We start from the raw sequence: 57,027 nt of genomic DNA on the forward strand, positions 1-57,027 counted from the left end.
ATGGTACTGCACTCGGGAGGGTGTGGGAGAGTAGGACGCCGCCGGACTCAACGTGATAGAAAGGCCCACCCCACACGGGGTGGGCCTTTCTTTTTTGCTGCCCAGAACGCGTGAAGTTGGGGCGCGGTATCGCACCACAACCTCACACGAAGGTCAGTCGCGGGTCTGGGTGGCTTTGCGGATCTCCTGCATGAGCGGGGCGGCCGTGGACTCGGGCTGTTCGGGGAACATCGCCAGAGCGAGACTCCCGTGGTCGGCCCAGCCGCAGACGGTCAGGTCGGTGCCTTCGGAATGGGTGACACCGCACTTCATGACGCCGCCGAGATCGCCGGCGTCGACCTCGTGCAGGCCGGTCACCGCGCCCTCCTCGTCGGAGATCAGCTCGAACGAGATGTCGAGATCCTTCTCCGGGGACCAGAGCAGGGTGGTGCCCCCGAAGAACAGGACGTTCTTGCCGTCGGCGGTGGTGTAGACACCACCGACCGTCTTGTCCATGCTGACCTCGGCGGAGAGCGCACCCTGCAGGTAGTCCGCGGTCGCGGTGGCGTCCTCACTGCTGTTCAGCGTGAGCGAGCCGATCTTCGGCGGGGCGGAGAGCGTCGTGTTCCGCTCGGAGTTGACCTTCAGCCCGAACCAGCCGAGCGTGCCCACCCCGGCGAGCGAGGCGACCAGCAGCGCGCCGAGAACCACCTTCCGCACCTTGCGGCTGTTCTCCGCGGCGGACGGGTCGGCGTCGTCCTCGGACGCCAGCCGGAACGGGGTCTCGTTGATCTCGATCGGTTCGTCCCCGGCGGCGGGGGAGTCGGCGGACGGGGGAGTGTGCTGGCCGCGATCGGACATCCGCGAAGCGTATCGTCCCCCGACGGAGGAGGTGCGAATACCGGGCGCTCGGGAAGGCTCCGTAGACTTGTCGGGTGACCGATGCGACCGAAACCCGTACCCCCGACAGCCGGCCCACCGGTGGCCTCTCCGCCCAGTACCAGCCGGGCGAGGTAGAGCAGCGGCGGTACGAGCGGTGGGTATCGGAGGGCTACTTCACCGCGGACCCGAAGAGCGACAAGCCGCCGTTCACCATCGTCATCCCGCCGCCGAACGTGACCGGCTCACTGCACGTCGGCCACGCGCTCGACCACACGATCCAGGACACCCTGGTCCGGTTGAAGCGGATGCAGGGCTTCGAGGTGCTGTGGCTGCCCGGCATGGACCACGCCGGCATCGCCACGCAGAACGTGGTGGAGCGCAAACTCGCCGAGCAGCAGCTGTCCCGCCACGACCTGGGCCGCGAGAAGTTCGTGGAGCGGGTCTGGGAGTGGAAGGCCGAGTCCGGCGGCGCCATCCTCGGGCAGATGAAGCGGCTCGGCGACTCCGTCGACTGGACGCGTGAGCGCTTCACCATGGACGAGGGCCTGTCCCGGGCCGTCCAGACGATCTTCAAGCGGCTCTACGACGACGAGCTGATCTACCGGGCCAACCGGATCATCAACTGGTGCCCACGCTGCCTCACCGCGCTCAGCGACATCGAGGTCGAGCACACCGAGGACGAGGGCGAGCTCGTCTCGATCCGCTACGGCGAGGGTGACAACGCGATCGTCGTCGCCACCACCCGGGCCGAGACCATGCTCGGCGACACGGCCGTTGCGGTGCACCCCGACGACGAGCGTTACCAGCACCTGATCGGCACCGAGGTGGAGCTGCCGCTGACCGGCCGCCGCATCCCGATCGTGGCCGACGAGCACGTCGACCCGTCCTTCGGGACCGGCGCGGTGAAGGTGACCCCCGCCCACGACCCGAACGACTTCGAGATCGGCCAGCGGCACGGTCTGCCCAGTCTGACCGTCATGGACGAACGGGCCGTCATCACCGTACCCGGGCCGTTTGAAGGCCTGGACCGCTATGAAGCGCGACCGGCGATCGTGGCCGCCCTGCGTGAGCAGGGCCGGATCGTTGCGGAGAAGCGTCCCTACGTGCACTCCGTGGGGCACTGCTCGCGGTGCAAGACCACGGTGGAGCCGCGGCTGTCGCTGCAGTGGTTCGTCAAGACCGGGCCGCTCGCCAAGGCGGCCGGCGACGCGGTCCGCGACGGGCGGGTGAAGATCGAGCCGGTCGAGCTGTCCAAGCGGTACTTCGCCTGGGTCGACAACATGCACGACTGGTGCATCTCCCGGCAGCTGTGGTGGGGCCACCGCATCCCGGTGTGGTACGGGCCGAACGGCGAGGTCGTCTGCGTCGGACCGGACGAGCAGCCGCCGTCGGGTGACGGCTGGCGCCAGGACGAGGACGTCCTCGACACCTGGTTCTCCTCGGGCCTGTGGCCGTTCTCCACGCTGGGCTGGCCGGAGAAGACCGCCGAGCTGGAGAAGTTCTACCCGACCAGCGTGCTGGTCACCGGCTACGACATCCTGTTCTTCTGGGTCGCCCGGATGATGATGTTCGGGCTGTACGCGATGGACGGCAAGCAGCCGTTCGACGTGGTCAACCTGCACGGCATGGTGCGCGACCAGTTCGGCAAGAAGATGTCGAAGTCGTTCGGCAACGTGGTCGACCCGCTCGACTGGATCGACCGGTACGGCGCCGACGCCACCCGGTTCACCCTGGCCCGCGGCGCCAACCCCGGCTCCGACGTGCCGATCAGCGAGGAGTGGTGCCAGGGCTCCCGCAACTTCTGCAACAAGCTCTGGAACGCCACCCGGTTCGCGCTGATGAACGGCGCGACGGTCTCCGGTGACCTCCCGGCGCCGTCGGAGCTCTCCGCCGTCGACAAGTGGATCCTGTCCCGCCTGCAGCACGTGACCGCGGAGGTGGACGGCTACTTCGCGAACTACGAGTACGCGAAGGTCTGCGACACCCTCTACCACTTCGCGTGGGACGACGTCTGCGACTGGTACGTCGAGCTGAGCAAGCCGGTGCTCGCCGAAGGTGGGGACGCCACCCGCCGGGTGCTCGGGCACGTGCTCGATCAGCTGCTGCGGCTGCTGCACCCGGTGATCCCGTTCGTCACCGAGGAGCTGTGGATTGCGCTGACCGGCGGCGAGACCGTGATGCGGGCCGCCTGGCCGGCCGTCGACCAGGCCCTGATCGACGACGCCGCCGAGGAGGAGATCGCCGCCCTGCAGAAGGTGGTCACCGAGGTCCGGCGGTTCCGCTCCGACCAGGGGCTCAAGCCGAGCCAGCGGGTCGCCGCGGCGCTCACCGGCCTGGGCAACGTCGGCATCGACACGCACGAGCCGCTGATCCGCTCGCTGGCCCGGCTCGACACGCCCGGCGGCGACTTCACCGCCACCGCCACCCTCGCGGTGACCGGCGGCATCTCGGTCGACCTCGACACCCGCGGGGCGATCGACGTGAAAGCGGAGCGGGCTCGGTTGGAGAAGGACCGCGCGGCCGCCGAGAAGGAGGCCACCCAGTGCCGGGCCAAGCTCGGCAACGAGGCCTTCGTCGGCAAGGCCCCCGACCACGTGGTCGCGAAGATCAAGGAGCGGCTGGCGGCCGCGGAGGCCGACCTGGTCCGGATCGCCGCCGCGCTCGAGGCGTTGCCGGCCGCATGAGCGAGTACACCGAGGTCGAAGCCGCGCTCAACGAGCGCGGCTTCACCCGCATGGTTTTCGACATGCAGAAGATCCGGGACCTGATGGACGTGCTGGGCAGCCCGCAACGGGCCTACCCGGCGATCCACCTGACCGGCACGAACGGCAAGACCAGCACGGCGCGGATGATCGACGCGCTGCTGCGGGCGCACGGGCTGCACACCGGGCGTTACACCAGCCCGCACCTGGAGACGGTCCGGGAGCGGATCAGCCTGGACGGGGAGTCGATCTCCGAGGAGCGGCTCGTCACCACGTACAACGAGGTGGCGCCGCTCGCCGACCTGATCGACGCGCGCAACCCGGAACCGCTCACCTACTTCGACATGACCACGGCGATGGCGTACGCGGCGTTCGCGGACGCCCCGGTCGACATCGCGGTGGTGGAGGTGGGACTCGGCGGCGAGGAGGACGCGACCAACGTCATCGAGGCCGGGGTCTGCGTGCTCACGCCGATCGGGCTCGACCACACCGAATGGCTCGGCGACACCATCGAGGACATCGCCTGGCACAAGGTCGGCATCATCCACAAGGGCGCCACCGTGATCACCGCGCTGCAGAACGAGGAGGCCATGCGGCCGATCCTGGAACGCTGCGCGGACATGGGCGCCACCCTCGCCCGGGAGGGCAGCGAGTTCGGGGTGATCGAGCGGGCCCAGGCCGTCGGCGGCCAGGTGCTCACCCTGCAGGGGCTGGGCGGCGTCTACGACGAGATCTTCCTGCCGCTGTTCGGCGCGCACCAGGCCCAGAACGCCGCCACGGCGCTTGCCGCGGTCGAGGCGTTCCTCGGCGCCGGCGCGGGCAAGCAGCTGGAGGTCGACCTGGTCCGGGAAGGCTTCGCCCAGGTGGACTCGCCGGGCCGGCTCGAACGGGTTCGCAGCGCACCCACCGTCCTGCTGGACGGCGCGCACAACCCGCACGGGATGGCCGCCACGGTCACCGCGCTGGAGGAGGAGTTCACCTTCCGGCACCTGGTCGCGGTCCTCGCGGTCCTCGGCGACAAGGACGTCACCGGCCTGCTCGACCTGCTCGAACCGGTCGTGGCCCGGATCGTCGTCACCCAGAACAGCTCGCCGCGCTCGATGCCGGCCGACGAACTGGCGCAGCTGGCGATCGCGGTCTTCGGCGAGGACCGGGTCACGGTCACGCAGACCATGCCGGACGCCATCGAGGAGGCCGTGGTGCTCGCCGAAGAGGACGCGTCCGGCGAGATGAGCGGCGTCGGTGTGCTGATCACCGGCTCGGTGGTGACCGTCGCTGACGCACGGAAGCTGCTGAAACGATGACCGAGCCGGAGCAGAGCGCGACGCCCGCGGAGGACCGGCCGGCAGCCGCGGCGCGGCCTTCCGGGTTGCGCAACCCCCAGGCAGCCGTACGGGGGCTCGGCGCCGGCACTCTGGCGATGGAGGCGATCGTCCTGCTCCTGGCGATCGCCCCGCTCGCCGTCATCGCGGGCGACAGCCGTGGTCCGGCGATCGCCGCGGTTTCCGTCGCGGTGGTGGTGGCGATCGTGCTGGCCGGCAGCATGAAACGCAGCTGGGCGTGGCCCGCCGGTGCCGTCCTGCAGGGGCTGCTGCTTGTCGGCGGGGTGCTGCACTGGGTACTCGCGGCTATCGGCGTGATCTTCGGGTTGGCGTGGGCGTACAACTACCACGTACGCCGGACGATCCTGGGTTGAGGCCGCGCCCCTGGCGGGGCGCGGCGCTCAGCGAGCCGCTCGCCACTGGGTGATGGCGATGTTGTGGTTGTCCGGGTCACGGAATGTGGCGGACCACAGCTCCAGCTTGTCGCCGCTGTTGACCACGCACGGGGACTGCACGAACTTCACACCCTTGGCGCGCAGGTCCTCGTGGACCGCCTCGACGTCACCCACCTCCAGATTCAGGTAGATCAGCCGGCTGGCCTCCGCGGAAAGACTGCGGACGGTGCGCAGCACCAGGCGGGTGTCCCCGGAGGCGAGCACGGCGCTGCTCTCGCCGCTGTCGATCTCGAAGAAGCCGAGGACGTCCCGGTAGAAGGCGATCGACCGGGCCAGGTCGGTGACCAGGACGGTGATGCCGACGCCGTGGATCGCGCTGGCCGCGCTGGGGCGGGCGCTCGGGTAGGCGGTGATCAGGTCGGCGGTGCTTTCGTCGGGTTCGGAGCGGCCGCCGAAGTTGCCCCAGGGGCTGCCCGCGGGGGGTGGTTCCTCGGTCTGCGGGGCGGCTTCGGCGGGTTTGCCGGAGTCGCGACGGCCGGCTGCGGCGCTGACGGACGCGCCCGCTGCGGCGCCGGCTGCGGCGGCGGCAGCGGTGCCTGCCCAACTGCCGATGCCGGCGGGGGGTGTGGGGCCGGGGGCCGGAGTGGCTGCCGGCGGTGTGCTGCCTGCGGGCTCGTTTACTGGCGCGTCGTCGGCTGGGGTCTCCGGTGTGGTGCCTGCGGGTTCGGTCGCCGGCGCGTTGTTGGCTGGGGCCTCCGGTGTGGTGCCTGCGGGTCCGGTCGCCGGCGCGTCGTCGGCTGGGATCTCTGGCGTGAGGCGCGTTGCCGTGCCGGCCTCGGGCATGGGGCTGGTGGCCGGCGGCGGGGTGGTTTCCGGGATGGATTCGGCCGGTGGGGCGATGATGCCGTCGGCCATGGCAGTCGAGGCGGGGCGCGTGGTTTCGGGTGCCGGGTCGGGGCTGCCTTCCAGCGGAATGTCGATGCCGTCGGCGTTCGGAGGGCTGTCGGCGGGGCGGCCGGGTGCAGGGGCGCTGTCGAGCGGGATGTCGATGTCGTCGTAGGCGGTCGGCGGGGTGGCCGGGCCGGTCGGGTAGGGCGTCGACGGGGGTGGAGCGCTGGGGAACGGCCGGTCGGGAGCGGGCGCGGTGGGTGGCCCGGAGACCGGGGACGGGGTGGACGTCGCGGTGGGCTCGGCGTGCGGCGCCGCCCGGAAAGCGGTCGGGGTGGGCTCGGGGCGGGTGCTGCCGGGAGCCGGGGTGGGCGCGTCGGTGGGCGCCTGGTCGTCGGGTTCGGACGGGGTGTCCTGGCGGGGGAGTTGATCGGTGGGCTCGCCGGGCTGGGCGAAGAAGCGGGTCCGGCCGGACGAGGTGGACGGTGCCGGTGGCGGCTCTGCGCTGGACTGCGGTGGTGCGGTGAAGCCGCCCACCGGCTGCGTGTCGGCCTCGTCGGTGGCGCGGGCCTCAGGGCCGGGTGCGGTGGCGGTCCACGCGATCGTGTCCGGCTCGTCCCTGGTGGCCCGGGACGGCTGGCCGGTGGGTGCCCAGGCGGTGGTGGCGTCGGCCGGAGGGGTTCGCTGGGCGGGTTCCTCCTCCTCGAGCGGCAGGTCGATCAGTGGATCGGCGTCGGGGCTGGACTCGGCCGAGGTGCGCTGAGCCGGCGGGCGGCCGGTGGCGGTCTGCTGGCCGGTGGGGGACTCGTCGGGCGTACCGGAAGGGGTTTGCCGCTCGGCTGTCGCGGTGGCCGAGCCGTTTCGCGGTCGAGGGCTGGGGCGGGTGCCCGGTGGGCGGCCCGCTGTGGTGCGCGTGGTCGTGCCGGTGGGGGCGTATCCGCTGCTCGCAGCGGCGAACGCGGCCCCCGCCGCGCCGCCTTCCGGGAAATCGGACTCCGGGCGGCTGTAGGGGGAAGCGGGCTCCGAGACGCCGGCCGGGCTGTGGGCGGACGTCGAGCCGGGGCCGCTGTAAGCCGTGCCCGGCCGGTCGTAGCCACGCGAGCCTGCCGCACCGGGGTCGGTGGTGCTGTCGCCGGACGTGGGGCCGGGGCGGCTGTATGCGGAAGCGGAGCTCGAAGCCGGGTCCGGCGTTCCGGCCGGGCTATAGCCGGCGGTGCCTGCGGCAGGAGCGCCTGAGGTCGTGCTGGGGCGGCTGTAGGGCGAGGCGGAACCGCCGGACGGACTGTAGCCAGCCGCGCCTGCCGTGCCGGTGCCGTGGCTGGCCGCGCCTGTCGTGCCAGCGCCGTGGCCGGCCGCGCCTGTCGTGCTGGCTCCGTGGCCGGCTGTGCCTGCCATGTCGGCGCCGTAGCCGGCTGCGCCGGCCAACCCGGCGCCCTGACCAGCCGTGTCTGCTGTGCCGGCGTCAGGGGCGCCCGAGGTGCTGCTGCCCGAGCGGCCGGGGGCAGAGTCCGAGGCCGGGCTAGGAGTGCCGGTCGGGCTGGGGCCGAAAGCCCCGGCAGCGGTCGGGTCTGACGGATTCGCCTCACCGGCGGGAGCGGCCCCGGCGGCTTTGGCGGCGGTGACGTGGTCGGGCTCGGCGGGAGCAGCACCGGCCGCGTCGGGCTCGGCGCCGGCCGCTTCAGGCCCGCCAGGAGCGGCGCTGGCAGGAGCAGCGCTGGCGGCGAAATCGGCGCCGGCAGGAGCGGCGCCGGTGGGAGCGGCGCCGGTGGGAGCGGCGCTCGCAGGAGCGGCGCCGGCAGCGGGAGTGGGGCCGGTGGGAGTGGCGCCGGGCGGGGGCGCCGGGTCCTCCGTGCCGGTGATGAAGGAGTCGCGAGGTGGGGCGTCGTCCGGCTCGGCGGCGTCGTCGTCGGGCGGGGCCGCGGCTTGGCGGAAGCGGGACGCGCCCGCGGCGCGGCGGGGCAGTGGTGGCGGCTCCTCGTCGGTGCCGACCACGTGGCCCTCGACGATCGTGCCGGTGGGGGTGTCGCGCACCACGACCGGCGTCGTCGACCGGGCCTCGCCGAAGCCGGCGCGCGCGGCCGGTGGCGGCGGGGGTGGCGGCTCCTCGGTGTCGAAGACCCAGTCGCGGTCGCGGCCCTCCCACGGGGCCGGGTCGTCGGCGCCGAGCACGTCGTCGTCGATGCCGTCGGTCGCCGCGAAGGCGGACGGGGCGGGCGGGGGCGGCGGGTCGGCGCCCTCCTCGCGGACCGGGGCGTCGTTCCAGTTCACCCGGACCCGGCGGGTGTCGTCGACGTCCACGGTGATCGGCACCGTCGCGCCGACGGCCGGCCATTTCGCGACCGGGACGCGGGACTCGCGGATCACCGTCTCGAACGTGCCGAGGCCGGGGGCCACCACGATCGCCTCGATCTCGGCCCGGCCGTACGCCGAGGAGAGCGGCGGCGGCGGGATCGACTTGACCTCGGCGTTCCCGGCCACGGTCGCCCGGCCGCCGCGGCGGCTGGACAGGTTGACCGCGGCCAGGACGATGGCCAGCGCCAGAACGGCGACGCCGAAGAACGCGACCGCCATGCTCGACATGCCCAGCCCGAAAACGATCACAAAGACCGCAAGCGTGCCCATGACCGCCGCCACCAGCTTGCGTGCCGGGGCGATGGGCCGGCCGGTCTGGTTCGCCACTGTGGACCTCCCGGTTGTTCCCGTCAGGTTATGGCCCGCCGGCGGATCGGCGAAAGTGCGCCGGCCCGGGCATCACCGCCCGCCGGCGATCGCGGTACCGATAGGCTGAACCTCCCGCGTGTCGGGCTGTCGTCTTTTACGGAGGAACCGCGTGTCCAGCACCACCGAGCGTTCGCTCGTGCTCATCAAGCCCGACGCGGTCCGCCGCGGCCTGCTCGGCGAGATTGTCTCCCGTTTCGAGCGTAAAGGCCTGGTCATCGAGGCGCTGGAGTTGCGCACGATGGACGCCTCCCTGGCCGACGCGCACTACGCCGAGCACGTCGACAAGGCTTTCTACCCGCCGCTGAAGGATTTCATGACGAGCGGCCCGCTGGCTGCGCTGATCCTCTCCGGCGACTCGGTGATCGAGGTGGTCCGCGCCATGATCGGCGCGACCGACGGCCGCAAGGCCGCGGCCGGCACGATCCGCGGTGACCTGGCGCTGTCCAACCGGGAGAACCTGGTGCACGCCTCCGACTCGCCGGAGAGCGCCGAGCGCGAGCTGGCCCTCTGGTTCCCCAAGCTCTGACGAGTCCCCGGACTCCGGCCCGCTAGAGGGTCTCCAGGCTGGCCCGCCGCCGCGACTCCGCCTCGAAGATCGTGAGGAGGGCGGCGGCGAGGACGGCATATCCGGCGGCCACCAGCAGCTCGGTCAGCAGTGCGGGCGCGGCAGCACCCAGGCCGCGCCCGGCGGCGAGCAGCCGAGCCGCCTCCGCCGCATGGGTGATCGGCAGTGCGTGTCCGACACCGATCATCCAGGGCGGCAGCTCGCCGCGCGGCACGTTCACCCCGGTGAGCAGCAGCAGGACCGCTACCGCGACGTTCGAGACGACGAAGACGTCACGGAAGCGCAGGCCCAGCGCGCCCAGGGTCAGGCCGAAGAACGCGCAGGCCAGCGAGCCGGCCGCCAGCGCGAGCCCGAGACCGGGCAGCGCATTCACCGGGATCCGCAGGCCGAGCAGCAGCGATCCGGCGGTCAGCGTGAAGACCGCGATCAGCAGGCCGTTCCCCGCGTACGGAAGGACCCGCCCCCAGAAGATCGCGGTGCGGCTCCGCGGCGACAGCAGCACATGGCCGAGGGTGCCGTAGCGACGCTCGTTGGCGACCGCCATCGTCCCGCCGAAGACGCACGCCGATGAGGCGGCCAGCACGGCGTTGCCGACGATGAAGAACGCGTCGTCGGCCACCCGCAGCTGCCGGCCCAGGTAGGCGAAGAACAACAGCTGGAACGTCGGGCCGGCGAGCAGCGTCCCGGCGTACATGGCGGGTGTGGTCCAGTTGAACAGGGCGCGGTAGGCGAGCGCGCCCCCGGTCGTGATCAGCCGCAGTGTTCTCATGAGAGCGCCAGGGTTGCGGCCGCGCGGGCGCGGCGTTCGAACGAGGTGAGGCAGTACGCGCCGAGCAGCAGGCAGGCCGTGCCGAGGGCGAGGCAGACGCCGATGGACGGCCAGACCGGCCCGCCGACCGTGGCTTCCCGCACCGCACGGGCGCCCCAGGTGGTGGGCAGGGCGGCGGCGATCGGGGCGGTCCAGGACGGCAGCACGCTGATCGGCACGAGCATCCCGGAGAGCAGCCAGATCGGGTAGTCGAGCGGGTTGGCGAGGGCGTTGGCGTTGCGGAGCAGCACGAACGTCGAGGCGAGCAGCAGGCCGAACATCCCCAGCCCGGCCACGCAGGCGACGGTCGCGGCCAGGAACGCGTACGGGCGGGCCACATCGAGCGGGATGCCGTACAGCAGCCGGCCCCAGAGCAGGGTGGCGAGCAGCGCGTAGGTGCCGGTGACCGCGGTGGCCGTGGTGATCGGCAGGAGCACGGTCACCGGCCGCCGCGGCGCCATCATGATCATCTCCAGGGTGCCGAGCCAGCGCTGGTTCTGGACCGCACCGCCCGATCCGGAGAGCACCGACGCCCAGACCCCCATCAGCCCGGCACCGACCGCCGCCTCGAGCAGCCGGTGCGGCTCGTCCCCGGCCCGGAACAGGTGGACCGCCATGGTGGCCTGGACGACCGGGATGACCAGGGCCAGCGCCACCTCGAACGGGGAGCGGCTCATGTGCTTGGCGTGCATCAGCGTGCCGATCACGAGCGCTCTCATGCGGCGTTCACGATCGCCACGTACGCGTCCTCCAGGGTGGGCTCGCGGCTGTTGACCCGGCCCAGCCGCACCCCGGCGAGCTCGCGCAGCACGTCACCCTGCACGTCCAGGTGCGCGTCGGACTGCACGGTCAGCAGCTGCAGCGTGCCGCGTTCCTCGACGGCGGTCTCGCGTACGCCGGGCAGCCCCCGTAGGGCGGAGATCGCGGAGTCGGGGACGCCGTACGCCTCCACCTCCACGACCCGTCGCCCGTCTGCCCGGCGCCGCAGCTCGGCCGGCGTGCCGAGCGCCTGGATCCGGCCGTCCGCGATCACCGCGATCCGGTCGCAGAGCTCGTCGGCCTCGGCCATGTAGTGCGTGGTCAGCACGACCGTGGTGCCGTTGGCGGCGAGCCCGGCGACGGTGCGGCGCAGCTCACGGGCGGCGACCGGGTCCACCCCGATGGACGGTTCGTCGAGGAACAGCACGTCCGGGTCGTGCAGCAGGCCACGGGCGATGTGCAGCCGCTGGCGCATGCCGCGCGAGTAGCCCTCGACCCGTTCGTGTTCCCGGCCGGTCAGCCCGACCAGTTCGAGCAGTTCGGCGATGGCGGGTTTCTGCTGGTGGGGCGGGACACCGTACAGCTCGGCGAAGTAGCGCAGGTTGTCCAGTGCGGAGAGCCGGTCGTAGAGGCCGCGGTCGCCGCCGAAGACGTAGCCGATCCGGCGCCGTACCTCCCGGGTGCGGGTGACCACGTCGAAGCCGCAGATCCGGGCCGTGCCGGCGGTCGGGATCAGCAGCGTGTTGAGCATCTTGATGGTGGTCGTCTTGCCGGCGCCGTTCGGTCCGAGCAGGCCGAACAGCTCACCGCGGCGGACCGTCAGGTCCACGCCCCGGACCGCTTCCACCTCGGTCCGCCGGGGTCGCAGCCAGCCGGTCCGGGTGTGGTAGGTGCGGCGCAGGCCGTCCGCCTCGATCGCGTACTCACTTCCCATGGCCGCCGACGGTAGGGCGGCCGGGAGAGTCAGGAAACGGATTCGGCCGCGGCCGAATCTCCGCCGAGCAGGTTCAGCAGGGCGACGCCGGCCGGCTCCAGGCCGTAGAGGACCCGCCGCCCGGCTCGGCGCCGGTGCACCACCCCGGCCGCCTGCAGCCCGGCGAGGTGCTCGGACACGGTGCTCGGCGCGAGGCCGAGCGCGACCGCCAGCGCGGTGGTGGTGGACGGCACGGTCAGGCCGCGCAGCACCGCCGCCCGGCCCCGGCCCACCAGGACGGCGAGGCGGTCGGACTCGGCCGCCACCGGCGGCGCCGGCGTCTCGGCGAGCACCGCCGCACCCCGCGACTGATAGGTGACCATGATCACGTCAGGGTGGTCGGTGGAGCAGCTCAGCGCGCCCCGGGAGAAGATCAGCGGCACCAGCAGCAGCCGCTTGTCGATCGCCTCGTAACTCTGGCTCAGCGGCTTGACCAGGGTGAGCACCGGTCGTTCCCAGCGGATCCGGTCGTGCAGGTGCGACAGCAGCGCGTCCGGCCCGTCGGCGGCCAGCGCCCGGGCCCGCAGCAGCACCTCCTCGTCGAGGGCGGCGCGCATCGCCGGCCAGTGCGGGGCGACCGTGGCGTCCCAGAACGCGGCCAGGCCGTCGGCGAGCCGGTTCAGCGCCGCCTGCCGGTCGTGCCGGTACGGCACCAGCTCGTCCGGCACCCGATCCGCCGGATAGTGCCGCGCGAACTGCTCCTCGATCAGGTCGGCCGGGGTGGCACGGATCTGGTCGAGCTGCTCGGCGAGGGTGGGCACCGGGCTCTCCGGCACCGGGTTGAGAAAGTCCGGGTACGACCCCTCCAGCCGGAACCAGAGCGAGACCGGGGCGGTCGCCGGATCGGTACGCAGCACCTCCCGCGCACGCGCCGCCCACGACGTGTACGGCCAGGGCGCCTCGGGGTTGCGGCGCAGCAGGTAGAGACCGCAGATCAGCTCGGCGAGCGGGCTGATCGCGATCCTGGTCCGGGCCAGCGTCGGTTCGTCGATCTCGATCCGGATCACACGGTGGAGTTTAGGATGGCGTTACCTCGGAGCCACGTCGGACGGATAGGCAGATGCCTATGACCTCGATCTCTCGACGGAACCTTCTGCGAGCCTCGGTGGCGGGTGGCGTCGCGGGCGCCCTGCTCGAAGCGCCGGCGTTCTCGGCGGGCGCCAGCCGCCCGATGCTCACCCACGGCGTGCAGAGCGGCGACGCCACCGCGGACACCGCCGTCGTCTGGAGCCGGGCGGACCGGCCGGGACGCCTCTGGGTGCAGACCAGCCGGCGGCCGGACTTCCGCGGCGGCCGGATGCTGCGCGGACCGGTGGTCACACCGGCGACCGACCTCACCGGGAAGGTGAGGCTGCGCGGCCTGCCCGCCGGTGAGCGGTTGTACTACCGGGTGAAGGTGGAGAGCCTGGAACGCCCCGGCCTGTTCAGCGCCCCGGTGCGCGGCGAGCTCACCACGGCGCCGGTGCGCCGCCGCGACGTCCGGTTCGTCTGGACCGGCGACGTCGCCGGCCAGGGCTGGGGGATCGATCCCGCCTTCGGCGGGATGCGGCTCTTCGAGTCGATGCGGCGCCGGCGGCCCGACTTCCTGTTGCACAGCGGGGACACGGTGTACGCGGACGGCCCGCTCACCGAGACCGTCACCCTGCCGGACGGCCGGGTCTGGCAGAACCTGCTGACCGACGCCAAGACGAAGGTCGCCGAGACCCTCGGCGAGTTCCGCGGGCAGTACGCGTACAACCTGCTCGACGAGCACTACCGGCGGTTCGCGGCCGAGGTTCCGCAGATCAACCAGTGGGACGACCACGAGGTGACCAACAACTGGTACCCGGGGGAGATCCTGACCGACGCCCGCTACACCGAGAAGCGGGTGGACGTGCTGGCGGCCCGGGCGCGGCAGGCGTACCTGGAATGGCTGCCGGTGCCGGCGACGACCGCGCCGATCTACCGCCGGATCCCGTACGGGCCGCTGCTCGACGTGTTCGTGCTGGACATGCGGACCGTCAAGGACGTGAACGACGGCAACACGTACGCCGACCCGAACCGCGGTCTGCTCGGCCGTGCGCAGCGCGAGTGGCTGATCGACGGGCTCCGGCGCAGCCGGGCCACCTGGAAGGTGATCGCCGCGGACCTGCCGCTGGGCCTGGTCGTGCCGGACGGCGCCGCGGCGCAGGAGGGGGTGGCGCAGGGCGACCCCGGCGCCCCGAAGGGCCGGGAGCTGGAGTTCGCCGAGGTACTGCGGGCCGCGCACCGGCACCGGGTGAGCGGGATCGTGTTCCTCACCGCGGACGTGCACTACACGGCCGCGCACCACTACGACCCGGCGCGGGCGGCGATCCAGGACTTCACGCCGTTCTGGGAGTTCGTGTCCGGGCCGGCGCACGCGGGTGCGTTCGGGCCGAACGCGCTGGACGGCACGTTCGGGCCGGAGGCGGTCTTCGTCAACGCGCCGCCCGTGGCGAACACGTCGCCGGCCGACGGGTTCCAGCACTTCGGCGAGGTGGAGATCGACGGCGAGTCCGGCGCGTTCACGGTGCACCTGCGCGATCGGGACGGTGTGAGCCTCTGGTCGACCACGTTGCGTCCGTAGCCCGTACGCCGGACCGGTTTTGATCTTGCCCGGCGCGAGCCGGGGTAATGCGGATGAGGGAAGCCGAGCGTGGCCGGTATCGTTGTCTCCACGCAGGCGACGAACCGGCCATCACCGGGGAGCCTCCGGAAGAACGGGCTGAACCCCTAGTAGAACCGGGCGGACACCGGACCGCGCAGATCATCCGGCGAATGAGCGGGCGCCCGATCGGGCGTCAAGCGAGGTGGTACCGCGGGCGCATGCGCTCGTCCTCGCAGTCACGAGATGTGAGCTGCTTGAGGAGAACCATGGCCTATCCGAAGCACAGTGCCGCGTCCGGCGTGCCGGCCTCGCCGGATCTGCCGGCGGTCGAGCGCGCGGTCCTCGACCACTGGGCGGCCGACAAGACTTTCGAGGCGTCGGTCGAGCAGCGCCCGGCCGGCGAGAACGGCTCGAACGAGTACGTGTTCTATGACGGCCCGCCGTTCGCCAACGGGCTGCCGCACTACGGTCACCTGTTCACCGGGTATGTGAAGGACCTGGTCCCGCGCTACCAGACGATGCGCGGCAAGCGGGTCGAGCGGCGGTTCGGCTGGGACACCCACGGCCTGCCGGCCGAGGTCGAGGCGGAGAAGCAGCTCGGCATCACCACCAAGGCGCAGATCGTCGAGCTGGGCATCGACAAGTTCAACGAGGCCTGCCGCACGTCCGTGCTGGCCTACACCAAGGACTGGGAGCGCTACGTCACCCGGCAGGCGCGCTGGGTGGACTTCGCGGACGACTACAAGACCCTCGACCCGGCCTACATGGAGTCCGTCATGTGGGCGTTCAAGACTCTGCACGACAAGGGCCTGGTCTACGAGGGTTTCCGCGTTCTCGCCTACTGCTTCCGCTGCGAGACGCCGCTGTCCAACACCGAGACCCGGATGGACGACGTCTACCGGGACCGGACCGACCCGGCGCTCACCGTGGCCTTCACCCTGGAGACGGGCGAGCGGATCGCGGTCTGGACCACCACGCCCTGGACGCTGCCGTCGAACCTGGCGCTGGCGGTCGGCCCCGACATCGAATACGCCGTCCTCGAGAAGGACGGCGAGAAACTGCTCATCGGCGCCGGCCGGGTGGGTGCTTACGCCAAGGAGCTCGAGGGGTACGAGCAGACCGGCACCGTTCTGGGCCGGGACCTCGTGGGGCGCCGTTACACGCCGCTCTTCGACTTCCTGGTCGAGCCCGGCGGCGAGAACGCCTTCCAGGTGCTCGGCGCCGACTTCGTGACCACCGAGGACGGTACGGGTGTGGTGCACATGGCGCCCGCCTTCGGTGAGGACGACCAGAACACCTGCAACGCGGCCGGCATCCCGACCGTGGTGACCGTCGACGACCACACCCGGTTCACCTCGCTGGTCCCGGACTACCAGGGCCTGCAGGTCTTCGACGCCAACAAGCCGGTGATCGCGACGCTCAAGGAGCGTGGCGTGGTGCTGCGCCACGACGGGTACATGCACTCGTACCCGCACTGCTGGCGCTGCGACACCCCGCTGGTCTACAAGGCCGTGTCCTCGTGGTTCGTCGCGGTGACCAAGTTCCGCGACCGGATGGTCGAGCTGAACCAGCAGATCAGCTGGACGCCGTCGCACATCAAGGACGGCTCGTTCGGCAAGTGGCTGGCGAACGCCCGCGACTGGTCGATCTCCCGCAACCGGTTCTGGGGCTCGCCGATCCCGGTCTGGAAGTCGGACGACCCGCAGTACCCCCGCGTGGACGTCTACGGCTCCTACGAGGAGCTGGAGCGCGACTTCGGGGTGAAGGTCACCGACCTGCACCGGCCCTACGTGGACGAGCTGGTACGCCCGAACCCGGACGACCCGACCGGCCAGTCGATGATGCGGCGCGTGCCGGAGGTGCTGGACTGCTGGTTCGAGTCCGGCTCGATGCCGTTCGCTCAGGTGCACTACCCGTTCGAGAACAAGGACTGGTTCGAGCACCACTACCCGGGCGACTTCATCGTCGAGTACATCGGGCAGACCCGCGGCTGGTTCTACACCATGCACGTGCTGGCCACCGCGCTGTTCGACCGGCCGGCGTTCCGCAACTGCCTGAGCCACGGCATCCTGCTCGGCGAGGACGGCCGCAAGATGTCCAAGTCGCTGCGCAACTACCCGGACGTCTACCGGGTGTTCGACACCTACGGCTCGGACGCGATGCGCTGGATGCTGATGTCCTCGCCGGTGCTGCGCGGTGGGGACATGCCGGTGACCGAGGTCGCCATCCGCGACTCGGTGCGCCAGGTGCTGCTGCCGCTCTGGAACGTCTGGTACTTCTTCAGCCTTTATGCGAATGCTTCGGGCTATGAGGCGTCGTTCCGGACCGACTCGACGCACCTGCTCGACCGCTACGTGCTCGCCAAGACCGGTGAGCTGGTCGCCGACGTGCAGCGGCAGATGGACGAGTACGACATCTCCGGCGCAGCCGCGAGCATCCGGTCCTACCTGGACGCCCTGACCAACTGGTACGTGCGCCGGTCCCGGGACCGGTTCTGGGCTGGCGACGCGGACGCCTTCGACACCCTCGCCACCGTGCTGGAGACGGTCACCCGGGTGGTGGCGCCGCTCGCGCCGCTGACCACCGAGGAGATCTGGCGCGGCCTCACCGGTGGCCGGTCGGTGCACCTGACCGACTGGCCCACGGCGGACGCGTTCCCGGCCGACCACGAGCTGGTCGCCTCGATGGACGCGATCCGCGACGTCGCCTCGGCGGCCCTGTCGCTGCGCAAGGCGAAGGGCCTGCGGGTCCGGCTGCCGCTCGCCTCGGCGACCGTGGCCACGCCGTCCGGCGCCGCCCTGGCCGGCCTCGGTGACCTGCTCAAGGACGAGGTCAACGTCAAGGACGTGGTGTTCACCGACGACGTGGCCGCGTACTGCCAGCAGGTCCTCACCGTGGTGCCGCGGGCCCTCGGCCCCCGGGTGGGCAAGCAGGTCCAGCAGGTGATCAAGGCGGTCAAGGCCGGCGAGTGGCAGCTGGTCGACGGCGCACCGGTCGCGGCCGGCGTCACCCTCGCCGAGGGCGAGTACGAGCTGAAGCTGGTCGCCGCCGACGCCGAGAACTCGGCCCCGCTGCCGGCCGGTGGCGGCGTCGTGGTGCTCGACACCGCGGTCACGCCCGAGCTGGCCGCCGAAGGCCTGGCCCGCGACGTGATCCGGGTCGTGCAGCAGGCCCGGCGGGACGCCGATCTGGACGTCAGCGACCGGATCACGCTGGTGCTCTCCGCGTCCGAGCCGGTCCGGGCGGCCGTCGAGGCGCACCGGGAGTTCGTGGCTGGTGAGACGCTCGCCACGTCGGTCGAGTTCGGCCGGCTGGAGTCCGGTTTCGCCGGTGAGGTCGGCGACGGCGAGCAGGTGACGGTCACCGTAACGTCGGTGTGATTGAACCGAATGGCCCGGATGTTCGCCTGGCGTGGGCGAACATCCGGGCCACGGTGCAAGATCATTAGGTACTTCGGCCTTGTCGTCCGATAACCTCACAGCACCCATCTCACTACCAGACACTCAGGTGTTACCCGGAGGACGAGTTGCCGCTGCTCTACTCGATCGGCAAAGTCACCGTCGGCACGGCGTTGATGACTGGCTGGCGGCCGCACGTCGAAGGCCTCGAGCACATCCCGCGGACCGGGGGCGCCATCTTCGCCGGCAACCACCTCTCCGTCGCCGATGAACTCTTCCTCGGCGCCGTGGTGCCGCGTCACCTGGCCTTCTGGGCCAAGTCCGACTACTTCACCGGCACCGGCATCAAGGGCCTGCTCAACCGCAAGCTGATGGAGGGCCTCGGCGCGATCCGGGTCGAGCGGGCCGGCGGCCGTGCGGCGCTCACCGCGTTCGACGCCGCCATCCCCGCCCTCAAGGGCGGCGACCTGGTCGCCGTCTACCCCGAGGGCACCCGCTCGCCGGACGGCAAGCTGTACCGCGGCCGCACCGGCGTGGCCCGGCTGGCCGTCGCCGCCGGTGTGCCGATCATCCCGGTCGGCATGCTCGGCACCGAGAAGGTGCAGCCCATCGGCCGGCTCTACCCCAAGCTGATGCGCAACACCGTCACCATCAAGTTCGGCGAGCCGATCCCGACGGTCGGCCGCTCCGACGACCGGACCGCGCTGCGCGAGCTCACCGACCAGGTGATGGCCGAGATCCAGAAGCTCACCGGCCAGGAGTACGTGCCGCGTTACGCCCCCAGCAAGAGCCAGGAACCGGCCTAGTACTTCGGGGTCAGCACCTCCGAGCGCAGGCCGGCGACGAGTTCCGCGCTCTCCTCGACGGAACGGCGGGTCAGCAGCACGGTGGCCAGGCTGCCGTGGTCGGCCCAGGCACAGGCCACCACCGAGGAGCCGTTCAGCCGGCCCACACCGCAGCGCTCGTGCACGCCGAACTCGCCGACGTCGAACGACTGGATGTCCTTGAGCTTCAGCTCGGTGGTGAGCCGCTCCAGCTGGGCGTCCACGTCGGAGCCCGGGTTCAGCCGCCAGCCGGTGACACCGAACAGGGTGACCCGCTTGCCGCGGCCGTCCGCGTACGTCCCGGCGAACGCCTCGCCGGACGAGCCGGCGGCCTGCAGCTGCTCGGCGAGCCGTTCCGCGGCTCGCCGGCCGGCGGCGGTGTCGCGCAGGTCGAGGTCGGCGAAGGAGTCCGGCAGGACCGCGGAGACCGGGAACTGCCGGGCGGCCGGGAACTGCCAGTAGGCGAGCGGGCCGCCGCAGCAGAGCACCAGCCCGACCACGGTCAGCAGGGTGAACCGGCGCATCCAGCGGCGAATCGGGCCGCGCCGTTTCGGCGGCGCCGGGCGGGCCGCCCAGGGCGGCGGTGCCGGCCGGCTGGGTGCCGGTCGCGGCTGAACCGGGACCCGGTTGATCGCCGGTGGCTTGACGTTCTTCTTCGGGCGGTGCCAGAAGCGTGGCTTCGCGGGGTGCTGCGGCGGGAGGCCGCTGCCGCCGGCCGGTGGCGGGTAGGTGCCGGGGGCGGGAATGCCGGCGGGCACGGCCCGCTCGGGCGCGGCGGTAGTCCCGGCCTCGCCGTTTCGGAGGGCGCCGCCGGCTTTCGCGGCCTCGCCGTTCCTGGCGGCGTCGCCGGCCTTCACGGCCTGGCCGGCCTTGACGGCTTGCTCCGCGGCCTTGGCGGCGGCGATCGCGGCGGCCGCTTTCGCTGCCTCGAGCACCTTGGCGCCGGCGGCCATCGCGTCGGCCATGGCCTTCTCGGCCACATCCGCGGCCCTGGCCGCCGCCGGCGAGGCGGGGGCGGGCGCGTCCAACCGCGTGGCCGGGGCGTCCATCCGGGTGGGCGGCATGCCCTCCGGGGTCTCCAGCCGGGTCGGCGGGGTGTCCACCGCCGCATAGGTCTCCGGCCACACCGGAGTGTCCTGATCCGCCCACGGGTCGACGGCCGGCATGGTCGCCCAGTTGTCCGGCTCGGCGGCGGGCGCCGGCTCGGCGCCGTTCACCCGGTCCCACAGGCGTGACCACCGCGACCGGCGGGGCGCCGGGTCCGGCACGGCCGCCGCGCCGCTCCAGCGGGAGGGCAGGTCCATGGTCTGCGAATCGCCGGAATCCGCCTTCCGGGGCGGATCGGGCATTCCGGCGGCCGGGGTCGGGTCGACCGGCGGCTGGTCGGCCATCGTTTTCTCGTCTCCTCCCGCGCGCCTGAGGGCGGACGTCTTCCCCCAGGTTAGGGCGGCCGCGCCAGGGGGACGGCCGGGCCGGAACGGGACGGTCGGCGCGAATGCCGGACAACGAGGGCGATGTGCGAAACGCTCCGGAGTCGTATGGTTACCCGGACTTGGCATCCGCCCGGCCGCCGTGACCGGGAAGTGCCCGGAGTCACCCCCGGAGATCCGTTCACCCCGCCCGCCCGGAGGGTTTGTTGAAAACCACGCAGAGGAACGCTGTCACCATGACCGGCGCCGAGTCCGGCCCGCCGATGCTGTTCGCCCATGGATACGGCTGCGACCAGAACATGTGGCGCTTCGTCACGCCGGCCTTCGCGGACACGCACCGGATCGTGCTCTTCGACCACGTCGGCAACGGCAAGTCCGACCTGTCGGCGTACTCCGACGATCGCTACTCCAGCCTCGACGGCTACGCCGAGGACATTCTGGAGATCATCCGGGAGAACGACCTGCGTGACGTCGTCTTCGTCGGCCATTCGGTGAGCTCGATGATCGGTCTGCTGGCCGCCAACCGGGAGCCGGAGCGGTTCGCCGGCCTGGTGATGGTCGGGCCGTCGCCGCGCTACATCAACGACGAGAAGGACGGTTACGTCGGCGGGTTCGGGCGCTCCGACATCGAGGAGATGCTGGAGTCGCTGGACAGCAACTATCTGGGCTGGTCCAGTGCGATGGCTCCGGTGATCATGGGCAACCCGGACCGGCCCGAGCTGGGCGAGGAGCTGACGAACAGCTTCTGCCGCACCGACCCGGAGATCGCCAAGAAGTTCGCCCGGGTGACCTTCCTCTCGGACAACCGGGCCGACCTGCCGCATTCGCGGGTGCCGTCGTTGATCCTGCAGTGCTCGGACGATGTGATCGCGCCCACCGTGGTCGGTGAGTACGTCCACAAGCACACGCCGGAGAGCACCTTCATGGCCATGAACGCGACCGGGCACTGCCCGAACCTGAGTGCTCCGGAAGAGACGGTTGACGCGATCAAGTCCTGGTTGTAGACAGCGGGCATGATCGGCGGAGCTTTGGCGTGAGCGAATCTGGTGGGCCGGACGTGACACAAGAGTTGCGACTGCCCTGGGACGACGATCCTGAGGACCTGTACGAACATGCCCCGTGCGGCTATCTGACGACGCTGCCGGACGGCACGATCGTCCGGGTCAACGAGACGTTCCTGAGCTGGACCGGTTACTCGCGGACCGACCTGATCGGGCACCGGCGCTTCCGTGACCTGCTGACACCCGGCTGCCAGGTGTACCACGAGACGCACTTCGCGCCGCTGCTCACCATGCAGAACGAGGTGCACGAGATCGCCCTCGACGTGGTCCGCCGCGACGGGCGCAAGCTGCACACCCTGGTGAACGCGGTGCTCGAACGCGGACCGGGCGGCTCGCCCCGGATCATCCGGACGATGGTCTTCGACGCCACCGAGCGGCGCAGCTACGAGCGGGAGTTGCTCGCCGCCCGGCACGTCGCGGAGGCCGCGGAACGGCGGATCCGGGTTCTCCAGCAGATAGTGGCCGACCTGGCCGCCGCGCCCACCGAGGCCGAGGTGGCCGAGGCGGTGCTGCGCGCCCCGGAGCCGGCGTTCCAGGCGGCCAGCAGCAGCATCTACCTGGTCGACCCGGACCGTGACCTGCTGGTCGCGGTCGCCTCCACCGACCCGACGACCGGCAACTGGGAGGACATGCCGTGCTCGTCGGAGCGGGCGGTCGCCGAGGTGGCCCGGCGCGGTGACCTGCACGTGATCGGCACGCTGGCCGAGGCCGAGGAGCACTTCCCGGACCTGGCCGAGTCGATGCGCGCCTCGGGCCGCAACACGGTGGTGCTGCTGCCGCTGACCACGGGGCCGGCGGACGACCAGAACGGCATCAACGTGCTCGGCGTGCTGGCGTTCAGCTTCCGTACCGAACGGACGCTGGACGACGGTGAGCTGCGGGTGATCCGCCTGCTCGGGCAGCAGGCCGGGCAGGCGCTGGACCGGGCCCGGCTCTACGACGACGCCCGCCGCCGTGAGGAGCGGGCGCACTTCCTGGCCCGGACGACCCGCTCGCTGGAGGAGGAGCACCGGCTCCTGCAGCGGGCCCGGCGCCTGGTCGAGCGAGTGGTCCCGGAGATCGCCGACTGGGCCACGGTTCGGCTGCAGGTCGGGCCGGCGGGCCTGGTCGAGGACGCCGGCGGCCCCGCACCCGACCCGGAGCGGCTGGCCGCCCGGATCGCCGAGGTGATCGACTCCGCCGAACCGGTCCACGCCACCGACGGTGACGGTCTGGGCTGTACGGTGCTGCCGCTCACCGTCCGTGGCCGGGTCCTCGGCACCCTCGCCCTGCGGATGGCGCCGGACCGGCGGGGCGCCGAGGCGGAGCGGCTCTTCCTCGCCGACCTGGCCGACCGGGCCGGGCTGGCGCTGGAGAACGCGCGGCTCTACGAGCAGGAGCGGGCCATCGCCCGGACGCTGCAGCGCAGCCTGCTCGCCGGTGACGTGCCGGGCGGCGACCCGCGCTTCGCGGTGGAGACCTACTACCAGGCGGCGGCCCAGGATCTGGAGGTCGGCGGCGACTGGTTCGACGCCTTCCAGATCACGCCGAACAAGCTGGCCGTGGTGGTCGGTGACGTGGTCGGCCGGGGCATCGACGCGGCCACCACGATGGGTCAGCTGCGCAGCGCCATCCGGGCCCTGGCCTCGGCCGAGAACGGGCCGGCCCGGCTGCTGGAGGGGCTGGACCGGTTCTGCGACCGGGTCGACTCGGCGCGGATGGCGACCGTCGTCTACGCCGAGGTGGACCTGCTCAGCGCCGAGTTGTCGTACGCCTGCGCCGGTCACCTGCCGCCGCTGCTGCACGAGCCGGCCGGCTCGCCGCAATACCTGCTGCAGGCCCGGTCGGCGCCGCTCGGCTCGCGGGCCGGCGACCGCCGCCGCACCGAGCACCGGGTGCGCCTGGCCTCCGGCAGCCGCCTGCTGCTCTACACCGACGGCCTGGTGGAGCGCCGCGGCCGGCCGATCGACCGCGGCTTCGAGGTGCTGGCCCGGGAGTACGCCCGCCGCCGGGACGCGCCGCTGAAGGGCCTGACCGCCGGGATCGCCGACACCATGGTCGGCCGCGACCACGCCGACGACGTCTGCCTGCTGTGCCTGACGCTCGGCACCGAGGAGCGGCTGGAGCGCTCGATCGGCGCGGACCCGCTGCAGATCGCCCTGCTCCGGGCCGACCTGCGCGGCTGGCTGGTCGGGCACGCGGTGGACCCGGAATGCGTGAACGCGGTCCTGCTGGCCTGTTCGGAGGCGGTGGCGAACGCGATCGAACACGGTTACCGGGACGACCCGTTCGGCGTGGTCGACGTGGCGGCCACGATCAGCGCGGACGCCGTCGAGGTCCGGGTCTCCGACCGGGGCAGCTGGCGCGGGCCGGGCACCGACGTCGTCCGCGGCCGGGGACTCCAGCTGATCGAGGATGCGATGGACGAGGTCTTCTTCGACCGTGGTGAGGGGACGACGGTCACCATGCGACGGCATCGAGGAGCGTCATGACCGACGAGTGGGTGAGCTTCTCCCGGCGTGGTGAGGCCGAACTGGTCCACCTGAAGGGCGAGATCGATCTGGCGAACGCCAACGACATCGGCCGGGCGATCGTCGGGCGGATCACCGGGGCCGACGCGGTGCTGATCGACCTGACCGCGGTCTCGTTCCTGGACAGCGCCGGGGTGCGCCTGCTCGACGCGCTCGTGGGAGACATGGACGATCGGGGGAAGCGGATCCGGCTGGTGGTCGGAGAGCGCGGGGCCGCCCGGATGACGCTGCAGCTCTGCGCGTTCCGTACTGATCTCCTAGCCACCGACCTGGAGCGGGCCGCGGCAGAGCTGGGCGGGTAGCCCGCGTACCCTGGACACCCATGAGCGTGAGTTCCGTCTTCCCGCAGCTCGAGCAGTTGCTGCCCCGGGTCAGCAAACCGATCCAGTACGTGGGCGGCGAGCTCGGCGCCGTCGTCAAGGACTGGGACGCCACCACCGTCCGGTGGGCGCTGATGTACCCGGACGCGTATGAGGTCGGCCTCCCCAACCAGGGCGTGCAGATCCTCTACGAGGTGCTCAACGAGCAGGAGGACGTGCTCGCCGAGCGGACCTATGCGGTCTGGCCGGACCTCGAGGCGCTGATGAAGGAGAACGGCGTCCCGCAGTTCACCGTCGACGCGCACCGGCCGGTGAAGGCGTTCGACGTGCTCGGGCTGTCGTTCGCCACCGAGCTGGGCTACACCAACATGCTCAGCGCGCTCGATCTGGCGCAGATTCCGCTGAACAGCGCGGATCGGGACGAGAGCCACCCGATCGTGCTGGCCGGCGGGCACGCCAGCTTCAACCCGGAGCCGATCGCCGACTTCATCGACGCCGCCGTGCTCGGCGACGGCGAGGAGGCGGTCCTGGAGATCACCGGGATCATCCGGGAGTGGAAGGCCGAGGGCTGCCCCGGCGGCCGGGACGAGCTGCTGCTGCGCCTGGCCCGGACCGAGAGCATCTACGTGCCGCGGTTCTACGACGTGGACTACCTGCCCGACGGCCGGATCCAGCGGGTCGTGCCGAACCGGCCGGACGTGCCGTTCCGCGTCGCCAAGCGCACCACGATGGACCTGGACGCCTGGCCGTACCCGAAGAAGCCCCTGGTCCCGCTCGCCGAGACGGTCCACGAGCGGTATGCGGTGGAGATCTTCCGCGGCTGCACCCGGGGTTGCCGGTTCTGCCAGGCCGGCATGATCACCCGCCCGGTGCGGGAGCGCTCGATCACCACGGTCGGCCAGATGGTCAAGGAGGGCCTGGAGTTCTCCGGCTTCTCCGAGGTCGGCCTGCTCTCGCTCTCCAGCGCCGACCACTCCGAGATCGGCGACATGTGCTCCGGCCTGGCCGAGCAGTACGCGGACACCAACGTCTCGCTGTCGCTGCCGTCCACCCGGGTCGACGCCTTCAACATCGACCTGGCCCAGGAGCTGTCCCGCAACGGCCGGCGCACCGGCCTCACCTTCGCCCCCGAGGGCGGCTCGGAGCGGATCCGCAAGGTCATCAACAAGATGGTGACCAAGGAAGACCTGATCCGTACGGTCGTGACGGCGTACTCCAACGGCTGGCGCCAGGTGAAGCTGTACTTCATGTGCGGCCTGCCCACCGAGACCGACGAGGACGTCCTGGAGATCGCGCACATGGCGCACGAGGTGATCCGGGCCGGCCGGGAGGCCGCCGGCACCAAGGACATCCGCTGCACCGTGTCGATCGGCGGGTTCGTGCCGAAGCCGCACACCCCGTTCCAGTGGGCCTCGATGGAGCGCCCCGAGGTCATCGACGCCCGCCTCAAGCTGCTCAAGCAGGAGATCAACAGCGACCGGTCGCTGGGCCGGGCGATCGGTTTCCGCTACCACGACGGCGAGCCGTCGCTGATCGAGGGCCTGCTCTCGCGCGGTGACCGCCGGGTCGGCCAGGTCATCCGCCGGGTGTGGGAGAAGGGCGGCCGGTTCGACGGCTGGTCCGAGCACTTCTCCTACTCCCGCTGGGTCGAGGCCTGCGACGAGGTGCTGCCCGCCTTCGGCGTGGACCTGGACTGGTTCACCACCCGCGAGCGCGAGGAGCTGGAGGTCCTGCCCTGGGACCACCTCGACTCCGGCCTCGACAAGGACTGGCTCTGGCAGGACTGGCAGGACTCGCTCAGTGAGTACGAGCAGGACGACTGCCGCTGGACCCCGTGCTTCGACTGCGGCGTCTGCCCGGCCATGGACACCGAGATCCAGATCGGTCCGACCGGCAAGAAGCTGCTTCCCCTGACACCCGTGAACAACCTGCGGGTTCCCGCTTAGGAGTTTCCGATTCCCCCGAAGAACCAGCCCGTGGGCGGTCAGGCCCCGGTCGTGCAGCGGATCCGCCTGCGGTACGCCAAACGCGGTCCGCTGCGCTTCACCTCGCACCGCGACTTCGCTCGTGCCTTCGAGCGGGCGCTGCGCCGTGCGGCCGTGCCGATCGCCTACTCCCAGGGCTTCACCCCGCACCCCAAGATCTCGTACGCCAGTGCCGCCCCGACCGGAGTCGGCAGCGAGGCGGAGTACCTGGAGATCGGCCTGCAGGCCCCGGTCGACCCGGAGCAGTTGCGGATCGCGCTGGACGCCGCGCTCTCCCCGGGTCTCGACATCCTGGAGGCGGTGATCGCCCCCGAGGGCGGCGGGAGCCTGGCCGACCGGATCGACGCCTCCCGCTGGCGGCTGGAACTTCCGGAGGTGGAACCGGTCACAGCCAAGGAGGCGGTCTCCGCCTTCCTCGGCGCTCCGGAAGTGCTGGTGGAGCGCATGACCAAACAGGGGCGGCGCACTTTCGACGCTCGCGGGGCGGTGAACAGCTGCACGGTGACCGGAGAGGCAGACCTACCTTCCGGGGCCGTTGGAGTACCGTGTGCGATAATCGACCTTGTCGTACGGCAGGTTACGCCCGCCGTGCGGCCCGATGACGTCCTTTCCGGCTTGCGTGTGGTGGCCGGCCTGGAGCCGCCGGTGCCCCCCAGGGTGACCCGGCTGGCCCAGGGCACACTCACCGCGCAGGGGGAGATCGTCGATCCGTTGGACGCGGATCGCGGGGACGTCGGCATCGGAGGACGCTAGCCGGAATCCGGTCGGCGTCTTGGCAGACTTCGGAAGTCCGGCCGGACACGGCCGGGCCCGGAACACTTGCAGCGACCCTGCGTGGCAGCGCTCAAACGCGCCCGGGGTCGCGAGAACTGGAGAGCGCCCCATGCTCGATAACGAGCCCCCAGTCAACCTGGGAGATCAGGGCGGTGAACGGGACGGAGCAGTCACGCCGCCCGGAGATACCGCCGCAAGCACGACCCCGGCACGCCGGACGCGGGCTCCGCGTCGCAAGGCGGCAGCGCCTCCGGCGGAGGCCGACGCGCCGGACAGCAACGCCGCGGCCGGCACCGCTGAGCCGGGCGCCGGGATCGAGGCCGCCGCGGCCTCGGACGCCGCGCCGGCGAAGGATGCCGCCGAGGCAGCCGCGCCGGTGAAGGCCGAGGCAGCCGCCGCGCCGGTGAAGAAAGCCACCCGCACCCGCCGAAAAGCCGCCGCTGCCGCGCCTGAGCCGCCGGCTGAGACGCCGGCCGGCACCGCTGAGACGCCGCCGGAGACCACCGAGGCGCCGGTCGCCCCGGTGAAGAAGGCCACCCGGTCCCGCCGGAAGAAGGTCGAGCCGGTCGTCGAGGTCACCCCCGAGCAGACCGAGCCGATCGCCCCCGCCGTGGATGTTCCCGCGGATCAGCCCGCTGCCGCCGCGGCCATCGCCACTCCGGTCGGCACGACGCCGGCGCCCGCCGCGGTGGGTCCGACCGACGAGGGCCGGATCGTCGCCGCCGTGCCGGTCACCGCCGACGAGGCCGAGGACGAGGACGAGGCCGCGCTCATCGAGGACGCCGCCGTGGAGGCCGCCTCCGCGGCCCGCGCCGCCGCTGTCCCGGTCGTCGGCATCCTCCCGCTCGACGACGACTTCGTGGAGGAGCAGCCGGCCAAGCCCACCCGGGCCCGCCGTGCCGCGCTGCCGCCCGCCGTCCTCTTCATGCCGCCCGACCCCGCCGAGGCCGAGCCCGCGCCGGTGAGCCGGCGCCGCCGGTCGGCGGCCGAACCGGTCGCCGAGGCGGAGACCGAGACCACCACGACGAGCCGGCGCCGCCGCCCGGCCGTGGAGACGCCCGCCGAGCCCGCGGTCGAGGCCGTCGAGGCCGAGCAGCCCGCCACCGAGGAGGCCGAGCCGCCGCGCCGCAGCCGGCGCCGTCGCCGGGGCGCGGCCGAGGAGCCGGTCGAGGCCGAGGTCGCCGAGACCGAGCAGCCGCTGGTCGACGAGACCGACGAGAGCGCCGACGACGTCGAGGACGCCGACGACGACTCGGACGAGGACGACGAGGCCGCTGGCCGTCGCCGGCGCCGCCGGGGCCGCCGCGGCCGTGGCCGCGGCAAGGGCCCGTCGGACGAGGCCGAGGACGGCGAGACCGAGTCCGAGGAGGGCGCCGAGGCGTCGGCCGAGTCCGAGGACGAGGAGGAGGACGCCGAGGAGGGCGAGGGCGACGGTGTCACCCGTCGCCGGCGCCGCCGGCGTCGCAAGGGCTCCAGCGGCGACGGTGAGACCGGTGGCATCGAGGACGGCGTGCACACCGTGGTCCGGGTGCGCGAGCCGCGTCGTACCGACGAGGTGCAGGGTGTCTCCGGCTCGACCCGGCTGGAGGCCAAGCGCCAGCGCCGCCGGGACGGCCGGGAGCAGCGCCGGACCCGCCCGCCGATCCTGAGCGAGTCGGAGTTCCTGGCCCGCCGCGAGGCGGTGGACCGGGTCATGGTGGTCCGGCAGAAGCAGGACCGCACCCAGATCGCCGTTCTCGAGGACGGCATCCTGGTCGAGCACTACGTCGCCCGGGCCACCTCCGGCACCATGGTCGGCAACGTCTACCTCGGCAAGGTGCAGAACGTGCTGCCCAGCATGGAGGCGGCGTTCGTCGACGTGGGCCGCGGCCGCAACGCCGTGCTCTACGCCGGTGAGGTCAACTGGGACGCCACCGGCCTGGAGGGCCGGGCCCGCTCGATCGAGCAGGCGCTGCGCTCCGGCGACTCGGTGCTGGTGCAGGTCACCAAGGACCCGATCGGCCACAAGGGCGCCCGGCTGACCAGCCACATCGCGCTCTCCGGCCGGCACCTGGTCTACGTGCCCAACGGCAACGCCTCCGGGATCAGCCGCAAGCTGCCGGACAACGAGCGCAAGCGGCTGCGCGACATCCTGAAGAAGCTGGTGCCGGACGGCGCCGGCGTGATCGTCCGGACCGCGGCCGAGGGCGCCAGCGAGGACGAGCTGGCCCGCGACGTCAAGCGGCTGCAGGCGCAGTGGGAGGACATCCAGGCCAAGGCGGCCGACGGCAACGCCCCGCGGGCGCTGTCCGAGGAGCCGGACCTGGTCATCCGGGTGGTCCGGGACCTGTTCAACGAGGACTTCCGTGACCTGATCGTGCAGGGCGAGCAGGCCTACGCCGAGGTGGAGAACTACCTCGAGTCGGTCTCGCCGGACCTGGTCGAGCGGCTGCACCGGCACACCGGGGCCAGCGACGTCTTCGCCGAGCACCGGATCGACGAGCAGATCATGAAGGGCCTGGACCGCAAGGTCTTCCTGCCCTCCGGCGGCCACCTGGTGATCGACCGGACCGAGGCGATGACCGTGGTCGACGTCAACACCGGTAAGTACACCGGCGCGGGCGGCAACCTGGAGGAGACGGTCACCCGCAACAACCTGGAGGCGGCCGAGGAGATCGTGCGCCAGCTGCGGCTGCGCGACCTCGGCGGCATCGTGGTGATCGACTTCATCGACATGGTGCTGGAGAGCAACCGCGACCTGGTGCTGCGGCGGCTCACCGAGTGCCTGGGCCGGGACCGGACCAAGCACCAGGTCACCGAGATCACCTCGCTGGGTCTGGTGCAGATGACCCGCAAGCGGATCGGCGCGGGCCTGCTGGAGGCGTTCAGCGAGACCTGTGACCACTGCAAGGGCCGGGGCGTGCTGGTCCACCCGGAGCCGGTGCCGGAGAAGCGGGGCAACGGCGCCGCCAACCAGGTCAAGGCGGTGGCGGCGGCCGTGCGTACCGAGGCGCCGCCGCAGCAGCCGCAGCAGCAGAGCGGCAAGCAGCGGCGTCGCCGGGGCGGTGGCGAGAGCCAGGCTCCGGTCGCCGTCGACGAGACGCCGGAAGTCGTCCAGGAGGCCGGCCCGGTCGCCGAGGTGGCCGAGGCGCCGCCGGCGGTGGAGCCGGCCGAGCCGGTGGCTGCCGATCCGGTGGCTGCCGAGCCGGTGGCTGCCGAGCCGGTCGTGGCTGAGCCTGCCGCGGCTGAGCCGGCCGTGGCCGCGCCGGTCGTCGCGGAGCCGGTGGCCGGTTCCGGCATCGTGCGCCCGGCCGCCAAGCCGGCGCTGACCACCTCCGACGAAGACGACGACTACGACATCAGCGGGTACGACCTGTCCCGGTACGAGTCGGCGGAGACCAACGGCTCGGAGTACGAGGCGGCGGAGCCGATGCGGCTGGCCGGCGCGGACGACCCGGATGCCGCCGAGGACGCCGAGGACGAGGACGACGACGAGCCGGTCGGCGCGGGCACGGGTGCCCGTCGCCGGTCCCGCCGGGGCGGTGCCCGCCGGCGTACCCGGCCCTGACCTAGGGATATGCGGCCCGGTAGTTAGCTGTAAAGAAAGTTAACTACCGGGCCGCTGCATCCGTTACCCTCGCGGGATCGATCCCTGTTCCCCCGAGGAGACCGAATCCCCATGCGTACCGTCGTCTTCGCCGCAGCCGGCCTGTCCGCCCTGCTCCTGGCCGGTTGCTCCGCCGATCAGCCGGAGGCGGCCCCCGCCCCGGCGAGTGTCCCGTCGGCCACCGCCGACGCCACCGTGCCCGAGGGCGGCGTCACGCCGGGCAGCTCCGCCGCCGCCACGCAGGCCCCGGCCGGTGACGCCGCGGCCGGAGACGCCGCGCTGGCCGGCAACAGCGAGGCCATCTGCGCGCAGGCGACCCGGACCAGCAACAACTTCGGCACCACGTTCGCCGCGGACTACCAGCTGCTGATCGAGGCGTCGGGCAAGGACGCCCAGGCCAAGTCGCAGGCCGAGCAGAAGGTGAAGCGTGATGTGGAGAACTTCTCGTTCGCCCTGCTCGACATGTCGAAGCTCGCCTCGGAGCCGCAGCTGAAGAAGGCGCTGGCCACCATGGGGGCCAAGGTCACCGCGCTCAAGGGTGACCTTGACAGGATCGACGACAAGCGGCTCGCCGCGCTGCAGGCCACGCTGGACAAGGCCTGCGGCCGCGGGTAAGAGCCCGGTTTGGGTCTCGGCCCCGCGATGAAGTAGGCTTGCCGACGGCGCTTTTTCGGCGCCTGTTCCGTGCGCGCCCTAGGCGCCCGCCGGGATCCCCAGCAGTATCCGCCAGCAGTCTTCCGGCTGCGTAAGTCTCAGGGAGTCCGCGTCGATGTACGCGATCGTCAAGACCGGCGGCAAGCAGTACAAGGTTGCCGAGGGCGACGTGATCGAGGTCGAGAAGCTCGTCGGTGCGCCCGGCGACGCCCTGACCCTCGCCGCGGTCCTCCTCGTCGACGGTGACAACCTGGTGACCGACGCGGCCAAGCTTGCCAATGTGACGGTGTCCGGCGAGATTGCCGAGCACACCAAGGGTCCGAAGATCCGGATCCACAAGTTCAAGAACAAGACCGGATACCACAAGCGCCAGGGGCACCGCCAGCCGCTGACCCGCGTCAAGGTGACCGGCATCAAGAGCGGGAAGTAGGCGCAACCATGGCTCACAAAAAGGGTGCATCCAGCTCTCGTAACGGCCGTGAATCCGCCGCTCAGCGGCTGGGTGTCAAGCGGTTCGGTGGCCAGCTGGTCAACGCCGGCGAGATCCTGATCCGTCAGCGGGGCACGAAGTTCCACCCGGGCGACCTGGTCGGCCGCGGTGGCGACGACACGCTCTTCGCGCTCGCCACGGGCAACGTCCTGTTCGGCACCACGCGCGGCCGCAAGACCGTCAGCATCGTGCCGGTCGCGGAGTAGTTTTTCTCTACAGCGGGCCGTGGACCCTCGGGTCCGCGGCCCGCTGTTGTTTTCTTGGCTAGGGGAGTGCTGAAGTGACCACGTTCGTCGACCGGGTAGTGCTGCACCTGCAGGCGGGTGACGGTGGGCACGGCTGTGTCTCCGTGCACCGGGAGAAGTTCAAGCCGCTCGGCGGCCCGGACGGCGGCAACGGCGGGCACGGCGGCAGCATCACCCTGGTGGTGGACCCGCAGCAGCACACCCTGCTGGACTTCCACTTCCACCCGCACGTCAAGGCCAACAACGGGGGCGGTGGCGCCGGCTCCAACCGGGACGGCGCGAACGGCAAGGACCTGGTCCTCAAGGTGCCCAACGGCACGGTCGTGCAGACCGCCGACGGCGAGGTGCTGGCCGACCTGATCGGCAACGGTACGTCGTACGAGGTCGCCCGTGGCGGCCGCGGGGGCCGGGGCAACGCGTCGCTGGCGAACACCCGCCGCAAGGTGCCGGGCTTCGCCGAGCTGGGCGAACCGGGCGACCGGCTGGACGTCGTGCTGGAGCTGAAGAGCGTCGCCGACGTCGGCCTGGTGGGCTTCCCGTCGGCCGGCAAGTCGTCGCTGATCTCGGTGATGTCCGCGGCCAAGCCGAAGATCGCCGACTACCCGTTCACCACGCTCGTGCCGAACCTGGGCGTCGTGCAGGCCGGCGACGAGACGTTCACCATCGCCGACGTGCCCGGCCTGATTCCGGGCGCGGCCACCGGCAAGGGCCTGGGCATGCAGTTCCTGCGGCACATCGAGCGCACCTCGGTGCTGGTGCACGTGCTGGACGCGGCGGCGCCGGAGATCGAGCGTGACCCGCTGGCCGACCTGGACGCGATCGAGGCGGAGCTGTCGGCGTACGGCGGGCTGGAGGACCGGCCCCGGCTCGTGGTGCTCAACAAGATCGACATCCCGGACGGCCGGGACCTGGCCGAGATGGTCCGCCCCGACCTGGAGGCCCGCGGCTACCAGGTCTTCGAGATCAGCGCGGTGACCCGGGAGGGTCTCAAGGAGTTCACCTTCGCGCTGGCCAGGCTGGTCGCCGAGAACCGCGCCGCCAAGCCGGTCGAGGAGCCGACCCGGATCGTCATCCGCCCGAAGGCGGTCGACGACGCCGGCTTCACCGTCGAGCAGGACGAGGACGGCGTGTTCGTGGTCCGCGGCGCCCGGGTGGAGCGCTGGATCCGGCAGACCAACTTCGACAACGACGAGGCCGTCGGCTACCTGGCCGACCGTCTGGAGCGGCTCGGCGTGGAGGCGGAGCTGGCCAAGAAGGGCGCCCAGCCCGGCGACCCGGTGCGGATCGGCGAGCGGGAGTTCGACTGGCAGCCCAACGCCGGCGAGTACGTCTCCGGCCCGCGCGGCACCGACTCCCGTCTCGAGGAGCTCGACACCCGGCCCTCCGCGGCGCAGCGGCTCGCCGCCCGCAAGGCCCGGCGGATCCGCAACGACGACGAGGTGCTGCACATGGCGGCCGACGGTTCGGTCTCCACGGTGGCGAACGCGAACGTGCCGGTGCTGGTCAACGACGACGAGGACACCGACGAATAGGCCTAACGGCCAGTTCGGCGCAACCCCTCGGCAAGAGTTGTCACCTAGAGTCACCTGTGTGCTGATCGAATCCCGTCCTGCCCTGGACCCCGAACTGGCCGCTCTCGTCACCGCTCAGCAGCGCGAACTGGCGGAGGCCGGGGCTCGGACGGGGATGCGGATATTCGAACCGCACGATGACGTGGCGTATCTGGTCGGTGCCGTGAACGGCCGGGCCGTGGCCTGCGGCGCGTGGCAGGCCGTGGCCCCCGGCGTTGCCGAGCTCAAGCGCATGTACGTGCGCCCGGCCTTCCGCGGCCGCGGTCTGGCCCGGCAGATGATCGTGGCGATCGAGGAGGAGGCGCTCGCCGCGGGGCGTTCGGTGATCCGGCTGGAGACCGGCACCCACCTGCCCGCGGCGATCGCCCTCTACCAGTCCTCGGGCTACCGGCAGATCCCGCCGTTCGGCGAGTACGCCGGCAACCCGCAGAGCCTCTGCTTCGAGAAGCGGCTCTCCGCGTTAGTCCAGTAGGCCGATGGCGGCGCGGGCCCGCCGCACCGTCGCGGCGGCGGTCGGGCGGACCCGCTCCGCACTCTCGGCGAGCACTCCGCGTACGTACCCCGGATCCTCGGCGAGCTCGGCGTGCCGCGCGCGCAGTGGCGCGAGCAGGGCCTCGATCGCGTCGGTGACCTCGCGTTTCAGCGCGCCGTAGGAGCCGGGGTCGGCCGGCTCCCGGCCGGTGCACTCGGCCAGCAGGTTGATCAGGTTGGTGACGCCCGGTTGCCGCTGCGGATCGCGGCGGACCACGCCGAACTCGTCGGTGACCGCGCGGGCGACCGTGCGGCGCACCACCTCGGGCGGGTCCAGCAGGCCGATCCGGCCGGCGCCGGCCGACTTGCTCATCTTGGCGGTGGGCTCGGCCAGGTCCATGATCCGGGCGGCGGACTCCGGCTGAACCCCCTCGGGCACCGTGAACGTGGTGCCGTAACGCGTGTTGAAGCGGTGGGCGAGGGTGCGGGTCAGCTCCAGGTGCTGCCGCTGGTCCTCGCCGACCGGCACCTGGGTGACGTCGTGGAGCAGGATGTCGGCGGACATCAGGACCGGATAGGTGAGCAGGCTCAGCCGGACCTGGCCGCCGGCCGCGGACTTCTCCTTGAACTGGATCATCCGGGCCGCCTCGCCGAAGCCGGCCACGCACTCCAGCAGGTAGTGCAGCTCGGTGTGCTCACGGACCTGGGACTGCAGCACGATCGGGGTGCGCTCCGGGTCCACCCCGGCGGCGAGCAGGACGGTGGCCTGTTCGAGCGCTGACGCCCGTACATCTGCGGGGTTGTGCTCGATGGTCATCGCGTGCAGGTCCGCGATCAGCGCGATGGACTGCGCGGCGCCTTGCGCCGCGATCAGCGGGCGCAAGGCGCCCAGCAGGTTGCCGAGATGCAGGTGGCCGGTGGCCTGGAAGCCGGTCAGGCGGCGGGTGGGTGCCATGATGATCTCCTTGCTGGGGTACGGGTGACCGCCGGCAACCGGGAGATCGTGGTGTGGTGTGAAACGCAACACGGCCGCCCGGTCGGGGCGGCCGCGGAAGTGATCGCGCGTGAAGGTGTGCCGCCCGTCAGGGCAGCCACCAGGTGAGGTTGAGAACGCGCACGGGTCGAGGTTAGCGCATGACCCGCACGGCCCGCCGGGCATGATGGTCGTCATGCCGACCCTGACCCGTGCCGAGGCCGCTGAGCGAGCGTCGCTGGTCGACGTGGACGAATACCACGTCGACCTGGACCTCACCGCGGACGGCGACACCTTCCGCTCCTGTACGGTGGCCCGCTTCCGGGCCCGGGCCGGCGCCGCGACGTTCCTGGAGTTCGCACCGGTCGAGGTCCGGTCGATGACGCTGAACGGCGAACCCGTGCCGGAGTCGGCCTGGACCGGCGAGCGCCTGCACCTGACCGGCCTGGCCGAGCGCAACGAGCTGATCGTCGACGCCGTGATGCGGTACTCGAACAACGGCGAGGGCCTGCACCGCTACGTCGACCCGGCCGACGGGGGCGTCTACCTCTACCAGCACCTGTTCATCAACAACGGCGGCCGGGTGCTGCCCTGCTTCGACCAGCCGGACCTGAAGGCGTCGTTCCGGGTGAGCGTCACCGCCCCGCCGGAGTGGATCGTCGCCACCAACGGCACCCGGGTCTCGCGCACCGGCGGGCGCTGGGAGTTCGCGCCCACCAAACGGATTTCCACCTATCTGGCCAGCCTGATCGCCGGGCCGTACCACGTGCTCACCGACGAGCACGACGGCATCCCGCTCGCCCTCTACGCCCGGGCCTCGGTGGCCCGGCACCTGGACGCCGAGGCGCCGGAGATCTTCGAGATCACCAAGCAGTGCCTGGACCGGTTCCACGAGATGTTCGACATCCGCTACCCGTTCGAGCACTACCAGCAGGCCTTCGCGCCGGAGTTCAACTTCGGCGCGATGGAGTACCCCGGGCTGGTGGTCTTCCGGGACGAGATGATCCCGCGCTCCGCGGTGACCGAGAGCGAGCGGGAGCACCGGGCCAACGTGATCGCGCACGAGATGGCGCACATGTGGTTCGGCGACCTGGTGACCATGAAGTGGTGGGACGACCTCTGGCTCAACGAGTCGTTCGCCGAGTACCTCGGCACCCGGGTCGCCGCCGAGGCCACCCGCTACCGGGGCACGTGGACCACCTTCGCGATGCAGCGCAAGGCCTGGGGACTGCGCGCCGACCAGCGGCCCTCCACCCATCCGGTGGCGCCGTCCCGGGTCCTGGACACCGACGAGGCGCAGCTCAACTTCGACGGCATCTCGTACGCCAAGGGCGCCGCCGTGCTCAAGCAGCTGGTCGCCTGGCTCGGCGACACGGCGTTCCTGGCCGGGCTGAACGCGCACTTCGCCCACCACGCGTACGGCAACGCCACGCTCGCCGACCTGCTCGGTGCGCTCTCCACGGCCAGCGGGCGGGACCTCTCCGGATGGGCCGAGGTGTGGCTGCGCCGGGCCGAGGTCAACACCCTGCGGGCCGAGATCGCCCGGGACGGCGGGGACTACGCCGAGGTCGCGGTCGTGCAGACCGCTCCGGCGGAACACCCGACGCTGCGCCCGCACCGGATCGGGCTCGGCCTGTTCGACCGGGCCCCGGACGGCGCCGTGATCCGGCGCAAGCACGTCGAGGCGGAACTGGACGCCTCCGGCCGGACCGTGATCACCGAGCTCGCCGGTGAGCCGGTGGCCGACCTGCTGCTGCTCAACGACGGCGACCTGACGTACGCCAAGATCCGCCTGGACGGGGAGTCGGCGGCTGCCGTGCCGATGCTGCTGCCGCTGCTCGACGACTCGCTGGCCCGCGCGGTGATCTGGGCCGCCACCCTGGACGCCGTGGTGGACGGCGAGCGCCCGGTCGCCGAGCTGGTCACCCTGGTCCTCGCCGCGCTGCCGGTGGAGACCGAGGTGGTGATCATCGAGGACGTGCTGCGGGCCACCCGCGGCCTGGTCGACCGGTACGCCACCCCGCAGGCCCGCCCGGCCGCCTTGGAACTGATCGCACAGGCCGCCGACCGGCTGCTCGCCGCCTCCCCGGCCGGCGGGTCGTGCCAGCTCGCCGCGGCGCGTGGCCTGATCGGCTCCACCGTCGAGGTGGCCCGCCTGCGCGGCTGGCTGGCCGGGGAGGAGGTGCCGCCCGGCCTGGCCGTCGACGCCGACCTGCGCTGGCTGATCCTCTACCGGCTCGCGGTCCTCGGCGCGGCCGGCCACGACACCATCGACGCCGAGCTGGACACCGACCGCAGCGCCAGCGGCGAACAGTGGGCGGCCCGGTGCCGGGCCGCGCTGCCCGACCCGGCCGCCAAGGAGACCGCCTGGACCGCGGTGGTCGGCGACCCGTCGCTGTCGAACCGGCTGGCCGAGCTCACCGCGGCCGGCTTCTGGCAGCCGGAACAGCTCGACGTGCTCCAGGATTACGCCGAGCGCTACTTCGCCGAGATGCCGGAGATGATGCGGGTCCGCAGCGGGATGAGCGCCGAGCGGACCGCGGTGGCGGCGTACCCGGACGTGGTGGTCGCCGACCGGACCCGGCAGCTCGCCGCCGAGCTGCTGGCCCGGCCCGACGTGAACCCGATCCTGCGCCGGGTGGTGCAGGACGCCGACGACGACATGCGCCGCGCGCTGCGCGCACAGGGTTGATCGGATCTGCCCGTCCGCACCCCCGTGAACTCGTAGCCTGAGGTTACGGGGGTGGACGCGTGGAGTGGTCCGAGGAGTTGGCCAGTGGCCTGTTGCAGGCCGCGCCCGACGCGATCCTGGTCATCGACGGCGACCGGATCGTGCTGGCCAATGACCGTGCCGAGCAGATGTACGGCTGGCCGCACTGCGAACTCGTCGGGCAGTCCGTCGACGTCCTGATGACCGACGCGGCCCGGGCGCTGCGGAAGGAACGGCGCAAGCTGTTCGACGAGAGCCCGCCCGGATCGATCGGCAGCATCGTCACCACGGCCTGCCGCCGCGACGGCACCGAGTTCCCGGTCGAGTCGTCCACCACGATCATCGAGACCCCGCAGGGCCGGTTCGCCGTCGCCGTGGTGCGCGACGTGACCGAGCGGACGCGCATCGAGCAGGAGAAGGCCCGGTTGCAGGCCGAGGCGCAGGCCCACCGCAGCCAGCGGCTGGAGAGCCTCGGGCAGCTGGCCGGCGGCATCGCCCACGACTTCAACAACATGCTCGGGGTGATCCTCAACTACGCCAGCTTCGTGATCGAGGAGGCGGAGTCACCGGAACCGGACGTCTCGATGATCGCCGCCGACGCGCAGCAGGTGATCCGGGCCGGCAAACGCGGCACCGACCTGACCCACCAGCTGCTGGCCTTCGCCCGGCGCGAGGTGGTCCGGCCCGAGCCGGTCGACCTCAACGCGCTCATCACCGGCACGCAGGAGCTGCTGCGCCGTACGCTCGGCGAGCACATCACGCTGATCTTCCGGCCCGACCCGGACCTGCCGACGGTCACCTGCGACCCCAGCCAGATCGAGCAGCTGCTGCTCAATCTCGCGCTCAACGCCCGGGACGCGATGCCCGCCGGCGGCAACCTGGTGATCGACACCGGCCGGGACGACGACCGGGTCCGGATGCGGATCGTCGACTGCGGCCGGGGCATGCCCTCCGACGTGCTGGAACGCGCCTTCGAGCCGTTCTACACCACCAAGGGCAGCGGCGAGGGGACCGGCCTGGGCCTGGCCACCGTCTACGGCATCGTCACCCAGGCCGGCGGTGAGGTCGCGATCACCAGCGAGGTCGGGCTCGGCACCACGGTGACCGTGCATTTGCCGGCCGGGGCCGCGGTGGCGCCGGTGGAGGTCGCCGAGCGGGCCCGGGCCACCGAGGGGCACGGCGAGACGCTGCTGGTCGTGGAGGACGAGGACGCGCTGCGCGACGTGGCCGGGCGAATCCTCACCGGCGCGGGCTACCGCGTGCTGTCGGCCGAGGGCGGGGCACAGGCGCTGGAGCTCGCCGCCCGGCACGACGGCGAGATCGACCTGCTGGTCAGTGACGTGGTAATGCCCGGGATGCTCGGCAAGGAGCTGGCCGAGCGGCTGGTGGTGGCGCGGCCGCAGACCCGGGTGCTCTACATGTCGGGCTACGCCCAGCCGGTGCTGGCGTCGCAGGGCACGCTCGATCCCGGGGTGGCTCTGCTGTCCAAGCCGTTCACCGCGAACGACCTGCTCGCAGCGGTTCGTAAGCGCCTCGACGGTTGATCTATATTTCACCAATGTCCAGTAAGCGCGTAGGGATCATGGGTGGAACATTCGATCCGATCCACCACGGTCACCTGGTCGCGGCCAGCGAGGTCCAGGCCCGCTTCGAGCTGGACGAGGTGATGTTCGTCCCCACCGGCCAGCCCTACGAGAAGGGCAAGGTCTCGCCGGCCGAGGACCGCTACCTGATGACGGTCATCGCCACCGCCTCCAACCCGCGCTTCCACGTCAGCCGCGCCGACATCGACCGGGACGGCCCCACGTACACCGTCGACACGCTGCGCGACATGCGCGCCGTCTACGGGCAGTCCGCCGAGCTGTACTTCATCACCGGCGCCGACGCGCTCGGCCGGATCCTGTCGTGGAAGGACGCGCTGACCATGCTCGGCCTGGCGCACTTCATCGGCGTCACCCGGCCCGGCTTCGAGCTCTCCAAGGCGCACCTGCCGCCGGAGAGCGTGACCCTGGTCGAGGTGCCCGCGATGGCGATCTCGTCCAGTGACTGCCGCCACCGGGTGGCGGGCGGCCTGCCGGTCTGGTACCTGGTGCCCGACGGTGTCGTGCAATACATCAACAAGCGGGGCCTCTATCGGGACTCGGGCAATACGCCACCGGTGTGAGACGCTTGAACTCCTGATAGTCGACTCCGAGGGGACTCTTTTGCCCGTCACCGAACGCGCTCTGGAACTCGCGCTGACGGCCGCCCAGGCCGCCGCCGACAAGAAGGCGCAGGACATCTCCGTCATCGACGTCGCCGACCAGCTCTACATCACCGACGCCTTCGTCATCGCCTCGGCGTCGAACGAGCGTCAGGTGGTCGCGGTCGTCGACGCCATCGAGGAAGCTCTCGTCAACCTGCCGGAGAAAGCCAAGCCGGTGCGTCGCGAGGGCGAGCGGCAGGGCCGCTGGGTGCTGCTGGACTACGTCGACATCGTCGTGCACGTGCAGCACACCGAGGAGCGCGAGTTCTACGCTCTCGACAAGCTGTGGAAGGACTGCCCGGTCATCCCGTTCGTGGACCGGGACATGGTCGACGCGGGTTCTTCCCGGGGTGACATCGGTTTTCCGCCGCGGGCAAGCACTGACGCGCAGTGACGAGGGTCATCGTCTGGCGGCACGGCAACACCGACTGGAACGCCGGGCACCGCGTCCAGGGACAGACCGACGTGCCGCTCAACGACCTCGGCCGGCGGCAGGCCGTCGAGGCGGCGGAACTGCTCGTGCGCATGCGCCCGGCCGCGATCGTCTCCAGCGACCTGCGCCGGGCCGCTGACACCGCCGCCGCGCTCGCCGCGCTGACCGGCCTCTCGGTCGGCACCGACGACCGGCTCCGGGAGCGCTACTTCGGCGCCTGGCAGGGCCTCACCATGCGCGAGGTGGCCGAGCAGCGCCCGCAGGAGCACGCCCGGTGGACCGCCGGCGAGGACGTCGTCGGCGGCGACGTGGAAACCCTCGACGACCTGGGTAAACGGGTCTCCGAGGCGATCCAGGACGCGGCCCGGCTGGTGCCGGACGGTCAGACGGTCGTGGTCGCCACCCACGGCGCCGCGGCCCGGCAGGGGGTCGGGCACCTGCTCGGCTGGCCGCGCGAGCAGCTGCGGACGCTGCGGGCCCTGCAGAACTGCCACTGGGTGGAGCTCACCGACGACCCGGTGCGCGGGTGGCAGCTGGCGGCGTACAACGTGGGCGTCCTCGCGGACCGGCCGGTGCCCCCGCCGGTCTGAAGGAACCACCGCGGATCCGGTAGCGTCCAAGCACCATGAACCGTCGAAGCGTTGTCCCCGCCGCGCTGCTCCTGGCGTTCCTCGCCGGCTGTGCGAACAACAACACCGTCGACCCCGGTGCCCCCGCGCCGGCCACATCCCCGTCGGCTGTTCCGTCGGTCCCCCCGACCGAAGCGGCCCCGACCAAACCGGCCCCGGCCGGTGGCACCACGGTCACCGGCACGGTCACCGCGGGCGTGGAGCCCGGCTGCCTGCTGCTCACCGGCTCCGGCGTCGAGCACCTGCTGATCTTCGAGGACGACACGATGGAGAAATCCGTCAAGGTCGGCAGCACGGTCACGGTCACCGGCCGGCCGGAGAGCGGCATGATGACCACCTGCATGCAGGGCGAGCCGTTCGTGGTCACCTCGGTGGCCGCCAACTGACCGGTGGCTTCATCAAGTACCTTGCGTGCATGACCATCGCGGTCGTGACCGACTCCACGGCGTACCTGCCGGCCGAACTCGGCGGCACGTATGAGCTGACCATCGTTCCGCTCACCGTCGTCATCAACGGCTGGGACGGGCTGGAGGGCCTGGAGATCTCGCCCGCCGAGGTCGCCCGGGCCCTCGGCACACGCCGTGCCTCCGTCAGCACGTCCCGGCCCGCGCCGTCGCAGTTCGTCGCGGAATACCGGCGGCTGCTCGACGCCGGCGCCGACGGCATCGTCTCCGTGCACCTGTCCGCCAAACTGTCCGGCACGTTCGAGGCCGCTCAGCTGGCGGCCGCCGAGATCGGCCCCCAGGTCCAGGTGGTGGACAGCGGAACGGCCGCGATGGGGCTGGGCTTCCCGGCGCTCGCCGCGGCGTCAGCCGCGGCACGCGGCGAAGACCTCGAGACGGTACGGCGTACCGCGGTCGAGCACTCGGAGCGGGTGAGCACCCTCTTCTACGTCGACACGCTGGAGTTCCTGCGCCGCGGCGGCCGGATCGGGGCGGCGTCCGCCCTGGTCGGCACCGCCCTGTCGGTCAAGCCGATCCTGCACGTCCTCGGTGGCGCCGTGGTCGTCCGCGACAAGGTCCGCACCGCGGGCCGCGCCCTCACCCGCCTCGTCGACCTGGCGGTGGAGGCGGCCGGCGACGGCGAGGCCGACATCGCCGTGCACCACCTGGGCACCCCCGACCGGGCGTCGGCGCTGGTCGACGCGATCAGCATGCGGCTCGGTGAACGGCTCAAGGACTGCTACCTCACCGAGGTGGGCGCCGTGGTGGCCGCGCACACCGGCCCTGGCCTGGCCGGCGTGGTCGTGCACCGCCGCGGCTAGGCCTCCGGCCAGGCCCGGCCGGACCAGCGGGACGGGTACTCGCCGGACCGCTCGAGCAGCGGCTCCAGCTCGGGCCAGGGGACCAGGCGGTCGCCGAGCTGCACCTCGTCGGCCTCCGGCAGCAGGGTGGGCGCGTTCCGCTCCCAGACCGCCCGGGTACGCCAGCCGTCCCGCTCCGACGCGACCAGCGTGAGCGGTGCGAACGTGGCGGGGGAGTCCTCGGCCTGCCGGGAGTACTCGCGGACCGCCAGCACCCGCTCGGCCCGGCGGACCAGATGGTGCAGCGGATGGCCGGGCGGCGCCGAGTAGGGCACCGTGCAGCCGTCGTCGTCGCTCACGTAGGCCATCGGGGTCAGCCCGCGCGCCGAACTCAGGAAGCACTCCTCGGCCTGGGCGAAGAGGCCGGGCAGATGATCGCTGCCGTCCGCGGCCACCAGCAGGGTGCCGCGTTCCGGGGCGAAGGCCACCGGGACACCGCCGACCTGCTCGGCCAGCCGGCCCAGCCAGCCCTCCAGCAGCAGATGCGAGGTCCAGTAGGCGTCGCCGTCATCGACGAACCGCACCACGGTCGGGCCGTTCGCGGTGCCGTGCAGCACCGCACCGGGGAGGTTGGCGCGGGCCCTGGCGAAGACCCGGTCGGCGGAGACGCTCCAGGCGGACAGTTGGGTGGCTGTCACGTACGTCATGGTGTCCGGCTGATCGACCACGACGAACTCGGACAGGAAAGGCCAGGCCGGGCGGCGCAGCGGCGCGCCCGGCGCGACGCCGCGCAGCACCGGCCGCAACAGCGGCGCGGCCTCGGCCCACGCCTCCGGCAGACCGGGGGTACGCAGCAGACCGGCCACGAAATCGTCGACGGCCTGGCGCCGGGGCCGTTTCGCCAGCAGCGGTTCGAGCTGCAGGATGCTCGGCTCGGCGTCACCGGGCGCGGTGAAGCGGATCTCGAACGCCCGGGAGTGATAGCGGGCGTCGGTGACTCCCGCCCGGCGCAGACGCCGGATCACCCGGGCGGCCAACCGGGCCCGGGCGATCCTCCGAATGAGGCCCACGACGTCTGTCCTCTCGCGCCTCGCAGTTCCGCTGTCGAGTGCCCTATCGCCGCCGGGCCGGCCGGGCGATGATCGCGCGGGCGTCGAGATCATCGTCGGTCACCACGGTGGCCGTCAATCCGTTCCCGGCGGCGATCGGCTCCGCGATCGCCGCCTGTGCCTCGGTGATCTCCGAGAGCAGCAGTCCGGTCGGGGCGAGCCAGTCCGCGGCCTCGGCCGCGACCGCCCGGAACACGGCGAGACCGTCGTCGCCGCCGTCGAGAGCGATCCGCGGCTCGTGCTCGCGTGCCTCGGCGGGAAGGAACGCGAGGTGCGGGGTCGCCACATAGGGCACGTTCGCCAGCAGCACGTCGATCCGCCCGCGCAGCGCTTCCGGGAGCGCTGCGAAAAGATCACCCTGATGGACGTCGTCGTCGCCCAGATTGTCGCGGGCGCAGGCAACCGCGACCGGGTCGATGTCGGCGGCGTGCAGGACGATGCCGGGCAGCTGGTGCCGGACGGCCAGGCCGAGCGCGCCGGAACCGCAGCAGAGATCCACGACCAGGCCGTTCGGCGGAGCGGCCGCGGTGGCGAGGCGGACCAGCAGCTCGCTGCGCACGCGGGGGACGAAGACGCCGGGGCGGAGGGTGACCCGGACGCCGCAGAAGTCGGCGAAGCCGACCACCTGCTCCAGTGGCTCGCCCGCGGCGCGGCGCTCGACCAGGGCGGACAGCGCGGCGTCGTGCTCGGCGACGGTCCTGAGCACAGCCACCTCCTGCTCGGCGAAGACGCATCCTGCGGCCCGCAGCCTCCGGGTGGCCGCCGCGGTCGCATCGGTCGTAGTCACAGGCAGTCCTTAGCACAGGAAAGGGCGGCTGTGGGGGTTGTCCACAGTGCCGGGCTGTCCACAGGGGTGCGGGCGGGGCGGCGGCGGAGTTCCTAACTTCGGGGGCGTGCGAGAGGCGAAGGATAGCGGTGAGGCCGTCGAGGCGCGGCTGCGGGCGGTGCTCGACCGCAAGCGGCCTGAGCTGGTGGGGGATCGTGGGCCGCTCGACTGGGCCGAGATCATTCCGGCCTGGTCGGAGGAGGAGCCGGAGGGTGGTGGTCACCCTTTCGGGCGGTCCGGGGGTGGTTCGGGGGCTGGGCCGGGCGACGGCGCTTCCGGAGCGTTCTCGGGGGTGGGGGCCGGGTTCGCTGATCTGTGGCCGGGGCCGGTCGAGGCGCCGCAGGCCTATCCCTGGGAGGGCGCGGGGGGCTTGCGCCCGGCCGGGCGTCCCGGTGCTGCCGCCTTCGACTCTCCGGGTTTGCCGGGTGTTGGTGCTGTTGGGGGTTTGGGCTCGTCCTCTGGTCCGCCGGGTGTCGCTGGTGTTGAGGGCTTGGGGTTTTCTGGTGCGCCGGGTGTTGGGGGTTTGGGGTCCTCTGCGCAGGCTGTCTCTGGTGCTGGAGATGTGGTGTCTTCTGCTGCGCCGGATGTTGCTGGTTCTGGTGGATCCCCTGGTGCGCTGGGCCTGACCGGTGGCCGCTCTGATGCCTCTAGTGCACCGGGTCTCGCTGGAGATCCCGGTGTGCCCGACGGGCCCGGCGTGGAGCAGGCGGAGTCCGGTTCGCGCCTGAGTGGGGAGGGCGCCTTCGGCGGCGAGCGGCGACCCTGGCTGCAGGCCGTGGACCCCGGCCGGCCGGGAGTCCGGGCACTCGCCGCGGTGGCCGTCGTCGTTGTGCTGGTCGCGGCCTTCCTGGCGTGGCGCGCGCGGCCGCGGGTCGATCAGGTCGCACCGGTCTTCGATGTGACCGCAAGCACCGGAGCGCGCATCTCTTCCCCCGCCCCGTCAGGCGCATCGGGTGAGGTGGTCGTCGCGGTCGGGGGAAAGGTGCGCAAGCCCGGCCTGGTCCGCCTGGCACCGGGCGCCCGAGTGGCCGACGCACTGACCGCCGCCGGCGGCGCGGACCCCGGCGTCGACGTGGCCACGCTCAACCTGGCCCGCCGGGTCACCGACGGCGAACTCATCATGGTCGGCGTTTCCGTTCCTCCCGGCGCTGTTCCTCCCGGCGCTGTTCCTCCCGGCGCCGCTCCTTCCGGCGGCGCCGCACCGGGAACCGCCGGCGCGCTCGTCAACCTCAACACCGCGACCCTGGCCGACCTCGACCGCCTGCCCGGCGTGGGCCCGGTGCTCGCCCAGCGCATCCTGGACACCCGCGACGCCCAGGGCGGCTTCCGCGCCGTCGGCGACCTCCGCAAGGTGGACGGCATCGGCGACGCCCGTTATGAGCAGCTCAAAGACCTGGTGACCGTCTGATGCGCGCCGGCACGCCCCACCGCGAGGATCCCCGCGTGCCGGACCTCCGGCTGGCCGGCTTCACCGTGGGAACTTGGCTCTCCGCCCTGGCCGCCCTGCATCTCGCCGCCGTCCCCGGCGTCCTGCTGGGCGCTTTCGCCCTTGCCGCCGCGGCTGTGCTCCTTTTCCCGCAGCTCCGCTCCTGGCGCCGGGGCCGCTCCTCCTCGGCTGCCGTCTCGCCGTCTGCGTCTTCCACGGCCCTTGCCCCGTCGGCTGCGTCCTCTTCTGCTCCCGCCTCGCCGCCTGCATCTTTCTCGGCCCTTGCCCCGCCGGATGCGTCCTCTTCTGCTCCCGCCTCGCCGCCTGCGTCCTCCTCCACTCCTGCCGTGCCGTCGGCGGCCTCCTTCACCTCTACTGCTTCATCCACGTCTTCTTCCACGTCGTCCGCCGCCTCGAGCGCGTCCTCCAATCCCGCTGCGGCCCCCACCTGCTCTGCCTCTTCCTCCCGCGCGAACGAGGCCCCTTCCTCCCGCGCGAGCAGGGCGGGGCGGCGTTTCGGGCTTCCGGCGTGGCTCCGCGGCTTGGGGGTGCGCTGGATCGGGGTGGCGGTGGTGCTGGGGATCGGCTGTGGGGCGATCGCGACCGGGGCGCGGATGTCCGTGCGCGAGGCCGACGCGCTGGTCGCGCTCATCGAGGCCGGGGAGCCGGTCGAGGTGGAGGTGGTCGTGCGGGATGATCCGCGGCTGCTGCCCCGGTCGGCGGGGCCGCCGACGTACCTGGTCGCGGTCGAACTCCGTACCGTCCGGGCCGAGGAACAAGCGCCGGTGAGGCTGTCTGCTCGCGCTCTGGTGCTCGGGGCTGATCCGGGATGGCGTGGGCTGCTGCCCGGGCAGCGGGTGACCGCTGCCGGGCGTCTCATGCCACCGCGACCGGGAGATCTGCGAGCCGCGGTGATCTCGGCGCGTAAGCCGCCGGTGCCGGTTGGGCAGTCCTCCTGGGCGCAGCGAGCCGCCGGGGTGCTGCGGGCCGGACTCCAACTGGCGTGCGAGCCGTTGCCGGACGAGTCCGGTGGGCTTCTTCCCGGCCTGGTCGTAGGGGACACCAGCCGCCTCGATCCGGCCTTGGAGGAAGATTTCCGCACGACCGGAATGACACATTTAACGGCGGTATCGGGCACTAACGTCGCCATCGTCCTGGGCGTGGTGCTTTTCCTGGTGCGGCGGGCTCGAGCCGGGCCGGTGCTGTCCGCCTGCGTGTGCGCTGTCGCGCTGGCCGGATTCGTCATCCTGGCCCGGCCGTCGCCGAGCGTGGTCCGGGCCGCCGCGATGGGCGCCATCGGACTCCTGGGCCTGGCGACCGGGCGTCCACGGGCTGCGGTGCCGGCGTTGGCGGCGGGTGCGGCTGTCCTGATCATCGCGGATCCCGAACTGGCCGCGGACCCCGGTTTCGCCCTGTCGGTGCTGGCGACGTCGGGTCTGCTCCTGCTCGCGCCGGCCTGGCGGGACGGCTTGCGGCGGCGTGGGTTCCCGTCCGGCGCGGCCGAGGCGCTGGCCGTGCCGGCCGCGGCCCAGGTTGCCTGTGGGCCGGTGGTCGCCGCGCTCTCCGGGACGGTCAGTCTGGTGTCGGTACCCGCCAACCTGGTCGCGGTGCCGGCGATCGCGCCGGCCACGCTGCTCGGTGTCGGCGCGGCCGTGCTGTCCCCGGTGTGGCCGGGTGGCGCCGAGTTCCTGGCATGGCTGGGGCACTGGCCGACCGAATGGCTGGTGCTCGTCGCGCGCACCGGCGCCCGGGTGCCGGCCGGTGCGCTGCCCTGGCCGGGTGGTGCGGCCGGTGGTCTCCTGTTGGCGGTCCTCACCCTTGCTTTCCTGGTCGCGGCGCGCCGAGCCGTCGTACGCCGGCTGGCAGCCGTGGTCGCGCTCGCGGCGATGCTCGGATCGCTGCCGGTGCGGATTCTCGCCTCCGGCTGGCCGCCACCGGGCTGGCTGGTGGTCGCCTGCGCGGTGGGGCAGGGGGACGCGGTCGTGCTGCCCGCCGGATCGGGCCGCGCGGTGGTGATCGACGCCGGCCCGGAACCGAACGCGGTCGACCACTGCCTGCGCCGCCTCGACATCCGGCAGGTGGTGCTGCTGGCGGTCAGTCACTTCCACGCCGACCACATCGGTGGGGTCGCCGGCGTGTTCCGTGGCCGGGAGGTGGCCGCGGTGATCGGCCCGGATTGGCCGGAGCCGGTCGGGGGCCGGGCCGACGTCGAGGCGGCAGCCGCCCGGGCCGGGACGCCGTTGCGGGCGGTCGGGCCGGGCTGGGCGTACGAGATCGGCGGTCTGCGCGTGGAGGTGCTGGGCCCGATCGAGCCGATGCGGGGCACGAACTCCGATCCGAACAACAACTCGCTGATCCTGCGGGCCACGTTCGGTGGCCGGTCCGTGCTGCTGCCGGGGGATGCGGAGATCGAGCAGCAGGACGATCTGGTGGGGAAGCTGGGAGTGGACGGGCTGCGAGCGGACGTGCTGAAGGTCGCCCACCACGGGAGCGCACTGCAGGCGCCGGAGTTGCTGGACGCCGTGAATCCTGCGGTCGCGCTCGTGTCAGTCGGCCTGGACAACGATTACGGGCACCCGAACCCGGCTGTGCTGGCGCGGCTGGCCCGCGGCGGAGCGCGGATCGTGCGCACCGACGAGTCGGGGGACGTGGCGGCGGTGATCGCGGGAAGTGGGCTGGCGGTCGCCGCCCGTGGCGATCCCCCGGCGAAGTGAGGGCCTGCGCTGAAGGCTGAGTTCTGCGAGCCTCTACGCCGGCTCGGGGCGAGTTCTTCGGCGCTTCGCGTCTTTAGACGCGTTCTGCGGGCATCTGCGCCTTGCGACCAGTTCTGCGAGGCTCTGCCCCTTGGGGTGAGTCCTGCGGGGCTCCGCGCCTTTGGGCGAACTCTGCGGGGCATCCGCGCCTTGGGACGCGTTCTGCGGCTCCGGGCTTGAGGGCGAGCTTCATGCCGGAGCTGTGCGACACGCCCGGCTCAAGGACGCGAGCTGCGCGGTTGCATGCCTCATCCAGGTCAATAACGGACTAAACGGCTGCAAAGCGCCACGCGAGCATCGGACCTGAGCAACTGACTTTACGGGCGGCTAGTCATCCCCGGCGGACGATATGTCGGGATTCGCATTCGGTGATCGGCGTCCATGCGCGAAGGAGTGAGCCGCGCGGACTTGTCGGTGCACCGTGCGACGATATTGCGCGTGAACTCTGTGCCGCCCCCCTCGTTGCTGCTCGTCCAAGGCGATGAGGAATTGCTCGCCGCCCGCGCCGTCTCCGCGGCTGTGGACGCTGCCCGGGCGGCCGACCCCGGTGCCGACGTCCGGGAATACGAGGCGGGCGCGCTGATGGCCGGCGAGGTGGCCGAGATGCTGAGCCCGTCGCTCTTCGGCGGGCGGCGTGTCCTGGTGATCCGAAGCGGTCAGGACGCCCGCAAGGACCTGACCGCGGCCCTGCTGGCCTATGCGAAGAACCCCGACCCCGACGTGACCTTGATCGTCACCCACCTGGGCGGGGCGAAAGGCAAGGCGTTCGCCGACGGTCTGCGCGCTGCCGGGGCGACCGTCGTGCCGGCCGCCAAGCTCAAGAATGATCGGGAGCGCATCGGGTTCGTGCGGGACGAGTTCCGGCGCAACGGCGCCCGGTGCGACGAGGCCGCTGCCTCTGCTCTTCTGGCGGCGGTCGGTAACGACCTCCGGGAGATCGCGGCGGCCTGTTCGCAGCTGCTCGCCGACACCGACGGCAAGATCACCGAGGCGGTCGTCGCGCGCTACTACAAGGGGCGCGCCGAGGTCAGCGGCTTCACAGTGGCCGACGCGGCGATGGTCGGCGACCTGCCAGGCGCCCTGGAGGCCCTGCGCTGGGCGCTGCACGTCGGCGTCGACCCGGTGCCGATCGCGGACGCGCTGGCCGACGGTGTGCGTACGGTCGCTCGGGTGGCGTCCGCCGGTCGGGGCAACCCCTATCAGCTGGCGAGCACCCTGGGCATGCCCGCGTGGAAGATCCAGCGGGCTCAGGAGCGCAGCCGCGGCTGGACGCCGGAGGGCCTGACCGACGCGATGCGCGCCGCCGCCGACTGCAACGCGGCCGTGAAGGGCGGCGCTGAGGACCGCGGCTACGCCCTTGAGCAGGCGATCTTCGCGGTGGCCACAGCGCGGCGGGACGGCGGTGCCCGTTGACCCGGACGATCCGCTCACGCCGTGCCAGCACCGCCGCCCAGCCTCTCTACGCCCGGGTGCTGCGGTTGCGGCATCTGGCGCCCAGCGGGCTGCTTTGCTTCGTCTTCCTCGAGGGTGCGGTGGTGCTGGGCATCCTGCTGGCCCTGGCCGAGCTGGTCAGCTGGTGGGGCGTCCTGGTGCTGCCGGTCACGGTGGCCGTGATGGTCAAGTTCAACGACCTGGTCGCCGGCACGTTCGTCCAGGCCCCATCCGCGGCGCCCACCACGGCGCGAGCCTCCGTGCTGCGCCCGGCCGCAATGCCCTATGCCGGCGCGACATCGCAGCCGGCTTCCGGCAGCCCGGCCGCCGAGCCCGCCGCTCGGAGCGTGTCCGGCGCCGCGGACGCTGCCTACTCGCCGGCTGACCGTTTCGCCGCCACCTACGGCGACAAGGCGGCCGCAGCCCGAGCCCACGCCGACCGCTACGGCGTGCCGGGTGCAGGCTTCCGCGGCGAGGCCGCCGAGGGACACGCCCAGTCAGACCGGTATGGCGCGGCGGGCCTCCGCGACCAGATCGCGGCAGGGCAGCCCCAGGCGGATCGCTACGGCTCTCTGGACGAGAGTTTCCGCGAGCAAGCTCCGGCAGGGCAGCCCCAGGCTGACCGCTACGGCTCTTTTGACGGGGGCTTCCGCGAGGCGGCGCCTTCGGTTGGCGGATTCCAGGCAGGCTTCCAGGCGGCTGGGCATATCGAGGTGGATCGCTACAGCGCGGTGGGTTCGGGCTTCCGCGACGAGACTGTGGTGGGGCAGGCCGAGGCGGATCGCTACGGCGCGATGGTCCAGGACGAAACTGTGACCGGGCGGGTTCAGGAGTACCGCTACGGCGGGCTGGGCGCAGGCCTCCGTGACGAGGCCCCAGCTGACCGGTATGGCGCGGGGTCTTCTGTGATCGGAACCACCCACGGCGGGCCGGTGGTTGCTCAGCAGGCGCCCACAAGCCGGTTCGGGGAGGATGCCCCGGCAGGTAACGCGGTCTATCCGGTCGCCGGCGGGCAGGAACGTTCGGTGGAGCCAGGGGAGCAGCCACTCGCCGGCACCTCACCGGCCGGGATGACAGCCGCAATGCCGGTCTCCGGCCACGGGCATCCGCCCCATGGGCAGGCGCAGGGTGAGGATGCCGCGACTCGGACGTCCCCCACGAGCGCTGGCCCGGTCCGGCGGGCCTGGGCGGATCAGTTGGACATCCGGCAGCAGATCGCCCGTCAGGCCGCCGCGCGTCGCTACGAGTAGCGAGTGGCGGCAGGAAGGGCTGAGCAGCGGGAACAGCGCCTTAGCGGGATCTCTGCGGAGAGCGAGGCGTGGACCGCTTGCGGTGACCGGCGAGCAGCGCGGTGGCGGTCGAGTGGAGAAGCCCGTCGCGCGACGGCCACGGGATAGTCCGCGGCCATCGCGGTGTCCGGGCAGGAGGGCACAGCTCCCTGGCTGGTTTGAGCCACGCGCGAGCCGCTGCGACGGGCGTTGAGGCGCATGGGCGCTGCTACGACGGGCGTTGAGGCGTATGGATGCTGCCGCGACCGGCGTCCAGCCTCATGTGTCTGCTGCGACGGGGCGTTGGGCCGCCACCTGGATGCTGCTATGACGGGCGTCGAGCACGCGTACTGCTGCGACGGTCGGAGCGCGCCTCGCCCGTACCTTATTGGGAACAGAAAAGGGCACCGCTGCGGACCTGAAGGTCCGGCGGTGCCCTTTTCACTGAAGCCTGACTCGCCGGAGGGGGCGAGCTGTGTCAGCGGCCGCGTCCATGCGGCCGTGACCTGATCCGAACGGATCAGGCAGACAGCGAGGCGATCTTCTTGGCGATGGCCGACTTGCGGTTGGCCGCCTGGTTCTTGTGGATGACGCCCTTGCTGACAGCCTTGTCCAGCTGACGCGAAGCGTCACGCAGCAGCGCGGTGGCCGTCTCGGTGTTGCCGGCGTCGCTCGCCTCGTGAAGCTTGCGAATCACGGTCTTCAGCGACGACTTGACCGACTTGTTGCGCAGACGGGCCTTCTCGTTCTGCCGGTTGCGCTTGATCTGGGACTTGATGTTCGCCACGCGACAGCCTTGTCCTGACTAGGTTCGGAAAATGGTCTCAAGCGATGGTTATCACGGTCGCCTGTTCCGGCTGGGAGCCGGTGCAGCCGACGAGAACGTGTCACCACACGCGATGAGCCAGACTACCAGCACCGCTCCGAGCCGCCAAAACGGCTCCGGCCCGGAGTCGTTGATCACCGGTTCCAGCCTCGGCGTTCGGCGAGCCAGGCCAGGGCCTGCCCGCCGCTGAACCGGTGATGCTGCCGGCTGTGCGGAGAGGCGCTGCTGGGGCCGTCGGACGCGCGCACCAGCCAGTATCCGGCGAGCGCGGCCAGGGCGGCGTCGACACCTTCCGCCGGTGGGTGCCATCGCTCGAGGTGGGCGTCGACGTCGGCGCCGCTGGCGTAGGCGCTGATGAGCAGGGTCACCGTGTCGTACCAGGGTGCGCCGAGACACGGCCAGGTCCAGTCGCACAGCCAGGCCTTGCCGGAGGCGTCGATCAGGACGTTGTCGACGCGCAGGTCGCCGTGACACATCCCGGAGCCGCCGGTCAGCGACGGCAGCCGGCGTTCCAGGGCGGCGAGTTCGGCCAGGCGGTGCGGGGCGACGGTGCCGTGCGCGGTCGGCGGCATCGGTTCGTGGCCGGCTTCGATCAGTGACCACCACGACATCTCGGCGCGCAGGATGTCCGGCAGTGTGGGGAGCCCCACGGCGAGCAGGTCGGGTCCGGGATCGGCCAGTGCGGCGGCGGCGCCGGCCCAGGCGGAGAGGGCGGCGTCCAGGTCGGCAGGGGACCAGGGCAGTGCCGGGATCCGGCCGTCGATCGTCTCCAGGCACAGGACGAACCACCCCGCCTCGACGAGCGTCCAGCTGGGCCGGGCGGCGTTCACCCCGAGGGGGAGGGCTGAGGTGATCGCGTGCTCACGGGCGTACCACTCGGAGGTCGGATCCCGCAGCGGCGCCGCCTTGACGAAGGCGCTGGTGCCCGCCGCGGTGCTGAGCACCGCGGCGAAAGCGCGGGTGAAGCCGCCGCCTGCGCTGCGCGCGGCGGTGACGGGCGCGCCGAGGCGCGCAGCGATCGCAGTCCGCACGCGCTTCGGAAGATCGGACCAATCGGGACGTACGGCGGTGGCGTCGTACGGTACGTCGGGCAACGTGATCGGCCGCATGTACCCATCCTGTCGTGCCGACGACCTACCGTGACATGCGCACCGGGCGGGCCTGGATTTGTCGTACCCGGCTGGGAGGATCGCAGGCATGAGAACCGACGATTTCTGGGCGGTCATCGACCGCGCCACCGTGGACCGGCCCGCCTCGCCCGCCGAGGTGGCCGAGCGGGCCGTCGCCGACCTGGCCACGCGCGATCCGGAAGAGATCGTCGCCTGGGGCCGGCACCTCGACAAGGTGCTGGCCGCGTCCGGCACCGAGGACCTGTGGGCCGCGGCCTATCTGATCAACGGCGGCTGCACCGAGGAGGGCTTCGACAGCTTCCGCGGCTGGCTCGTGGCGCACGGCCGCAAGGCCGTCGCCGCCTCCGTCCAGTCGCCGGACGTGCTGGCCGGCATGCCCGCGGTGCGCGCCGCGGCGGAGAACGGTGCTGTCTTCGAGGCCGAGGAGGTGCTGTCCATCGCCGCGCGGGCCTATGAGAAGGCGACCGGCGAGCCACTCCCGGCTGCCGACCGGCCACGCACCCGCCCGGAGGTCGCCGACCTGTGGGACTTCGACAACGAGGACGAGATGCGCCGCCGGCTCCCGCGGCTCTCCGCCCTCTTTCTCGAGCCGCCGGAGTGATCGAGATGGTTCCCGCTCGGCTGAGCGTCGTGACGCTCGGCGCCCGTGAGGTCGGGACTCTTCGCTCCTTCTACCGGGCGCTCGGCTGGCCGGAGCTGCCGGGCGGCAGCGATGAGTGGGCCGGGTTCCTGCTCGGCGGTGTGCTGCTGGCGATCTTCCCGCTGACCGATCTGCGGGCGGAGGCGGTGCCGAGCGGCCCGGCCGGCGTCGGTGACTGGTCCGGTATGACCCTGGCCTGCAACGTCGACCGTCGTGACGAGGTCGACACGGCCTTTCGTGAAGCCGTGGCCGCCGGGGCGGTGCCGGTCGCGGCGCCGGTGGACCGACCATGGGGCGGCAGGTCCGGCTACATCGCCGACCCCGAGGGCAACCGCTGGGAGATCGCCTGGGCCGGTGGCGCGGTCTTCGACGAGCGGGGCTCGCTGCTCTCGTTCGGCGACGCCGCGACCTGAGGCTGGCCGAGTCCTGGCCGTTGTGCTCCGTCGTGGGCTGATTCGTCCCAGGGATCCGGTCGCCGCCGGGTCCGTGCGGGCCGCTGGAACGGGTGTGATCGGACCGCCCCGCGCGGACGTGGGACGATAGGAGGCGCCGGCTTGGCCGTCGGTGTCGCCGCCCTTCCGGGCCGAGCGGAAGCCAGCCTGCGCGGGCCGGGCGAAGCGCCAGCCCGCCAGGGCTGCGCGGAAGCCGTCTCGCCGGGAGCGCGAACGCCAGCCGCAAGCCGGCGAGCAGAGACGCCGGCCGCAGGTCGGCCTGGAAGGACGCCGGCGTCAAGCCGGTGAGGAAGACGCCGGTGTGAGCCGGCCTGGAAGATCAGCCCGCGAAGATCAGCCCGAGAAGAACGGAAGACCGTGCCTGGACCGCTCGACCCCGGCGTGAACGTGATCGGATCGACCGATCCCAGCCGCATCCGCAACTTCTGCATCATCGCCCACATCGACCACGGCAAGTCGACGCTGGCCGACCGGATGCTGCAGATCACCGGGGTGGTCGACCCGCGCCAGATGCGCGCGCAGTACCTCGACCGGATGGACATCGAACGCGAGCGCGGCATCACCATCAAGTCGCAGGCCGTGCGCATGCCCTGGACTGTTCGCGAGGGCGCTCAGCAGGGCGAGACCGCCGTGCTCAACATGATCGACACCCCGGGGCACGTCGACTTCACCTATGAGGTGTCCCGCAGCCTCGCCGCCTGTGAGGGCGCGATTCTGCTGGTCGACGCCGCGCAGGGGATCGAGGCGCAGACCCTCGCCAACCTGTACCTGGCGATGGAGAACGACCTCCACATCATCCCGGTGCTCAACAAGATCGACCTGCCGGCCGCGCAGCCGGAGAAGTACGCGGAGGAACTCGCCAAGCTGATCGGCGTCGAGCCGACCGACGTGCTGCGGGTCTCCGGCAAGACCGGTGTCGGCGTGGACCACCTGCTCGACGAGATCGTCCGGCAGTTCCAGCCGCCGGTCGGCGTCGCCGACGCCCCGGCACGCGCAATGATCTTCGACTCGGTGTACGACGTGTACCGCGGGGTCGTCACCTATGTGCGTGTGATCGACGGCCGGATCGAGGCCCGCGACCGGATCAAGATGATGTCGACCGGTGCGGTGCACGAGCTGCTCGAGATCGGCGTCGTCTCTCCGGAGATGGAGAAGGCGACCGCGCTCGGCGTCGGCGAGGTCGGCTACCTGATCACCGGCGTGAAGGACGTCCGCCAGTCGAAGGTCGGCGACACCGTCACCGGCAACAACCGGCCGGCGAAGGAAGCCCTCGGCGGCTACAAGGACCCGAAGCCGATGGTCTACTCGGGCCTCTACCCGATCGACGGCTCGGACTACCCGGCGCTGCGCGACGCCCTCGACAAGCTGAAGCTGAACGACGCCGCGCTCACCTACGAGCCGGAGACGTCGGCCGCGCTCGGCTTCGGCTTCCGCGTCGGCTACCTCGGCCTGCTGCACCTGGAGATCATCGGCGAGCGGCTGGAGCGCGAGTTCGGCCTGGACCTGATCTCGACCGCGCCGAACGTGGTCTACCAGGTGATCACCGAGGACGCGAAGGAGACGGTGGTCACCAACCCGAGTGAGTTCCCGACCGGCAAGATCGCTGAGATCCACGAGCCGGTGGTGCGTGCCACCGTCCTGGTGCCGAACGAGTATGTCGGCGCCGTGATGGAGCTGTGCCAGAGCCGCCGCGGCAGCCTGCTCGGCATGGAGTACCTGTCCTCCGAACGGGTGGAGTTGCGCTACACGCTCCCGCTCGCGGAGATCATCTTCGACTTCTTCGACCAGTTGAAGAGCAAGACCAAGGGGTACGCGTCGCTGGACTACGAGCCCTCCGGGGAGCAGGTGGCCGACCTGGTGAAGGTCGACATCCTGCTGCACGGTGAGCCGGTGGACGCGTTCAGCGCGATCGTGCACAAGGACAAGGCGTACTCCTACGGCACGACGATCGCGGCCAAGCTGCAGAAGCTGATCCCGCGGCAGCAGTTCGAGGTGCCGATCCAGGCCGCGATCGGCAGCCGGATCATCGCCCGGGAGACGATCCGGGCGATCCGCAAGGACGTGCTCGCGAAGTGCTACGGCGGTGACATCAGCCGGAAGCGGAAGCTGCTGGAGAAGCAGAAGGAAGGCAAGAAGCGGATGAAGATGGTCGGCCGGGTGGAGGTTCCCCAGGAGGCCTTCATCGCCGCACTGTCCACTTCCGAGGCCGCTGACCCTAAGGGGTCCGGAAAGAAATAGGGCGGTTTGATTTCTCGGGGGCTCGGGAACACAGGGGCTCGACGGACGCAACCCATTGCTCCACCCCCGAGGAGGAACCTCATGGAACTGACGCTCACCGGCATCATCGTCGCTCTCATCGTCGGCCTCGTCATCGGTGCGCTCGGCCGGCTCGTGGTACCGGGCCGGCAGAACATCCCGATCTGGCTGACCATGGTCGTCGGTGTGGTCGCGGCCCTGCTGGGCACCGTGATCGCGCGGGCCGCCGGTGTCGCTGACACCCGCGGTTTCGACTGGATCGAGTTCTTCTTCCAGGTGGTCCTGGCCGCGATCGGTGTGGCCCTGGTCGCCGGTGTCGGTGGCCGTCGCCGCCTCACCCGGTAATCGCAGCGCACGCGAGAGAAACGCCGGTCCCGCCCCCGCGGGCCGGCGTTTCGCCGTTCCCAAGCCCCCGCGAGCCGTTCCCAAGCCCCCGCGAGCCGTTCCCAAGCCCCCCGCGAGCCGTTCCCAAGCCCTCTTACGGGCCGTTCCCAAAGCCCTTGCGGAGCCGTTCCCGCGACCCTCGCAAGCTGTTCCCGCGACCCTCGCAAGCTGTTCCCGCGACCCTTGCAAGCTGTTCCTGCGGCCCTCGCAAGCTGTTCCTCCGGCGCGTGCAAGCCGTTCCCGAATCCCCGCAAGCCGTTCCCACACCCCGCAAGAAGCGCCTCAACCGCAGCCACCAAGCATTGCGCCCGCTGACGTGTGGGGGTGGGGGGTGGAGTTCGAGGGCGGCAGAGGAGGTGATTTGTCAACAAC

The 57,027-nt window shown here is 71.8% G+C and carries 44 protein-coding genes and 1 pseudogene; 33 read left to right on the top strand and 12 right to left on the bottom strand.

Annotated elements, in window-relative coordinates; genetic code table 11:
• Positions 1-153: 153 nt before the first annotated feature.
• Entirely contained in the window at positions 154-840 is a 687-nt protein-coding gene (locus AB0F81_RS20975) for a hypothetical protein (RefSeq protein ID WP_360199648.1), read from the bottom strand.
• Between the two features lie 74 nt (positions 841-914).
• Between AB0F81_RS20975 and AB0F81_RS20980 the strand changes: the two genes are divergently transcribed.
• The 3 genes from AB0F81_RS20980 to AB0F81_RS20990 are packed head-to-tail and all read left to right on the top strand — an operon-like array spanning position 915 to position 5,259.
• A complete protein-coding gene (locus tag AB0F81_RS20980; protein ID WP_360199650.1) occupies positions 915-3,545 on the top strand; it encodes a valine--tRNA ligase in 2,631 nt (876 codons plus the stop codon).
• A complete protein-coding gene (locus tag AB0F81_RS20985; protein WP_360199652.1) occupies positions 3,542-4,867 on the top strand; it encodes a folylpolyglutamate synthase/dihydrofolate synthase family protein in 1,326 nt (441 codons plus the stop codon). Before AB0F81_RS20980 ends, AB0F81_RS20985 begins: the two co-directional genes overlap by 4 nt.
• The gene (locus tag AB0F81_RS20990; RefSeq protein ID WP_360199654.1) at positions 4,864-5,259 is read left to right on the top strand and encodes a DUF4233 domain-containing protein; all 396 of its coding nucleotides are present in this window, start codon (positions 4,864-4,866) and stop codon (positions 5,257-5,259) included. Before AB0F81_RS20985 ends, AB0F81_RS20990 begins: the two co-directional genes overlap by 4 nt.
• Positions 5,260-5,286: 27 nt before the next feature.
• Here the strand turns inward: AB0F81_RS20990 and AB0F81_RS20995 are convergent, their stop codons facing one another.
• Positions 5,287-8,847, bottom strand: a complete 3,561-nt coding sequence (locus AB0F81_RS20995; protein ID WP_360199656.1) for a VOC family protein — start codon at positions 8,845-8,847, stop codon at positions 5,287-5,289.
• Between the two features lie 151 nt (positions 8,848-8,998).
• Between AB0F81_RS20995 and ndk the strand changes: the two genes are divergently transcribed.
• Positions 8,999-9,415, top strand: a complete 417-nt coding sequence (gene ndk, locus AB0F81_RS21000) for a nucleoside-diphosphate kinase (RefSeq protein WP_360199658.1) — start codon at positions 8,999-9,001, stop codon at positions 9,413-9,415.
• Between the two features lie 22 nt (positions 9,416-9,437).
• Here ndk and AB0F81_RS21005 read toward each other — a convergent pair whose 3' ends face one another.
• Genes AB0F81_RS21005 through AB0F81_RS21020 form a run of 4 tightly spaced genes read right to left on the bottom strand, consistent with a single transcriptional unit; the run spans position 9,438 to position 13,001 of the window.
• A complete protein-coding gene (locus tag AB0F81_RS21005; protein ID WP_360199660.1) occupies positions 9,438-10,223 on the bottom strand; it encodes an ABC transporter permease in 786 nt (261 codons plus the stop codon).
• Positions 10,220-10,981 carry an ABC transporter permease gene (locus tag AB0F81_RS21010; protein ID WP_360199662.1) on the bottom strand — a complete coding sequence of 254 codons (762 nt, stop codon included), beginning with the start codon at positions 10,979-10,981 and terminating at the stop codon, positions 10,220-10,222. Before AB0F81_RS21010 ends, AB0F81_RS21005 begins: the two co-directional genes overlap by 4 nt.
• Complete coding sequence (locus AB0F81_RS21015) at positions 10,978-11,955, bottom strand: ABC transporter ATP-binding protein (protein WP_360199664.1); 978 nt, start codon at positions 11,953-11,955, stop codon at positions 10,978-10,980. Before AB0F81_RS21015 ends, AB0F81_RS21010 begins: the two co-directional genes overlap by 4 nt.
• Positions 11,956-11,984: 29 nt before the next feature.
• Positions 11,985-13,001, bottom strand: coding sequence for a hypothetical protein (locus AB0F81_RS21020; RefSeq protein ID WP_360199666.1), 1,017 nt, complete (start codon positions 12,999-13,001; stop codon positions 11,985-11,987).
• A 59-nt stretch (positions 13,002-13,060) separates the two neighbouring features.
• Here AB0F81_RS21020 and AB0F81_RS21025 point away from each other — a divergent pair, with 59 nt between their 5' ends.
• The 3 genes from AB0F81_RS21025 (at position 13,061) to AB0F81_RS21035 (ending at position 18,806) form a co-directional block, all read left to right on the top strand.
• A complete protein-coding gene (locus AB0F81_RS21025; protein WP_360199668.1) occupies positions 13,061-14,581 on the top strand; it encodes an alkaline phosphatase D family protein in 1,521 nt (506 codons plus the stop codon).
• A 287-nt stretch (positions 14,582-14,868) separates the two neighbouring features.
• Positions 14,869-17,982 (top strand): isoleucine--tRNA ligase, encoded by a 3,114-nt coding sequence (ileS, locus tag AB0F81_RS21030; RefSeq protein ID WP_360199670.1) that lies wholly within the window; start codon positions 14,869-14,871, stop codon positions 17,980-17,982.
• 146 nt (positions 17,983-18,128) lie between these two features.
• Positions 18,129-18,806: a lysophospholipid acyltransferase family protein gene (locus AB0F81_RS21035; RefSeq protein WP_360199672.1), complete on the top strand. Its 678-nt coding sequence runs from the start codon at positions 18,129-18,131 to the stop codon at positions 18,804-18,806.
• On the opposite strand, the gene AB0F81_RS21040 is transcribed toward AB0F81_RS21035, so the two are convergent.
• Positions 18,803-20,215 carry a hypothetical protein gene (locus AB0F81_RS21040; protein ID WP_360199674.1) on the bottom strand — a complete coding sequence of 471 codons (1,413 nt, stop codon included), beginning with the start codon at positions 20,213-20,215 and terminating at the stop codon, positions 18,803-18,805. The genes AB0F81_RS21035 and AB0F81_RS21040 overlap by 4 nt on opposite strands.
• 275 nt (positions 20,216-20,490) lie before the next feature.
• Between AB0F81_RS21040 and AB0F81_RS21045 the strand changes: the two genes are divergently transcribed.
• The 11 genes from AB0F81_RS21045 to AB0F81_RS21095 all read left to right on the top strand — a co-directional run bounded on the left by AB0F81_RS21045 (position 20,491) and on the right by AB0F81_RS21095 (position 33,922).
• Positions 20,491-21,258: an alpha/beta hydrolase gene (locus tag AB0F81_RS21045; protein ID WP_360199676.1), complete on the top strand. Its 768-nt coding sequence runs from the start codon at positions 20,491-20,493 to the stop codon at positions 21,256-21,258.
• A gap of 29 nt (positions 21,259-21,287) precedes the next feature.
• The gene (locus AB0F81_RS21050) at positions 21,288-23,786 is read left to right on the top strand and encodes a SpoIIE family protein phosphatase (protein ID WP_360199678.1); all 2,499 of its coding nucleotides are present in this window, start codon (positions 21,288-21,290) and stop codon (positions 23,784-23,786) included.
• Positions 23,783-24,127, top strand: a complete 345-nt coding sequence (locus tag AB0F81_RS21055) for an STAS domain-containing protein (protein WP_360199680.1) — start codon at positions 23,783-23,785, stop codon at positions 24,125-24,127. The genes AB0F81_RS21050 and AB0F81_RS21055 overlap by 4 nt, the downstream gene beginning before the upstream one ends.
• 20 nt (positions 24,128-24,147) lie before the next feature.
• On the top strand, positions 24,148-26,091 hold the full coding sequence (locus AB0F81_RS21060) for a TIGR03960 family B12-binding radical SAM protein (protein WP_360199682.1): 1,944 nt from the start codon (positions 24,148-24,150) through the stop codon (positions 26,089-26,091).
• A gap of 51 nt (positions 26,092-26,142) precedes the next feature.
• Complete coding sequence (locus AB0F81_RS21065) at positions 26,143-26,883, top strand: TIGR03936 family radical SAM-associated protein (RefSeq protein WP_360199728.1); 741 nt, start codon at positions 26,143-26,145, stop codon at positions 26,881-26,883.
• A 130-nt stretch (positions 26,884-27,013) separates the two neighbouring features.
• Positions 27,014-30,451: an Rne/Rng family ribonuclease gene (locus AB0F81_RS21070; protein ID WP_360199684.1), complete on the top strand. Its 3,438-nt coding sequence runs from the start codon at positions 27,014-27,016 to the stop codon at positions 30,449-30,451.
• Between the two features lie 111 nt (positions 30,452-30,562).
• Positions 30,563-31,105, top strand: coding sequence for a hypothetical protein (locus AB0F81_RS21075; RefSeq protein WP_360199686.1), 543 nt, complete (start codon positions 30,563-30,565; stop codon positions 31,103-31,105).
• 154 nt (positions 31,106-31,259) lie between these two features.
• Positions 31,260-31,574: a 50S ribosomal protein L21 gene (rplU, locus tag AB0F81_RS21080; protein WP_196420531.1), complete on the top strand. Its 315-nt coding sequence runs from the start codon at positions 31,260-31,262 to the stop codon at positions 31,572-31,574.
• A gap of 8 nt (positions 31,575-31,582) precedes the next feature.
• On the top strand, positions 31,583-31,840 hold the full coding sequence (gene rpmA / locus AB0F81_RS21085) for a 50S ribosomal protein L27 (protein ID WP_360199689.1): 258 nt from the start codon (positions 31,583-31,585) through the stop codon (positions 31,838-31,840).
• A 74-nt stretch (positions 31,841-31,914) separates the two neighbouring features.
• Positions 31,915-33,411, top strand: a complete 1,497-nt coding sequence (gene obgE / locus AB0F81_RS21090) for a GTPase ObgE (protein WP_360199691.1) — start codon at positions 31,915-31,917, stop codon at positions 33,409-33,411.
• 58 nt (positions 33,412-33,469) lie between these two features.
• Positions 33,470-33,922 carry a GNAT family N-acetyltransferase gene (locus AB0F81_RS21095; RefSeq protein ID WP_360199693.1) on the top strand — a complete coding sequence of 151 codons (453 nt, stop codon included), beginning with the start codon at positions 33,470-33,472 and terminating at the stop codon, positions 33,920-33,922.
• Here AB0F81_RS21095 and trpS read toward each other — a convergent pair.
• Positions 33,911-34,876, bottom strand: coding sequence for a tryptophan--tRNA ligase (gene trpS, locus AB0F81_RS21100; RefSeq protein ID WP_360199695.1), 966 nt, complete (start codon positions 34,874-34,876; stop codon positions 33,911-33,913). The genes AB0F81_RS21095 and trpS overlap by 12 nt on opposite strands.
• A 214-nt stretch (positions 34,877-35,090) precedes the next feature.
• Between trpS and pepN the strand changes: the two genes are divergently transcribed.
• The 7 genes from pepN to AB0F81_RS21135 are packed head-to-tail and all read left to right on the top strand — an operon-like array spanning position 35,091 to position 42,175.
• Complete coding sequence (pepN, locus tag AB0F81_RS21105) at positions 35,091-37,586, top strand: aminopeptidase N (protein ID WP_360199697.1); 2,496 nt, start codon at positions 35,091-35,093, stop codon at positions 37,584-37,586.
• Positions 37,587-37,645: 59 nt separating this feature from the next.
• Positions 37,646-39,148 carry an ATP-binding protein gene (locus AB0F81_RS21110; RefSeq protein WP_360199699.1) on the top strand — a complete coding sequence of 501 codons (1,503 nt, stop codon included), beginning with the start codon at positions 37,646-37,648 and terminating at the stop codon, positions 39,146-39,148.
• Between the two features lie 14 nt (positions 39,149-39,162).
• Positions 39,163-39,768 carry a nicotinate-nucleotide adenylyltransferase gene (gene nadD, locus AB0F81_RS21115; RefSeq protein WP_360199701.1) on the top strand — a complete coding sequence of 202 codons (606 nt, stop codon included), beginning with the start codon at positions 39,163-39,165 and terminating at the stop codon, positions 39,766-39,768.
• A gap of 40 nt (positions 39,769-39,808) precedes the next feature.
• Entirely contained in the window at positions 39,809-40,243 is a 435-nt protein-coding gene (gene rsfS / locus AB0F81_RS21120; RefSeq protein WP_360199703.1) for a ribosome silencing factor, read from the top strand.
• Positions 40,240-40,872 (top strand): histidine phosphatase family protein, encoded by a 633-nt coding sequence (locus AB0F81_RS21125; RefSeq protein WP_360199705.1) that lies wholly within the window; start codon positions 40,240-40,242, stop codon positions 40,870-40,872. The genes rsfS and AB0F81_RS21125 overlap by 4 nt, the downstream gene beginning before the upstream one ends.
• Positions 40,873-40,907: 35 nt before the next feature.
• Entirely contained in the window at positions 40,908-41,297 is a 390-nt protein-coding gene (locus tag AB0F81_RS21130) for a hypothetical protein (protein ID WP_360199707.1), read from the top strand.
• A 29-nt stretch (positions 41,298-41,326) separates the two neighbouring features.
• A complete protein-coding gene (locus AB0F81_RS21135) occupies positions 41,327-42,175 on the top strand; it encodes a DegV family protein (RefSeq protein WP_360199709.1) in 849 nt (282 codons plus the stop codon).
• On the opposite strand, the gene AB0F81_RS21140 is transcribed toward AB0F81_RS21135, so the two are convergent.
• Positions 42,172-43,224 carry a hypothetical protein gene (locus tag AB0F81_RS21140; protein WP_360199711.1) on the bottom strand — a complete coding sequence of 351 codons (1,053 nt, stop codon included), beginning with the start codon at positions 43,222-43,224 and terminating at the stop codon, positions 42,172-42,174. The genes AB0F81_RS21135 and AB0F81_RS21140 overlap by 4 nt on opposite strands.
• A gap of 43 nt (positions 43,225-43,267) precedes the next feature.
• Positions 43,268-44,050 (bottom strand): putative protein N(5)-glutamine methyltransferase, encoded by a 783-nt coding sequence (locus AB0F81_RS21145; RefSeq protein ID WP_360199713.1) that lies wholly within the window; start codon positions 44,048-44,050, stop codon positions 43,268-43,270.
• A 763-nt stretch (positions 44,051-44,813) separates the two neighbouring features.
• Here AB0F81_RS21145 and AB0F81_RS21150 point away from each other — a divergent pair.
• The 4 genes and pseudogenes from AB0F81_RS21150 to AB0F81_RS21165 form a co-directional block, all read left to right on the top strand.
• Positions 44,814-45,497 (top strand): ComEA family DNA-binding protein, encoded by a 684-nt coding sequence (locus AB0F81_RS21150; protein ID WP_360199730.1) that lies wholly within the window; start codon positions 44,814-44,816, stop codon positions 45,495-45,497.
• Between the two features lie 566 nt (positions 45,498-46,063).
• Positions 46,064-48,229, top strand: coding sequence for a ComEC/Rec2 family competence protein (locus tag AB0F81_RS21155; RefSeq protein ID WP_360199715.1), 2,166 nt, complete (start codon positions 46,064-46,066; stop codon positions 48,227-48,229).
• Positions 48,230-48,697: 468 nt separating this feature from the next.
• Entirely contained in the window at positions 48,698-49,681 is a 984-nt protein-coding gene (holA, locus tag AB0F81_RS21160; protein WP_360199732.1) for a DNA polymerase III subunit delta, read from the top strand.
• Positions 49,678-49,932, top strand: a pseudogene (locus tag AB0F81_RS21165) (hypothetical protein); the annotation flags it as partial. The gene holA and the pseudogene AB0F81_RS21165, both read left to right, overlap by 4 nt.
• Positions 49,933-51,487: 1,555 nt before the next feature.
• Here the strand turns inward: AB0F81_RS21165 and rpsT are convergent.
• Positions 51,488-51,754 (bottom strand): 30S ribosomal protein S20, encoded by a 267-nt coding sequence (gene rpsT, locus AB0F81_RS21170; protein ID WP_196420515.1) that lies wholly within the window; start codon positions 51,752-51,754, stop codon positions 51,488-51,490.
• A gap of 173 nt (positions 51,755-51,927) precedes the next feature.
• Positions 51,928-52,902: a phosphotransferase gene (locus AB0F81_RS21175; RefSeq protein ID WP_360199718.1), complete on the bottom strand. Its 975-nt coding sequence runs from the start codon at positions 52,900-52,902 to the stop codon at positions 51,928-51,930.
• Between the two features lie 88 nt (positions 52,903-52,990).
• Here AB0F81_RS21175 and AB0F81_RS21180 point away from each other — a divergent pair, with 88 nt between their 5' ends.
• From AB0F81_RS21180 to AB0F81_RS21195, 4 genes are all read left to right on the top strand, one after another.
• Positions 52,991-53,524, top strand: coding sequence for a DUF4240 domain-containing protein (locus AB0F81_RS21180; RefSeq protein WP_360199720.1), 534 nt, complete (start codon positions 52,991-52,993; stop codon positions 53,522-53,524).
• A gap of 5 nt (positions 53,525-53,529) precedes the next feature.
• A complete protein-coding gene (locus AB0F81_RS21185) occupies positions 53,530-53,976 on the top strand; it encodes a VOC family protein (protein WP_360199722.1) in 447 nt (148 codons plus the stop codon).
• 396 nt (positions 53,977-54,372) lie between these two features.
• Positions 54,373-56,253 carry a translation elongation factor 4 gene (gene lepA, locus AB0F81_RS21190; protein ID WP_360199724.1) on the top strand — a complete coding sequence of 627 codons (1,881 nt, stop codon included), beginning with the start codon at positions 54,373-54,375 and terminating at the stop codon, positions 56,251-56,253.
• Between the two features lie 81 nt (positions 56,254-56,334).
• Positions 56,335-56,616 (top strand): GlsB/YeaQ/YmgE family stress response membrane protein, encoded by a 282-nt coding sequence (locus AB0F81_RS21195; RefSeq protein WP_360199726.1) that lies wholly within the window; start codon positions 56,335-56,337, stop codon positions 56,614-56,616.
• Positions 56,617-57,027: the final 411 nt, after the last annotated feature.

It is taken from the genome of Actinoplanes sp. NPDC024001, assembly GCF_040638955.1.
GTDB lineage: Bacteria > Actinomycetota > Actinomycetes > Mycobacteriales > Micromonosporaceae > Actinoplanes.

Bases quoted from the DNA above. Each gene is read 5' to 3' on its own strand.
- AB0F81_RS21180 (WP_360199720.1), top strand. From the start codon at position 52,991: ATGAGAACCGACGATTTCTGGGCGGTCATCGACCGCGCCACCGTGGAC.
- AB0F81_RS21070 (WP_360199684.1), top strand. From the start codon at position 27,014: ATGCTCGATAACGAGCCCCCAGTCAACCTGGGAGATCAGGGCGGTGAA.
- AB0F81_RS21060 (WP_360199682.1), top strand. From the start codon at position 24,148: ATGAGCGTGAGTTCCGTCTTCCCGCAGCTCGAGCAGTTGCTGCCCCGG.
- AB0F81_RS21025 (WP_360199668.1), top strand. From the start codon at position 13,061: ATGACCTCGATCTCTCGACGGAACCTTCTGCGAGCCTCGGTGGCGGGT.
- AB0F81_RS21010 (WP_360199662.1), bottom strand. From the start codon at position 10,981: ATGAGAGCGCTCGTGATCGGCACGCTGATGCACGCCAAGCACATGAGC.
- AB0F81_RS21185 (WP_360199722.1), top strand. From the start codon at position 53,530: ATGGTTCCCGCTCGGCTGAGCGTCGTGACGCTCGGCGCCCGTGAGGTC.
- trpS (WP_360199695.1), bottom strand. From the start codon at position 34,876: ATGGCACCCACCCGCCGCCTGACCGGCTTCCAGGCCACCGGCCACCTG.
- AB0F81_RS20990 (WP_360199654.1), top strand. From the start codon at position 4,864: ATGACCGAGCCGGAGCAGAGCGCGACGCCCGCGGAGGACCGGCCGGCA.
- AB0F81_RS20985 (WP_360199652.1), top strand. From the start codon at position 3,542: ATGAGCGAGTACACCGAGGTCGAAGCCGCGCTCAACGAGCGCGGCTTC.
- AB0F81_RS21045 (WP_360199676.1), top strand. From the start codon at position 20,491: ATGACCGGCGCCGAGTCCGGCCCGCCGATGCTGTTCGCCCATGGATAC.
- AB0F81_RS20975 (WP_360199648.1), bottom strand. From the start codon at position 840: ATGTCCGATCGCGGCCAGCACACTCCCCCGTCCGCCGACTCCCCCGCC.
- AB0F81_RS21195 (WP_360199726.1), top strand. From the start codon at position 56,335: ATGGAACTGACGCTCACCGGCATCATCGTCGCTCTCATCGTCGGCCTC.
- AB0F81_RS21055 (WP_360199680.1), top strand. From the start codon at position 23,783: ATGACCGACGAGTGGGTGAGCTTCTCCCGGCGTGGTGAGGCCGAACTG.
- nadD (WP_360199701.1), top strand. From the start codon at position 39,163: ATGTCCAGTAAGCGCGTAGGGATCATGGGTGGAACATTCGATCCGATC.
- AB0F81_RS21015 (WP_360199664.1), bottom strand. From the start codon at position 11,955: ATGGGAAGTGAGTACGCGATCGAGGCGGACGGCCTGCGCCGCACCTAC.
- pepN (WP_360199697.1), top strand. From the start codon at position 35,091: ATGCCGACCCTGACCCGTGCCGAGGCCGCTGAGCGAGCGTCGCTGGTC.
- ileS (WP_360199670.1), top strand. From the start codon at position 14,869: ATGGCCTATCCGAAGCACAGTGCCGCGTCCGGCGTGCCGGCCTCGCCG.
- AB0F81_RS21135 (WP_360199709.1), top strand. From the start codon at position 41,327: ATGACCATCGCGGTCGTGACCGACTCCACGGCGTACCTGCCGGCCGAA.
- AB0F81_RS21175 (WP_360199718.1), bottom strand. From the start codon at position 52,902: ATGCGGCCGATCACGTTGCCCGACGTACCGTACGACGCCACCGCCGTA.
- rpmA (WP_360199689.1), top strand. From the start codon at position 31,583: ATGGCTCACAAAAAGGGTGCATCCAGCTCTCGTAACGGCCGTGAATCC.
- AB0F81_RS21005 (WP_360199660.1), bottom strand. From the start codon at position 10,223: ATGAGAACACTGCGGCTGATCACGACCGGGGGCGCGCTCGCCTACCGC.
- AB0F81_RS21040 (WP_360199674.1), bottom strand. From the start codon at position 20,215: ATGGCCGACCAGCCGCCGGTCGACCCGACCCCGGCCGCCGGAATGCCC.
- AB0F81_RS21130 (WP_360199707.1), top strand. From the start codon at position 40,908: ATGAACCGTCGAAGCGTTGTCCCCGCCGCGCTGCTCCTGGCGTTCCTC.
- rplU (WP_196420531.1), top strand. From the start codon at position 31,260: ATGTACGCGATCGTCAAGACCGGCGGCAAGCAGTACAAGGTTGCCGAG.
- AB0F81_RS21075 (WP_360199686.1), top strand. From the start codon at position 30,563: ATGCGTACCGTCGTCTTCGCCGCAGCCGGCCTGTCCGCCCTGCTCCTG.